The sequence below is a fragment of the Bartonella krasnovii genome (assembly GCF_003606345.3).
In the GTDB taxonomy this organism is placed as follows: Bacteria; Pseudomonadota; Alphaproteobacteria; order Rhizobiales; family Rhizobiaceae; genus Bartonella; species Bartonella krasnovii.
In genome coordinates, this window is record NZ_CP031844.2 from 403,699 (window position 1) to 461,369 (window position 57,671).

Annotated in this window: 43 protein-coding genes (2 of these 43 only partly in view); 21 read left to right on the forward strand and 22 right to left on the reverse strand. The window is 37.7% G+C overall.

Annotated elements, in window-relative coordinates; translation table 11 throughout:
* From D1092_RS01640 to D1092_RS01670, 7 genes are all read left to right on the forward strand, one after another.
* On the forward strand, window positions 1-1,836 hold the 3' portion of the coding sequence (locus tag D1092_RS01640; protein ID WP_120122749.1) for a heme lyase CcmF/NrfE family subunit. The gene continues 141 nt to the left of window position 1, outside the view; the window shows 1,836 of its 1,977 coding nt (coding positions 142-1,977); the start codon falls outside the window, past its left edge; its stop codon occupies window positions 1,834-1,836.
* A gap of 1 nt (window position 1,837) precedes the next feature.
* Window positions 1,838-2,236, forward strand: a complete 399-nt coding sequence (locus D1092_RS01645) for a cytochrome c-type biogenesis protein (RefSeq protein ID WP_120121892.1) — start codon at window positions 1,838-1,840, stop codon at window positions 2,234-2,236.
* A gap of 244 nt (window positions 2,237-2,480) precedes the next feature.
* Window positions 2,481-3,992, forward strand: coding sequence for a Do family serine endopeptidase (locus tag D1092_RS01650; RefSeq protein ID WP_120121893.1), 1,512 nt, complete (start codon window positions 2,481-2,483; stop codon window positions 3,990-3,992).
* An 81-nt stretch (window positions 3,993-4,073) separates the two neighbouring features.
* The gene (locus tag D1092_RS01655) at window positions 4,074-4,760 is read left to right on the forward strand and encodes a response regulator transcription factor (RefSeq protein ID WP_120121894.1); all 687 of its coding nucleotides are present in this window, start codon (window positions 4,074-4,076) and stop codon (window positions 4,758-4,760) included.
* A complete protein-coding gene (locus tag D1092_RS01660) occupies window positions 4,757-6,139 on the forward strand; it encodes a sensor histidine kinase (RefSeq protein WP_120121895.1) in 1,383 nt (460 codons plus the stop codon). The genes D1092_RS01655 and D1092_RS01660 overlap by 4 nt, the downstream gene beginning before the upstream one ends.
* 68 nt (window positions 6,140-6,207) lie before the next feature.
* Window positions 6,208-9,153, forward strand: coding sequence for a bifunctional [glutamine synthetase] adenylyltransferase/[glutamine synthetase]-adenylyl-L-tyrosine phosphorylase (locus tag D1092_RS01665; protein WP_120121896.1), 2,946 nt, complete (start codon window positions 6,208-6,210; stop codon window positions 9,151-9,153).
* A 773-nt stretch (window positions 9,154-9,926) separates the two neighbouring features.
* The gene (locus D1092_RS01670) at window positions 9,927-10,757 is read left to right on the forward strand and encodes an outer membrane protein (RefSeq protein WP_120121897.1); all 831 of its coding nucleotides are present in this window, start codon (window positions 9,927-9,929) and stop codon (window positions 10,755-10,757) included.
* 1,366 nt (window positions 10,758-12,123) lie between these two features.
* Here D1092_RS01670 and D1092_RS01675 read toward each other — a convergent pair.
* The 5 genes from D1092_RS01675 to D1092_RS01695 all read right to left on the reverse strand — a co-directional run bounded on the left by D1092_RS01675 (window position 12,124) and on the right by D1092_RS01695 (window position 20,520).
* On the reverse strand, window positions 12,124-13,014 hold the full coding sequence (locus D1092_RS01675; protein WP_120121898.1) for a metallophosphoesterase family protein: 891 nt from the start codon (window positions 13,012-13,014) through the stop codon (window positions 12,124-12,126).
* A 674-nt stretch (window positions 13,015-13,688) separates the two neighbouring features.
* On the reverse strand, window positions 13,689-15,785 hold the full coding sequence (locus D1092_RS01680) for a glutamine amidotransferase (RefSeq protein WP_120121899.1): 2,097 nt from the start codon (window positions 15,783-15,785) through the stop codon (window positions 13,689-13,691).
* Window positions 15,782-18,580: a DUF4159 domain-containing protein gene (locus D1092_RS01685; RefSeq protein WP_120121900.1), complete on the reverse strand. Its 2,799-nt coding sequence runs from the start codon at window positions 18,578-18,580 to the stop codon at window positions 15,782-15,784. Before D1092_RS01685 ends, D1092_RS01680 begins: the two co-directional genes overlap by 4 nt.
* On the reverse strand, window positions 18,577-19,488 hold the full coding sequence (locus D1092_RS01690) for a DUF58 domain-containing protein (protein ID WP_120121901.1): 912 nt from the start codon (window positions 19,486-19,488) through the stop codon (window positions 18,577-18,579). The genes D1092_RS01685 and D1092_RS01690 overlap by 4 nt, the downstream gene beginning before the upstream one ends.
* Window positions 19,489-20,520, reverse strand: coding sequence for an AAA family ATPase (locus tag D1092_RS01695; protein WP_120121902.1), 1,032 nt, complete (start codon window positions 20,518-20,520; stop codon window positions 19,489-19,491).
* Window positions 20,521-20,776: 256 nt separating this feature from the next.
* Here D1092_RS01695 and D1092_RS01700 point away from each other — a divergent pair, with 256 nt between their 5' ends.
* Window positions 20,777-22,030 (forward strand): CCA tRNA nucleotidyltransferase, encoded by a 1,254-nt coding sequence (locus tag D1092_RS01700; RefSeq protein WP_120121903.1) that lies wholly within the window; start codon window positions 20,777-20,779, stop codon window positions 22,028-22,030.
* 324 nt (window positions 22,031-22,354) lie between these two features.
* Here D1092_RS01700 and D1092_RS01705 read toward each other — a convergent pair whose 3' ends face one another.
* Window positions 22,355-22,831, reverse strand: a complete 477-nt coding sequence (locus D1092_RS01705) for a tRNA (cytidine(34)-2'-O)-methyltransferase (RefSeq protein WP_120121904.1) — start codon at window positions 22,829-22,831, stop codon at window positions 22,355-22,357.
* Between the two features lie 537 nt (window positions 22,832-23,368).
* Here D1092_RS01705 and petA point away from each other — a divergent pair.
* The 4 genes from petA (at window position 23,369) to D1092_RS01725 (ending at window position 26,606) form a co-directional block, all read left to right on the forward strand.
* Entirely contained in the window at window positions 23,369-23,917 is a 549-nt protein-coding gene (gene petA, locus D1092_RS01710; RefSeq protein WP_120121906.1) for a ubiquinol-cytochrome c reductase iron-sulfur subunit, read from the forward strand.
* Window positions 23,918-23,921: 4 nt separating this feature from the next.
* Window positions 23,922-25,178 carry a cytochrome b gene (locus D1092_RS01715; protein ID WP_120121907.1) on the forward strand — a complete coding sequence of 419 codons (1,257 nt, stop codon included), beginning with the start codon at window positions 23,922-23,924 and terminating at the stop codon, window positions 25,176-25,178.
* Window positions 25,172-26,029: a cytochrome c1 gene (locus D1092_RS01720; RefSeq protein ID WP_120121908.1), complete on the forward strand. Its 858-nt coding sequence runs from the start codon at window positions 25,172-25,174 to the stop codon at window positions 26,027-26,029. Before D1092_RS01715 ends, D1092_RS01720 begins: the two co-directional genes overlap by 7 nt.
* A gap of 136 nt (window positions 26,030-26,165) precedes the next feature.
* A complete protein-coding gene (locus D1092_RS01725) occupies window positions 26,166-26,606 on the forward strand; it encodes a PRC-barrel domain-containing protein (RefSeq protein ID WP_120121909.1) in 441 nt (146 codons plus the stop codon).
* A 345-nt stretch (window positions 26,607-26,951) separates the two neighbouring features.
* On the opposite strand, the gene ychF is transcribed toward D1092_RS01725, so the two are convergent.
* A complete protein-coding gene (gene ychF / locus D1092_RS01730; RefSeq protein ID WP_120121910.1) occupies window positions 26,952-28,055 on the reverse strand; it encodes a redox-regulated ATPase YchF in 1,104 nt (367 codons plus the stop codon).
* Window positions 28,056-28,306: 251 nt separating this feature from the next.
* On the opposite strand from ychF, the gene D1092_RS01735 reads away from it, so the two are divergent.
* A complete protein-coding gene (locus D1092_RS01735) occupies window positions 28,307-29,050 on the forward strand; it encodes a L,D-transpeptidase (RefSeq protein ID WP_120121911.1) in 744 nt (247 codons plus the stop codon).
* 400 nt (window positions 29,051-29,450) lie between these two features.
* On the opposite strand, the gene pth is transcribed toward D1092_RS01735, so the two are convergent.
* Window positions 29,451-30,032 (reverse strand): aminoacyl-tRNA hydrolase, encoded by a 582-nt coding sequence (pth, locus tag D1092_RS01740; RefSeq protein ID WP_120121912.1) that lies wholly within the window; start codon window positions 30,030-30,032, stop codon window positions 29,451-29,453.
* 76 nt (window positions 30,033-30,108) lie between these two features.
* Window positions 30,109-30,738 carry a 50S ribosomal protein L25/general stress protein Ctc gene (locus D1092_RS01745; protein ID WP_120121913.1) on the reverse strand — a complete coding sequence of 210 codons (630 nt, stop codon included), beginning with the start codon at window positions 30,736-30,738 and terminating at the stop codon, window positions 30,109-30,111.
* Window positions 30,739-31,024: 286 nt separating this feature from the next.
* Here D1092_RS01745 and D1092_RS01750 point away from each other — a divergent pair, with 286 nt between their 5' ends.
* Window positions 31,025-32,524: a helicase HerA domain-containing protein gene (locus D1092_RS01750; protein WP_120121914.1), complete on the forward strand. Its 1,500-nt coding sequence runs from the start codon at window positions 31,025-31,027 to the stop codon at window positions 32,522-32,524.
* On the opposite strand, the gene D1092_RS01755 is transcribed toward D1092_RS01750, so the two are convergent.
* The 4 genes from D1092_RS01755 to lgt form a co-directional block, all read right to left on the reverse strand.
* Window positions 32,521-33,453: a ribose-phosphate pyrophosphokinase gene (locus D1092_RS01755; RefSeq protein ID WP_120121915.1), complete on the reverse strand. Its 933-nt coding sequence runs from the start codon at window positions 33,451-33,453 to the stop codon at window positions 32,521-32,523. The genes D1092_RS01750 and D1092_RS01755 overlap by 4 nt on opposite strands.
* 392 nt (window positions 33,454-33,845) lie before the next feature.
* Window positions 33,846-34,622, reverse strand: a complete 777-nt coding sequence (gene pgeF / locus D1092_RS01760; protein WP_120121916.1) for a peptidoglycan editing factor PgeF — start codon at window positions 34,620-34,622, stop codon at window positions 33,846-33,848.
* A gap of 79 nt (window positions 34,623-34,701) precedes the next feature.
* Window positions 34,702-35,781: a class I SAM-dependent methyltransferase gene (locus D1092_RS01765; RefSeq protein WP_120121917.1), complete on the reverse strand. Its 1,080-nt coding sequence runs from the start codon at window positions 35,779-35,781 to the stop codon at window positions 34,702-34,704.
* On the reverse strand, window positions 35,756-36,634 hold the full coding sequence (gene lgt / locus D1092_RS01770; protein WP_120121918.1) for a prolipoprotein diacylglyceryl transferase: 879 nt from the start codon (window positions 36,632-36,634) through the stop codon (window positions 35,756-35,758). The genes D1092_RS01765 and lgt overlap by 26 nt, the downstream gene beginning before the upstream one ends.
* A gap of 212 nt (window positions 36,635-36,846) precedes the next feature.
* Here lgt and D1092_RS01775 point away from each other — a divergent pair, with 212 nt between their 5' ends.
* Window positions 36,847-37,125 carry an accessory factor UbiK family protein gene (locus D1092_RS01775; RefSeq protein ID WP_120121919.1) on the forward strand — a complete coding sequence of 93 codons (279 nt, stop codon included), beginning with the start codon at window positions 36,847-36,849 and terminating at the stop codon, window positions 37,123-37,125.
* A gap of 371 nt (window positions 37,126-37,496) precedes the next feature.
* Window positions 37,497-37,997, forward strand: coding sequence for a type III secretion system chaperone family protein (locus D1092_RS01780; RefSeq protein WP_120121920.1), 501 nt, complete (start codon window positions 37,497-37,499; stop codon window positions 37,995-37,997).
* 46 nt (window positions 37,998-38,043) lie between these two features.
* On the opposite strand, the gene D1092_RS01785 is transcribed toward D1092_RS01780, so the two are convergent.
* Together D1092_RS01785 and D1092_RS01790 are read right to left on the reverse strand one after the other, a co-directional pair.
* A complete protein-coding gene (locus D1092_RS01785) occupies window positions 38,044-39,384 on the reverse strand; it encodes an ATP-binding protein (protein ID WP_120121921.1) in 1,341 nt (446 codons plus the stop codon).
* Window position 39,385: 1 nt separating this feature from the next.
* The gene (locus D1092_RS01790) at window positions 39,386-40,096 is read right to left on the reverse strand and encodes a response regulator (RefSeq protein ID WP_148255598.1); all 711 of its coding nucleotides are present in this window, start codon (window positions 40,094-40,096) and stop codon (window positions 39,386-39,388) included.
* 143 nt (window positions 40,097-40,239) lie between these two features.
* Here D1092_RS01790 and D1092_RS01795 point away from each other — a divergent pair, with 143 nt between their 5' ends.
* Window positions 40,240-40,890 (forward strand): MBL fold metallo-hydrolase, encoded by a 651-nt coding sequence (locus tag D1092_RS01795; protein ID WP_148255599.1) that lies wholly within the window; start codon window positions 40,240-40,242, stop codon window positions 40,888-40,890.
* A 65-nt stretch (window positions 40,891-40,955) separates the two neighbouring features.
* Here D1092_RS01795 and D1092_RS01800 read toward each other — a convergent pair whose 3' ends face one another.
* The 3 genes from D1092_RS01800 to D1092_RS01810 form a co-directional block, all read right to left on the reverse strand.
* Entirely contained in the window at window positions 40,956-41,684 is a 729-nt protein-coding gene (locus D1092_RS01800; RefSeq protein WP_120121923.1) for a BA14K family protein, read from the reverse strand.
* Window positions 41,685-42,416: 732 nt separating this feature from the next.
* Window positions 42,417-44,738: an excinuclease ABC subunit UvrB gene (gene uvrB, locus D1092_RS01805; protein ID WP_120121924.1), complete on the reverse strand. Its 2,322-nt coding sequence runs from the start codon at window positions 44,736-44,738 to the stop codon at window positions 42,417-42,419.
* Window positions 44,739-44,999: 261 nt separating this feature from the next.
* Window positions 45,000-45,323, reverse strand: coding sequence for an SH3 domain-containing protein (locus tag D1092_RS01810; RefSeq protein ID WP_120121925.1), 324 nt, complete (start codon window positions 45,321-45,323; stop codon window positions 45,000-45,002).
* A 335-nt stretch (window positions 45,324-45,658) separates the two neighbouring features.
* On the opposite strand from D1092_RS01810, the gene greA reads away from it, so the two are divergent.
* Window positions 45,659-46,132, forward strand: coding sequence for a transcription elongation factor GreA (gene greA / locus D1092_RS01815; RefSeq protein WP_007347010.1), 474 nt, complete (start codon window positions 45,659-45,661; stop codon window positions 46,130-46,132).
* 14 nt (window positions 46,133-46,146) lie between these two features.
* Window positions 46,147-47,205 carry a glycosyltransferase family 4 protein gene (locus D1092_RS01820; protein WP_120121926.1) on the forward strand — a complete coding sequence of 353 codons (1,059 nt, stop codon included), beginning with the start codon at window positions 46,147-46,149 and terminating at the stop codon, window positions 47,203-47,205.
* Between the two features lie 1,183 nt (window positions 47,206-48,388).
* Here D1092_RS01820 and D1092_RS01825 read toward each other — a convergent pair.
* A complete protein-coding gene (locus D1092_RS01825) occupies window positions 48,389-49,783 on the reverse strand; it encodes a TrkH family potassium uptake protein (RefSeq protein WP_120121927.1) in 1,395 nt (464 codons plus the stop codon).
* Window positions 49,784-50,108: 325 nt separating this feature from the next.
* Here D1092_RS01825 and trxB point away from each other — a divergent pair, with 325 nt between their 5' ends.
* Together trxB and D1092_RS01835 are read left to right on the forward strand one after the other, a co-directional pair.
* Entirely contained in the window at window positions 50,109-51,065 is a 957-nt protein-coding gene (trxB, locus tag D1092_RS01830) for a thioredoxin-disulfide reductase (protein WP_120121928.1), read from the forward strand.
* Window positions 51,066-51,105: 40 nt separating this feature from the next.
* A complete protein-coding gene (locus D1092_RS01835) occupies window positions 51,106-52,011 on the forward strand; it encodes a LysR family transcriptional regulator (protein ID WP_120121929.1) in 906 nt (301 codons plus the stop codon).
* Between the two features lie 1,693 nt (window positions 52,012-53,704).
* On the opposite strand, the gene D1092_RS01840 is transcribed toward D1092_RS01835, so the two are convergent.
* The 3 genes from D1092_RS01840 to carB form a co-directional block, all read right to left on the reverse strand.
* Window positions 53,705-54,907: a pyridoxal phosphate-dependent aminotransferase gene (locus tag D1092_RS01840; RefSeq protein ID WP_120121931.1), complete on the reverse strand. Its 1,203-nt coding sequence runs from the start codon at window positions 54,905-54,907 to the stop codon at window positions 53,705-53,707.
* Window positions 54,908-55,223: 316 nt separating this feature from the next.
* A complete protein-coding gene (locus D1092_RS01845; RefSeq protein WP_120121932.1) occupies window positions 55,224-55,433 on the reverse strand; it encodes a cold-shock protein in 210 nt (69 codons plus the stop codon).
* 259 nt (window positions 55,434-55,692) lie between these two features.
* Window positions 55,693-57,671 carry the 3' portion of a carbamoyl-phosphate synthase large subunit gene (carB, locus tag D1092_RS01850; protein WP_120121933.1) on the reverse strand. The gene runs 1,507 nt beyond the window's last position, so the window shows 1,979 of its 3,486 coding nt (coding positions 1,508-3,486); the start codon falls outside the window, past its right edge; its stop codon occupies window positions 55,693-55,695.

Here is a 57,671-nt window from a genome sequence, read left to right on the forward strand (position 1 = left end):
ACATTATTACTCTTCTCTTTTCTAGTGGTGATTTATGCTCATGTTGTCTCTGATTTTTCTGTTTTGAATGTTGTTGAGAATTCTCATTCAGAAAAACCGATGCTCTATAAAATCACAGGTGTTTGGGGCAACCACGAAGGCTCTATGTTATTATGGGTCTTAAGTCTTACTTTTTTTAGTGCATTGATGGCCTTCTTTAGTCAATATTTACCAACAGATTTTAAGACACTTATTTTAATTTGCCAAAGTTGGATTACAAGCGCTTTTCTTTTATTTATTCTTTTTGTATCCAACCCATTTTTACGTATGAATCCACCAGCATTACAGGGAAATGACCTCAATCCTCTTTTACAAGATATCGCATTAGCGATTCATCCTCCCCTTCTTTATTTAGGTTATGTTGGTTTTTCACTTTGTTTTTCTTTTGCCATTGCGGCATTGATTATGGGGCATATTGATAGGATTTGGGCGCGTTGGGTTCGTCCTTGGCTTCTACTTTCTTGGTGTTTTTTGACATTGGGGATTATGGTTGGCTCCTATTGGGCTTATTATGAGCTAGGATGGGGAGGATATTGGTTTTGGGATCCAGTTGAAAATGTTTCGTTTATGCCTTGGCTTTCAGGAACGGCTCTTTTACATTCTACTCTTGTTCTCGAAAAACGAGGAATATTGACAAGTTGGACTTTGTTTTTAGCGCTGCTGACTTTTTCTCTTTCTCTTATGGGAACGTTTCTTGTTCGCTCTGGTCTTTTAATATCTGTTCATAGTTTTGCTGTTGATCCAGCGCGAGGGCGAGCAATTCTTGCACTTTTATTTTTCTTTACAGGGGCAGCTTTTCTTCTTTTTGCCTTACGCAGCCCTCTTTTAAAAACAGAAAATTTTTTTCAACCAATTTCGCGTGAAGGGTTTATTGTTTTAAATAACTTGTTACTGACAACAATAACCGCAACAGTACTGATTGGTACGCTCTATCCTTATTTTATTGAGATGCTAACAGAGCAAAAAATTTCTGTAGGAGCTGCTTTTTTCAACCTTACCTGTGGGCCGCTCATGCTTTTGCTATTGTTTCTTATTCCGTTTGGTTCAATGATGGCATGGAAACGCGGTGATTTTCCCGCAGTTTTTGAACGGTTGTGGTTTGTTCTTATTTCGGTTGGTATCATCTGTATAATATTTTACGCGACATCTGTGCGTGATATTCTCGCAGTTTTAGGCATTGGACTATCGGCGTTTGTTTTTTTAGGCAGTTTAGCGGATCTGTGGGGGAAAAGTGGATATGGCAAGAAAGCTTTTTCAGTACGCGTTAAGAGATTTCTTGGATTACCATGGTCGGTTTTTGGTGCAGCAATAGCACACATGGGACTAAGTGTTACATTATTTGGTATTATTTGTGTGGCAAATTTTGGTCAAGAACGTATTTTAACCATGAACATAGGAGAGTGGGTGACGATAGCAGATAAAACGCTTCATTTTGATACTGTAGATAGTCGTTTTGGTTCGAATTATTCGGCAATGGAGTTTTATTTTAAAATATATAAAAATAAAAAAATCGTGGGTCATATAACAGCTTCAAAGCGATTTTATTCAAGCCAAAATACATCAACAACGGAAGTTGGTCTTCAAAATTATGGCTTATCGCAGCTCTATATTGTGCCGGGACATTTCGATAATCGGGGTCTTGTTGTGCACATATGGTGGAAGCCTTATATAATATGTATTTGGTTAGGGGCATTCATGATGGCTATGGGAGGATGTTTTTCTCTTCTGGGATATTGGTTTCGCACTGGAGCCTACAAGAGGGTACTTCTTTCTTTAAATTTTGGGAGAAGACATTGAGATGAAAAAAAATCTTTGGCTTTTATGTTTTTTAATCGTAATGTTTCCTTGCCGATTAGCGATAGCTGTAGAGCCGGATGAGATTTTAAAGGATACAGTTCTTGAAAGGCGCGCGCGCGATATTTCATCGCATTTACGTTGTCCTGTTTGTCAAAATCAATCAATTGATGATTCAGATACTTTTCTAGCACGTGATTTAAGGGTTTTAATTCGGAAAAAACTAAAAATGGGCTATAGCAATCAACAAGTGATTGACTTTCTTGTTGAGCGATATGGTGAATTCATTCTCTTAAAACCGCCATTGAATAAAACAACTTGGTTTTTATGGTTTTCGCCTTTGATGATTATCATCATTGGTGCAAGTGTCATATTTTTCCAGTTAAAACGGTATAAGCGTTAGAAAATAATGATTGTAAATGCAGCGGGGGAAAGCAGTCAAAAACACTATTGTAGTCAAAAAGATACTACATAGAGAGGAGAATTTAGCTCATCTGCAATGAGCAATCAACCTTATTGTAAATGATATTGGTGAATACTAAAATCTTACAAAACTTTAACAATTTAGACAGAAAACGGTAAGGTCTGGTATTTTATAGATAATCAGATTGGGATAGAAAGTATGATTGAATAGGAGCATAGAGTAAATGTTAAAAAAAACTTTCTTTAAAACATTTGTCGCAGTAAGTTTTTCTGCAGTATTGGAGAGTGCACTGTTTTTTAGTGGATGTACATCAAGCTTATGGACGACAAAGGCTCATGCAAGTTCTGTATTTACTTCATTAGTGCAACAACAGGGGTTTGCAGATATCGTTGCTCAAGTAAAACCAGCGGTTGTTGCAGTGCAAGTAAAGAGTAATAAAAAGAAAGAAGATTGGTTCTTTAGCAACTTTTTTAGTGGTCCAGGGATTGATCAATTACCAGATCAGCATCCTTTAAAAAGGCTTTTTAAAGAGTTTTATGATTTTGATAAACCTAAAAATAAATTTCCCCATCATTCACAAAGACTCCGTCCTATCGCTTTTGGATCAGGTTTTTTTATTTCGTCTGATGGTTATATTGTGACCAATGATCATGTGATTTCTGAAGGTACAAGTTATACTGTTGTTCTTGATGATGGTACAGAATTGAATGCAAAGCTCATCGGGAAGGATCCAAAAACTGACCTTGCAGTCCTAAAAGTAAATGACAAAAGAAAATTTTCCTATGTTGATTTTGGTGATGATTCAAAGCTTCGCGTTGGTGAGTGGGTTGTTGCTATTGGTAACCCATTTGGCCTTGGAGGAACTGTGACAGCAGGTATTGTTTCGGCCCGTGGACGAGATATTGGCACCAGTAGTTATGATGATTTTATTCAAATTGATGCGGCTGTTAATAGAGGAAATTCTGGAGGTCCAACTTTTGATTTGAATGGCAAGGTTGTTGGCGTTAATACGGCGATTTTTTCTCCTTCAGGAGGCAATGTTGGGATCGCTTTTGCTATTCCGGCAGGGACAGCGAAACAGGTCGTGCAACAACTTATCGAAAAAGGTTCAGTACAACGTGGTTGGCTTGGAGTTATGATTCAGCCAGTAACGAAGGAAATTTCTGATTCGATAGGTTTGAAAGAAGCGAAAGGTGCTTTGGTTACTGATCCATTAAAAGGACCAGCAGCAAAGGCTGGTATCAAGGCAGGCGATGTCATTATTTCAGTGAATAATGAAAAAATTAATGATTCTCGTGACTTGGCAAAGCGTATTGCAAATATGAGTCCGGAAGAAACCGTAGCTTTAGAGATTTTTAGGTCTGGTAAGGAGGAAAAGATCAAAGTTAAACTTGCTGCAATGCCTGAAGATGAAGGTAAGAAAGAAGGTTCAAAATATTTAAATGAACGTGGTGATTCAGATGAGACATTGGAAGATTATGGGTTAATTGTTGCTCCTTCTGAGGATGGTTTAGGATTGGTTGTAACGGATGTGGATTCGGATTCAGATGCTGCTGATAAGGGAATCCGTCCAGGTGATATTATTGTGACAGTGAATAATAAATCTGTTAAAAAGACCTCTGATATTACCGATACAATCAAGAATGCCCAAAAGTTAGGGCGAAAAGCTATTCTCCTACAAGTGCGAACAAATGATCAAAACCGTTTTGTTGCTCTTCCAATTTTCAAAAAATAGCACTTTATTATGAGTGGGACAGAGATTTTGTAGATTTCTGTCCTACAATGCAATTTTATAAAAATAACGGAGATGTGTTTTATGAAAATACTCGTTATCGAAGATGATCGTGAAACAGGACATTATCTCGAAAAAGCTTTTTTGGAGGTAGGACATTCCGTTGATGTTGCCTATGATGGTGATACGGGATATGCTTTAGCTGAAACAGAAAATTATGATGTTATGGTTGTTGATCGGATGCTTTTGCATCGTGATGGACTTTCTATTATTTCACAATTGCGTGCTAAAGGCAATGAAACACCAGTTCTCATCCTTTCGGCTTTAGGGCAAGTCAATGATCGTGTGACGGGATTGCGCGCAGGGGCGGATGATTATTTGACAAAGCCCTATGCTTTTTCTGAACTTCTTGCGCGTGTTGAAGTATTACAACGGCGTAAGAATCCTAAAGAAGCAGAAACTGTTTATTGCGTAAGCAATCTTGAGCTTGATCGGTTAGCGCATACGGTAAAACGGGGTGATAGAAACATTCTATTGCAACCACGAGAGTTTCGTTTACTTGAATATTTAATGCGCTATGCGGGCCAGGTTGTTACACGCACGATGCTTTTGGAAAATGTTTGGGATTATCATTTTGATCCGCAAACAAATGTCATTGATGTTCATATATCTCGCTTGAGAGCAAAAATTGAAAAAGACTTTGATGTTCCACTTCTTCATACGGTGCGTGGCGCTGGATATGTGCTGAAAGCACCAGATAACAAAGTATGAATCGTTTAATGAATATAATGCGCACGACTGCGCTAAGGCTTTCAGCACTTTACATTTTATTGTTTGGATTGGTGGCAACAGGCCTTTCTATTTATATGACAGCATTTTCTGCTTCGCTGTTAAAACAGCAGACTGAACAGGCTTTACATGAAGAATTAAAATATATTGAAAATGCTTATAATTATGGAGGGCTCTCTTTATTAATGCGCACGATAGATTATCGCTCAAGACAACCAGGGGCATTTCTTTATCTTGTTACGGATCCTATGGGTCGTATTTTAGCAGGTAATGTAGCACGTATTGAATTAGGTCTTTTGAAACAGGATGGTTTTATTTCTACCTCCTTTTTGTATTCCCGTTTTGGAGAACATGGCAAAACAAGTGAACATCGCGCTTTGGCGGTTGTTTTTGATTTGCCTAATGCTATGAAGATCCTTATAGGACGTGATTTGGATGAGCCCGAACGTTTTGCAGCAGTTATTCGTAAGGCCGTAATCATTGCACTTGCTGCAATGGTGGGAGGCGCATTACTTATATGGTTTTTTGTTGGCAGAAGAGCTTTACAAAGGATTGATCAGGTCACGGCAGCATCACGGCGCTTGATGGATGGTGATTTCAGTGGGCGTTTACCGGTTTCTGGGGTAGGAGATGAGTTTGATCGATTATCAACGAATCTTAATGTTATGTTAGACCGCATCGAAGAGTTAAATATTGGTTTACGCCAAGTATCGGATAATATTGCTCATGATTTGAAAACACCGTTAACACGTCTTAGAAATCGTGCTGAAGAGGCACTTTCGGGAAATAAGACAAAGCTTGAATATCGTCAGGTCCTTGAGAGTGTTATTGCTGAATCAGATCAACTTATTCGTACGTTTAATGCGATTTTAATGATTTCACGCATTGAAGCGAGCAGTGCAATTGAGCATCTTGAGATGATGAATATGAAACTGATCCTTGAAGATGCTGTTGAGCTTTACGAACCTTTTGCTGAAGAGTCAGGTGTTTTACTTCAGTTAGGAGATATTTTTGATAAAGAGCTTAAATTGAATCGTGAGCTTGTTGCGCAAACAATTTTTAATCTTATCGATAATGCGATTAAATATGCATCTAAAGATGGAGGAAAAGCGAAGGTTTGCTTATCAATGGAATATCGTGATGAACATTTATTAGTTGTTGTAAGCGATAATGGTCCAGGAATAGCAGAGGACAAACGTGAAAAAGTAACAGAACGATTTGTTCGCCTTGAAGAAAGCCGTACACAACCTGGTTTTGGGATTGGCTTAAGTATAGCAAAAGCAGTTATGAAGCTGCACGGAGGTGAATTATTACTTGAAAATGCAAATCCAGGACTTAGAGCTGTTTTGTTATTTCCTTAAAGATACTTTTTCTTTTTTCATACGGAACAACTATTTTAAAAGTGTAATGCAATAGAAAGGAAGGCAAAATGCTTTTCAAGGGAGATCAGACAAAACAAGCTTTTTTAAAAACACAGCTTCTCCCTTTGTGCCCTCTCAATGAAAGTGGTTCCCAATGGTTAAAAGACATGGAAGAACAAGCAAGGAAAGAAGGTTTAGAACTGCTTGTTTCTCTCATTTCAGAGAATGGAATGCAGATTGATTTTATCCGTTCAGTTATGACTTTATCTCCCTTTTTGCGTGAGGTTTTAATTGCCAACCCATCATATCTTAGTCCTTTATTGCATGTTGATATAGAAACAAGGATAAGCGAAATTATCGATGATATTACGGTTATTGATAAGGATAAATCTATCAATGAAGCTTCATTAATGGCTGCTTTAAGGCGCAAAAAACGAGAGGTGCATGTTCTTATTGCTTTAGCTGATTTGAGTGGTGTTTTTACTTACGAAGTTTCATGTACTTGGTTGACACGTTTGGGTGAAGCAGCATTAGGTGTAGCATTGCGCTTTCTCTTAAGAGAAGCGCATGATCATGGTAAGATTACTTTGCTAAGCCGCGAGAATCCAGAAAAAGACTGTGGTTTAATCATTTTAGGGATGGGAAAATTAGGAGCAGGAGAACTTAATTATTCTTCTGATATTGATCTTATTGTTTTCATTGATGAAACGTCCCCTCATATTGGTAATCTTTCTGAAAGTGTCGACGTATTTTCTAAAATGGTACGCCGATTAATCCGTATCATTCAAGAGCGCACTGTGGAAGGATATGTTTTTCGTCTTGATTTTCGTCTTCGTCCGGACCCAGGGTCAACACCTTTGGCCTTACCAGTAAGGACTGCTTTGCGTTATTACGAAGGGCGTGGACAAAATTGGGAACGAGCCGCTATGATCAAAGCACGTCCAGTTGCTGGCGATAAGAGAGCAGGTTTTAACTTTCTTAAAGAGCTTTTTCCCTATGTGTGGCGCAAATATTTAGACTATGCTGCGATTGCTGATATTCATTCGATCAAACGTCAAATTCATGCGCATAAAAGTTACGGTCAAATTGCCGCTTATGGCCATAATATAAAGTTAGGTCGTGGTGGTATTCGCGAAATTGAGTTTTTTGTTCAGACACAACAACTTATTGCTGGTGGACGTTTTCCTCAATTACGTGGGCGTCAGACAGTTGCAATGTTAGCAGAACTCCACACGCTTGGTTGGATCAGTGAGAAAACGCGAGATAGTCTTATAAAAAGTTATGCTTTTCTAAGAAATGTAGAACATCGTATTCAGATGCTTGCGGATGAACAAACGCATCTTCTTCCAAATGATATTTCTCAATTCACAAGTGTTGCTTATTTAATGGGCTATCACGACAGGAGCAGTTTTATCCGTGATTTATTAAAAATACTTCAGGTTGTGGAAAAACACTATGCAGCACTGTTTGAGAATGAACAAGAACTCGGTTTAGAAACTGGCAATTTAGTTTTTACAGGAGAAGGAGATGATCCGGAGACATTAATAACATTAAGCCGTTTAGGTTTTGAAAGAGCGAGTGATATTTGTCGCATTATGCGCACCCTCCATTGTGGTCGTTATAAAGCAACGCAATCCGCTGAAGCACGCGAGAGATTAACAGAATTAACACCGGCTCTTTTGAAAGCTTTTGGTGCAACAAAACGAGCTGATGAGGCAATGTTGCGTTTTGATAGTTTTTTACAGGGCTTACCCTCAGGAATTCAGCTTTTTAGTCTTTTGCAGTCTAATCCCTCCCTTTTAGATATGCTTGTCCTGATCATGGGAGCTGCGCCACGTCTTGGGGAAATTATTACACGCAGATCTCATGTTTTTGATGGAATGTTAGACCCAAATATTCTTTCAGAATTACCAACAAAAGCCTATTTAGAAAAACGGCTTGAATATTTTCTTGAAGATGTCTCCTCTTATGAGGAAATTCTGGACCATTTAAGAATTTTTGCCGATGAGCAACGTTTTTTAATTGGGATTCGAATTTTGAATGGTACAATTACAGGAGAAAGAGCCGGTTTTGCTTTTACTGCACTTGCTGATCTTATGATTACAAAAACATTTGCTACCGTTCAAGAAGAGTTTTCTCGTCTTCATGGCTGTATTAAAGGGGGACGTGTTGGCATATTGGGAATGGGAAAGCTTGGAAGTCGTGAATTAACTGCAGGTTCCGATATTGATATCATGTTGCTTTATGAACACGATGAAGGTGCAGAAATATCTGATGGAGAAAAGCCTCTTTACATTTCTCAATATTATACGCGTTTAGCACAACGTTTCGTTTCTGCTTTATCCACACTGACAAGCCAAGGTATTCTTTATGCCGTTGATTTAAGATTACGGCCCTTAGGTAATAAAGGACCTGTTGCTGTTTCTTTTCCATTTTTTAAAAAATATTATCGTCAAGAAGCATGGATATGGGAATATCTTGCTTTAACAAGGGCGCGGGGCATTACAGGAGATCCTGATTTTTTACAAAAGCTAGAAAATGAAGTGTGTACAATTATTGCTATTTCTCGTGATAAGAATGAAGTTGCAAAAGAAGTATATGAAATGCGCTCTTTAATTGCAAAAGAAAAGCCGCCAAAAAATCAATGGGATTTTAAAACGATGTCTGGTGGTATTATGGATTTGGAGTTTATTGCACAATTTGCTCTTATTACGCATGTCATTGAGTTTCAAATTGGAGCGACGACAGCAGATATTTTAGATCACTTACCAAACAGTTTTCTTAATCAGTCATGTATTGCTGATTTACATTATGCCTATCGTCTCTATACAAATTTGAGTCAAATTATACGGCTTTGCTTAAATGATCCCCTTGATCCCAATGATATGCCATCTGGATTAAGTGATCTTTTGTTAAATAGTGTTGGGGAACCAGATTTGCTTCGTGTTGAAAAATTAATTGCAGAAACTGGGCAATTGGTCTGTTCAATTTTTACAAAAATTATAAAATATTAAATATCTTTTATAATGGTTTTATAAAAATATTTAATGTAATTTTAAGATAAAGCCTAAACAGATATTATAGAATAATAAAAAGTGTTCATTCCATTTTTATATATTAATTGTGATATTTCATTATACGTTTTGAGAGCTTTATAGAGTGAATATTTTTCTCTATTCATTTTTCAAGTGTAATGAAAGAATTTTTCTGTTAAATGAGCTTATTCTAGGCATTATTCTTCATATAATAATCAATGGAATGACGATTTTTAGTAAATAATACTCTTTATAAGCCTTAGTTTATGGGTATGAAAGAAGCATATGGCTGCATTTATAAAAGCAGCAGTTTATCAGATACATTTATGAATTGAGAGGTCTTCAACACAAGAAGATGTGCAAGAGTGTTTTGTCACACAGATTTAGATAAAATCTTATAAAGGTTATGACTATATATGACTTCTTATAACACGAATATCACGAAAATATTTAAGTAAATAAGACAAAAAACTTTATTTATTATCTCTCTTATTCTTTAAAAAATTAATGTTATAATTCTGGATAATAATGGAAAATATGAATCTATAAAAGACAATAGAGATTAAATAACTAAAGAAAAACATAAAGATTATTTAATAATTTTTACAATATTATTTATTAAAAAATAACTTAATATTTAAATATAAAATTTAATTTTTATAACTGTGGTATTTTTGCTATAGATTTTTTGCAAAAAATGTGAAACGATTTACTATTATTTACTTATCACATTAGCTTTTAGGGGAGCAATTATGATTACAAAGTATTTAATTTCAATATCTATCTTTTCTTTAATGTCAATTTCTGTATTACAGGCAGCGGATGTTACGATACCAGAACAACCGGTACCTATTATTACAGCTCCGCAGTTTTCTTGGACGGGTTTTTATCTTGGAGGTCAAATTGGTAATTTTTCAAGTAAAATTAAAGCAAGTTATTTAAAAGATGAGGATGCAGGACAATGGTCTTCAGTTAGAAAGGAAGATTTACCTAAACTTTCCGGTTTTATCGGTGGCATTTATGCAGGTTACAATATTGGTATCAACAATGGTTTTATTATAGGTATAGATACAGATCTCATGTGGGTTAATAAAAAAGATACAAAGGATCACAATTTGCTACAAGAAGGTCACATCGAAGAAGCATCATCAAAATCAAAAATTGTAACAGTAGGTACTAGTGGTGATGATGAAGATCATTCGGCATCCTTTGATGAAGTGGTGTATCACACTTTAAAACAAAAATGGGCTGGCGCTACACGGGTAAGATTTGGTTTTTCTTTTGATCGTTTGATGCCTTATGTGGCCGGTGGTGTTGCTTATACACAGCTTAACAACATCATCTCTAACAAATCTAATACGGAAAAGAAAGCGGGTGATCTTGCTAAGTGGGTGTATGATGAAAAAAAGACCATGATTGGTTATACTCTTGGGGGAGGGGTTGATTTTGCAATGACTGATAATATTCTTTTGCGTGCAGAATATCGTTATTCAGATTTTGGTAAGAAAAAATTTGTGAAAGATAACGTTGAAATGGGCTACAAGACAAACGACTTCCGTGTAGGTGTCGCTTATAAATTTTAATTTTTTGCAAAATTAAACAATTTAAAAGCCTCATTTTAAAATGAGGCTTTTATTTTTCGAATAGGTACTGGTAAATACTCCTTTACTGAGGAGAGATACTATTTTATTTAGACAATAGTTTGATTTATAAATATAATTTTTACTATTTCATATGGAATAAGAGTTCAGAGTATCGTAGAGTTTTCTCATTTAAACCCTATTCTATTTTACGGTGAATCAATCAAAATCATTTGTTTGTATGTTATAGGTTGGAAAAGGCTGTGCGTATAAAAGCATTAAGGAAAGAATAAAAATACTTTTATGAACTGTCTCAAGCGCTAAAGATTGTCCCAACATTGGAGGCAAAGTGTATAATGGTAGCGAGTTCCTTCTTTATAAACGCAAAAATATGAGGCTTAATGGGACTTTACCATTAAACCATTCATAGGAGCTGTTGCGAAAGGGCTTGAGTAGCAAAGATGCTTCTTTAAAATAAGCGCGGATAGGCAATCCAATGACATTCTATCGTATTTTAAAGACCTCTCATACAATTGAGTTTTCCATTTTAGGTTATCATAAAATATTTTATTTAATAAAAAAAATTGCATAAAATAACACCCAAAAGATAACTCTATTATCGGAGAGGTTATGCTTTATTATAGATAATAATAAAGAGCATTATAAAGTAATTTATAGGAAAAAATAGATAGAAAATTAGGCATTTATCGAGACATAAAAAACATAATTTTCTATGTCTATTATTGAAATAAGAGCTATTATTTTTATAAACTTTTCAAATATTCTATAATAACTACCGCGTATAATAATAGGGGAATATTTCAAATCTATTGACCATAAATCAATCAATATCATTTTTTATCAATTACAAGGGGGATGGATTATTGAAATTATACGTTTTAGTTATTATTGAGCTTTTTATCGTCATTAATATTTAGGTATAAAAGCTAAATGTGCTCTCTATATTCTAAAAAATATCATGATTATAGGGCCATCAAGATTTTTCCTATGAGATGCTTTAGAGAGAGTGTGAAGTGGTGTATAAAGCAAGACTTGTAGCACTTTGTGAGATAAATTACAGGGGCAATCGATTGCTGAAATCCGAACGAAAAGAATCTAGATTATTTATAGATCAGATAGGGGAGAAGTCTTCATCCTTAAGAATGGGAAGGAAGTAAACCAATGATTTATAAAGTTAGTCACGTAAGTGGGGTTAGGTAATGAGCCCTCTGAAAAAAATTGATTTGTCAACAAAGAAGATGAAACTTTGTCTTGTTAAGAGGAGGAGGACAGTAAAATTATGATTTATGAAAGGGGTATGAAGTAAAAATATTTTTGTTTTTTGTTGTTTCGACAACTTTGGAAATGTTTAAAGATTAATTGTTTCAGTACAGGAGATCTCGTTTTGGGGATTGATAATGCTATAACGTTGTAACTGGCAGTGCCATTGATTTTGTAAGTGTTCAATGGAAAATAAGTTAAAGCCTGCGGGTGGTTTTTTATCACCAAAAGCTTGAGATGCGGAAGGAACACCAACAATAGGAATCTTTTTAATTGGTCCTTCAATCCACTTCAATGTGGGTAAATGAGTATGCCCGTGAAGAATAAGTTCGCAACCGTGGTGTTTGATAATCTCTAGAAAACGTTTTGTATCTCGTAGTTTTTTATGCCAAGACGTTGCCTTAGGAAAAGGGGGATGGTGGATCATGACAACACGAAAAAGGTTGCGCTGTGCTGCTTCTTTTAAAAAGTACGGCAACGTTTGCGCTTGCATTTTACCAAAATAACCAGAAGCTTGAAAAGGAGGGGTTGCAATGGCTGAAGAAGCAGCTATGATAGCGACATCTTCGCGAATACGCATATAAGGAAAAGGAGAGGCACTTTTTTGCGGAACGTCTCCGGTGATCCAAGGTTTAAAGAGCGTACATGCTTTTTGGAGGGCACCGCGGACATAGGCATCATGATTTCCAAAGGTCAAAGAAATATCTTGAGGTTGTCCTAAGGTCAGGAGCCAACGATGCGCTTGTTCAAATTCCTTATCAAGAGCAAGATTCACAAGATCACCAGAGATCACAAGATGATCAGGTTTTGTTTTATTCAAAGCATCTATTAAAGTTTCGAGGACATTTGTTGCCATTTGACTCTTACGTTTTTTTTGCCAATTTAAGTAACCGGTAAGACGCTTTCCAGAAAGTTCAAAAAGGGAAGGTTTGGGGAGAGGAGAAAGATGTATATCCGATATATGGGCAAGATAAAACATAAAAGCTCGTAGAGTATTAAAAACGATTTAAAGAACAAACATAAGATAAGTTGGTGCTTAAAGGCAAGAAAGATTGTAAAAGGACAAATAGCTTGTTGAAAATATAAGAAAATTCTTTAGAGAATTAATGCTGTATTGTATTCCCTATAACAAAGGACAGCATAATATAACAGACCATTCTTAGCAACCGATATGTCTTTATATGATGGGATAAATTTTAAAATGATAGTCATAAAGTTTTAAGTTAAACAGCTTTTATACGACCACACATAATCATAAACAATCTAATCTCTCAGAATAAAATGCACAAGAATTATTATATTTATCAGAAATTTTTACGGTCTTTCATTGCCATGTAATGCTTTTAATGGGAGGTGTTTCTCACGCAAAACAAAATGCCTTAAGAGAAATATTCCAAATAGAATATCATAATGTTGTCCATTCACATATTTTTTAAAAAGAGATATTTCCCTGTACCTTTGATCTCATTTCACGAAAGTTCTCAATGTTATGAAAAGGACTATAAGTAAGAAAAGCTTATTATATGTAAAGTTATTATTCAAAATAAAAAATTATCATTATAAATAAATATCTTATATCATTGTAAAATGATAATTAAATACACAAAAAGATAAGCTTAATTTTAAAATTACTCTACAAAATCTCAGGATTTTTTAACGACCTTCACGATACCACATGCTGCTCAACAGTAAAAGACAAACAAGCAGGGCAAAAAAACCAGAAAATACCGAAAAATAAAATGTATTAATTAAACGCGTTTCTGTCGCTTCTTTCAAAATAATTGAATGTGCTGGGGAAGATGATAGATTTGTTTTTGATTGAATGAGCTTGAGTGGAGGAAGATGAATGTTTTCTTTTCCTTCAGGGTGTAAACGTCCGATGTACCCCCCCGTGTGTTTAATAATGGGGGCTAATTTTTCTTTTGTTGAAATTAAATCAAACAATTCAAGATTATCGAGCATTCCTACAGAAGACAGTATTGTTAAATCGTCATTTTTGATGGTAAAAATTCCCGTCTCATCAGTGGCTACAGTTGCAGTGAAGAGACCTTCTCGCTCTTTAGTAAGGACGATCTTTTGTTTTTTTCCAGAAGGAAAAGTTATCTCAGCGGGTTCTGGATGGTCTTTTAGAGTTTGGCGGCGAATTGTTAAATTCTGATGGCTGCTGGTCGCGCTTAATTTTTCTTCTTCAAGTTCCGGTTCTTTCATGAGCCAATGAGCAATTCGGCGATAAAGAGCCGCATAAGGACCACCACCTTCAAAACCTCGTGCCCAAAGCCAACTTTCATCGGAAAGCAACATACCGACACGCCCTTTATCAACATGGGAAAGAAGTAGAAGTGGCTGTTCATCAGCTCCTTTCATGAGAGCTGTGCCTTTGTATGCATCTTGAATAGCAATTTGTCGCAGCCATCGCCCCCATTGGGAAGTTGGAAGATTAAGCGTTGCAAGATCTCTTGTGACGGGATGGCGTTCACCTTCTTTGGTTAATGCAGGGCGAAAAGGTTTTTCAATAATAGTTCCATTGGGCAATGCCGGTAGGATGCTTATTAAAGGTGTTTTCGCAAGTGAGTTTTTTTGGGTAAATTCAGGTCCTGTTACCATCAGCAAAGCACCACCCTTTTGTACATATTGGGCGATATAATCATAATAGATTAAAGGTAGAACAGCAGAGTGCTGGTAACCATCAAGGATGATGAGATCAAAGTTATTAATCTCTTCAACAAAGAGTTTTCTTGTAGGAAAAACCACCAAGGATAATTGGCTTAAAGGCGTATTATCCGCTTTAGTGGGGGGGCGCAAAATCGTAAAGTGAACAAGATCAATATTAGAGTCACCCTTCAAAAGGTCACGCCATGTTCGTTCTCCATTATAAGGGGCACCTGAAATAAGAAGAACGCGTAAATTTTCTCTGATTCCTTCAATGGTTGTTATGGCGCGGTTGTTTTCAACGCTTAGTTCGCCTTTGTAAGCTTCAGTGGTCGCTTGGATAATATTTTTTTCAGCATGAGGAAGGGTAACTTCAGTTTGAAAAATAATACCAGGAGTCACAGAATAGTGACCAATTTCTTGTCCATTGACGCTGAGTGTAATATTGGCTTTCTGTGGTATTGTTTTTGGATGGACTCCTTGATCTTCTACCAAAATGGAGAGCTTTTGTGGTTTATTGATAAGGGCAAAGCGTGGAGGCGAAATAAATTTGATTTGACGATCAAATTCATCTGAGCGCCCTGTGATCAGAGCATTAAAAGGTGCTTCATGATGAAGATCTGATAGGTCTGGAATGTCATGCACTTGTCCATCAGTAATAAAAATTGTTCCTGCATAACGAGAGGGCGGTACATCAGAAAGTGCTTGTGTTAAAGCATTAAACAAATTCGTTGAAGGGGCATATTGATGATCAGCAAGTTTTCCAGCTTCAATAAAACGTGGTTCAAATTGTGGATAATGCGCCAATGTTTCGATTAATTGCGCGCGCGCTTCATCACTGTCGTTTATGCGTGTTCCAAAAGTTTGGCTTTTGCTACGGTCAATGACAATGCCTACTGTACTTTTCAGCGGTTCGCGCTGTTCTTTGATAATCATTGGATTAAGCAAAGCAAGAATGAGAGTGCTCAACGCCATCAGACGAAATAAAGACCCTTGATGTTGTGTAATAAGACCAACAACGACAAAAAGAATGGATATTCCGCTTAACAGCAGAATCCAAAAGAGAGGTAAAAAAGGCTGAAAAGTGAAAAGTGGTATCATTGCCTTCTTTCTCTTTTAAAGCGTTCCAAGAGCGCTGGAACATGAATTTGGTCTGCTTTATAGTTTCCAGTAAGCACATAAAGGACAATATTTAAGCCTGCGCGAAATGCCCAGAGACGTTGCATCGGATCATTAGGAACAAGAGGATATTTCCATGTCCCTTTTTCATCGAGTGCCCAAGCAGCAGCAAAGTTATTTGCGGTGATGAGCAGGGAACTTACATTATCACCGCGGGTAAGAGAATTTTTATTTTTTTTGTTCGTTGATGAGGATTCAACCCATAAAGGTGAACCACGGTAGAGACCAGGAAAATCCGGCATAATATAAAAGGAACGTGCAACAACATGATCTGTTGAGGCTGGCTCAATGGAGGGAATATTTAACCCTTTTAAGATGGTTCGTAATTTCTGCGTTTCTGGAGTGGCATCTCCCTCAAGATTAAGATTGCTCTTTATCTGATCGCGCGTGTCAAATAAAATGGTTCCCCCATGTTTCATAAAGTTATTGATTTTTTCAAGGCTTTTGGAGGTTAGTATAGGACTCTTAGCATCAATTGGCCAGTAAATAAGAGGATAAAAGGAGAGTTCATCTTTATCGAGATCAAGTGCTTTAACAGAGCCGGGGGTAAGCATTGTGCGCTCTGCGATAAATTGGCTTAAGGCTTCTAGACCACTTTTACTCGTTGTATCAATTTCATGATTGTTGGTTATAACGTAGGCAAGATGTGTTACACCAGCAGCTTGCACACTATCATGATGATTTTCTGTCGTTTGTGCATGAAGCGTTGGATCGTATGAAAACAGGCCAATCAGAATAATGAGAGAAAAGAAAAACCGATTACGCCATTTATTAAAAGAAAAAATCCCTCCCATCCATAAAATAAGAAAATTATCAAAAGCAAATAATAAGAGGGCTAATCCTAAAAGGGAACCGATAAGATCTTTTTCTTTTGTATCATAAGATAAAGGGTTCTTATTAAGAGAAGTTGATAATGATGATTGTTTCATCAAACGCGATGTATCAGTTAAGAGATTAAGCGCATAAAAATCATTTTTGACACCGTAAAGTCCTGGGGGTGTATGATAGGAAGGACGGGGTGGGTTTTGGGCATTAAAGACTAGCGGAACAACATCAGAGGGCGGGGCTTGTAATTGTCCATTAGCGTCTATGGTTCGCCAAGGATTTTGTACACTTGTTCTTTTTTCTCTGTGTGTTGGGTTTGTGTTTTCAAAAGATCCTAACGTAATTAGTTTTTGTAACATTTGTGCAAAAAAACCAGAAAGAGGAAGATTAGACCATGTAGGGTCAGGGGCAATATGAATGAGAATAAGGGTTCCTTTCCCACGCTTTGCTGCGGTAATAAGAGGAGTCCCATCCGAAAGGCTGAGCCACGTTTTTTCGAAAAGATCTGGGGTTGGTTCTGCAAGAATTTGGCGCGAGACAGTAACATCTTCTGGAAAAGGAAGGTCAAAGAAAAAACTATTTTTTGCAAAAGGGGCAAGTTTTTGTGGTTTTGTCCAAGACATAATACTCCCAAGAGAACGTTGCCCCTGACGCAGCGATACCGGAAGAAGACTATCGTAATGTTCTGCACTACTGAGTTTTTCTCCTGCAAAGCGGATGAGTGTCCCTCCTTTATTTACAAAATCAGAAAGCTTTTTTTCTGCTTTTTCTGGGATATTAATCATGTCGCCCATAATGAAAACAGATGGATTTTGTTTAAGCAGAAGATCAATATCTGTTGAAAGTTCTCTTCCACCGGAAGTTATAAGCTGTGTATGACCTTGTAATGCTTTGATAATATAATAAAATGGAGCAAGTAAAGGCTGGGCCATCTCATTGGTATCGGGGGAGAGAAGAGCAACACGGCTTATCCTACTATGGCTGTCTACTAAGAAAGTTGCAGCAGCATGGTTTTGGTTATTAATTTTTATCCAAGCGATATCGTTGCGTAATTCAAGAGGGATATCAAAAGGAACAAGTGCTGTTGTTTGGCCTTCAGAGAAATTTTTCGTAAATTGACCAAGAAGTTGATTATTTGAATCGTAAAGGCTGAGTGTAGTGGGCGTTGTACCGTGTATGGTTGAGCGAATAATACGCGCAACCATGTTTCCATTTTTATTTTTTATGGATGTTATGCCGGTTAAATCGGAAATATCAGCCAAATACCACAAGAAGTTTCTAGGTTTTAATTTTTCAAGTAAAGCAAAAGTTTTTTCATCTTCATTTGTTTGTAATCCATCGCTTAAATAAGCAATATCAAGAGGTTTTCCTTTGTTTATTTTACTGAGTTCTTTTAAGATATGCACACGGTTTACAGGCCAAGGACGCGGTTGCAAATGCATTAAATGCTGTTTTATAATCTTCGCTGGTTGGGGTTCCACATTGGAGATATCATTTTCAGCCGTTGCAACAAGGTAAATATTTTTTTGCTGTCTTTCTGCCTGTGCAAGGAGCATTTCAGCGATAGAGATACGTTTTTTCCATTCTTTTACAGATGCCCAACCATTATCAATAATGAGCGCAAGGGGTTGAGATCCAGAAAAGCTTATTGGCTTTTGATTCCAAGTGGGACGGGCTAGAGCGATGATAACCAGTGCGGCTATGGTTAAACGCAACAACAGTAACCACCAAGGGGTATGTTTTGCCGTTTCCTGCTGATGAGTTGGTTTGGGTAAGAAGCGTAAAGGAGGAAAGAGCTCTTTACGTGGAGATGGAGGGGTTATCCGCAACAGCCACCAAATGACCGGTAAAAACAAGAGCCCTAATAACAGAAAGGGAGCAGAAAAACTCAAAGTGCCCTCCTTTTTTGCAATGAAGAGTCATTCATTGTATTTGCAAGATGCAAAATGATTTCTGTTAAAGGTTGATCTGTTGTACTAACGTGATAAGACCACCCCTGTCGTGCACAAAAATTTACTAATTCTTGTCGACGTGCTTGATATAGCTTACAATAGCTTTTACGAAGATTTTCTGCTTTTCCAAAAATGTGTTTTTCTTTCGTTTCAGGATCAAAAAATTCTGTATGACCTGTGTAGGGAAAGCTTTCTTCCGCAGGGTCAGCAATTTCAATTAAATGAGCTGTTACCTGTTTTGTCGATAAAGGAGCTAAATGCTGGATGATTTTTTCAGGATGATCGAGAAAATCACTCATTATAATGGCGTGTGAAAAGCGTGTAATCGTTGAAAAATCGGGTAATGAATTTTCATCTGAATGATCTTCTAAAGCAAATGCTATCTGTTCTACGACATTGGATGTCATTGTGGGGGGCACTAAGTTGGGAATCGCAATATGTTCGCCACACCGTGCCAGAAGTGATGCCAAGGCAAGGGTTAAAATGATGGCATGATTGCCTTTAGAGATTTTAGAAAAGCGCGAACAGTAATGCATTGATAGGCTCTGATCAGGCCAAAGCCAAACGGTTTGTGTCATTTGCCATTCATGCTCACGGAGATACATATTTTCATCACGCGCTGAGCGACGCCAATCAATACGGGCAATGGATTCTCCTTCCATATAGGGACGAAACTGCCAAAAATTTTCTCCATTCCCACGTTTGCGTTGCCCATGCCATCCGGTTATCAGTGTATTGGCAATATGACGCGCTTGTAAAAGGAAATATGGCATTTTGCCATTATTCTTATACAGCTCTTTTGCCAGCGACAATGGAGACTTTTGTAAAACTTTTTTGCCAATAGCCATTTAAAGGGCATCTTTCACAAGGTTATTGATAATATCTTTTACGGTTATCTCTTCAGCACGAGCAGAAAAATTAAGGGCCATGCGGTGTTGTAATACGGGATAGGCCAATGCTTCAACATCATCAAGCGAGGGGGCTAAACGCCCATAATAAAGAGCACGAGCACGAACACAAAGTGAAAGAGCTTGTGATGCGCGCGGTCCTGGTCCCCAAGAAATATAAGTATTGGCAAGGCTATTGTTTTTATCAGGGCGTGCTGAGCGGACAATTTTTAAAATAGCTTCGATCACATTTTCTGAAAGAGGCATTTTGCGAACGACATTTTGAATTTTTTGTAATTTTTTAGCGGATAAAATTGCTTTTGCATTTGATTTTTTTTCTTTTGTTGTTTCCAAAATGATCCGCCGCTCTGTTGTAAGGTCAGGATAGTCAATATCAATTTGCATCAAAAAGCGATCGAGTTGAGCTTCAGGAAGTGGGTAGGTCCCTTCTTGTTCGAGAGGATTTTGCGTTGCAAGAACATGAAAAGGTTGTGGTAAATCATAACGGGTTCCTGCAACGGTTACATGATATTCCTGCATAGCCTGTAAAAGAGCTGACTGTGTGCGTGGAGAGGCTCGATTGATTTCATCAGCCATGAGAAGCTGCGTGAAAATGGGACCTTGAACATAGCGAAAAGAACGTTTCCCCTCTTTATCAGAATCCATGATTTCAGAACCGATAATGTCTGATGGCATAAGGTCTGGGGTAAATTGGATACGTTTTTCATCAAGTCCTAAAACGGCTCCCAATGTTTCTACAAGACGTGTTTTTGCAAGCCCTGGAGCACCGACAAGAAGAGCATGACCACCGGCAAAAATAGCCGTTAAAGCATATTCAATGATATGACTTTGCCCAAAAATAACTTTGTCAATTTCTTGTTGTATAATATCTAATTCTTTGTGTGCCGTATCAATATCCTCAATAATGGCTTGGGCCTCCTGTTTGGTATTAACCTTTTTCACAGAATTAGACGCTGGATCACGGTGACTCATATTTTTTCCTTAAGGCGTTTGTCGCAAAAATAGTAATTTTCTCTGTATGATAATGGACATCTTATTGTTTGTAACAGAAAATGAGAAGAAAAGAAGCATCATAAGCTATTTTTTTCATATTTGCATATGGATAGAAGAAAGTTTCTTTGAAAGAAAGAGGCATGTTTGATGTTTTAAAAACTTTGTTTTATGAAGAGAGTTTTTGAAAGTAATGAAGACAACTTTTTTGAAAGGTTAAAATTTGAAAGGTTAAAGGGTGAATATAAGGCAGAACTTCAAACAAGTTGCGTGGTTACAACAAAGTGATATCCAAACACTTCTTCGTATTTTATCTTTAGAGGGGGAAGAGGCACGTATCGTAGGGGGAGCGGTGCGCAATCAACTACTAAGGCAGCCTATTAGTGATATTGATATTGCGACAACCTGCTTACCGCAACAGATTATCACACGTGTAGAAGAAGCAGGATTTAAAGCTATTCCCACAGGGGTTGCGTTTGGTACAATAACAGTGGTTGCGCATTCATGTTCTTATGAGGTCACAACACTTCGCAGTGATATTGAAACAGATGGTCGTCATGCAAAAGTGGTATTTGGTCGTGACTGGAAAAAAGATGCTGAACGGCGGGATTTTACCATTAATGCCCTTTATTGTGATGCGGCTGGCAACCTTTATGATGATGTAGGAGGTTTGAGCGATATTATGAGCCGAACAGTTCGTTTTATCGGTGTTGCAGAAAATCGTATTAGTGAAGATTATTTGCGTATTTTACGTTTTTTTCGCTTTTATGCGTGGTATGGAGCTGGGCGACCTGATGTGGAAGGCTTGAGGGCATGTGTTCGTTTAAAACACGGTTTAGAAAAACTTTCTTCTGAGCGTATTTGGGCAGAAATGAAAAAGCTTCTTTTAGCTTCTGACCCAACACGTGCTCTTTTGTGGATGCGCCAAAGCAGAATTTTGTCACTCATTTTTCCTGAAACAGAAAAATGGGGCATTGATGCAATCCACGCATTGGTGAAAACAGAACAGGCTCTTGGTTGGAAAATTGATCCCTTGTTACGGCTAGAAAGTCTTCTTCCTCCTAACCCTGTGCATCTTCATGAAATGGCAAAGCGCTTGCGTTTATCCCATAAGGAAACAACACGGTTAAAGGAATGGGCAGAGTTAGAAATAATAAGCCAAAACTGTTCTGCCCATTTTGTGCAAAAATTAATTTATTTTCATGGGCGACAACCGGTTTTAGATCAATTATCCTTGTCTGTTGCTGCATCACATGTCGATACTCTAGAAAAAAGCGCGGCTTTGCAAAAAAAAGAAAATTATCTCAAACTTTATCAGCTTGTTCAAGAATGGCAGATTCCAACTTTTCCCATTAATGGTAATGATTTAATAAAAAAAGGTTTTTCGAAAGGTATCCTTTTAGGACAAAAGCTTAAAGAACTAGAAATGATATGGATTGAAAGTGGATTTTTAATGGATCGTCATGCCTTATTAGAACAAATTGATTTATAATAATAATTTACCATTGCTCATATGAAAAAAGAGCGCCAAATATCGTAAGATCGTCTTATTTCAAACCTATTCATATTATATCAGTCAAAATTATTTCCTTATTTGTCACAAGTGAGGGAAGCTGTGTGAGAAAAAACGATTATAAGGGGGGAAAATACCTCTTAATAAACCATATCAAAATAAGGGAGATTTTTTGAAAAGATTAAAGAGAATAATGATAACGGTTTGTATTTTGTATGAGCATAAAGAGGAGGATGTTCAATGCATTTTTATATGAGAGGTATTTAATCATTCTATTAATGCTTTGATAGAATTGTTGTATTTTTATAGATCACAGTTTCCTTCATGATAACCAATTTGGCGCAATGCTTCTCCTGCTGTTATGGCTACGCTCATGGCAATATTGAGCGAGCGAGCGTGTGGTTTCATGGGAATTTTCAATGTGTAATCGGCAGCTTCATGAACATAATCGGGGACGCCAGCGGATTCACGACCAAAAAGTAAAACATCATTTTTTTGATAGTCTATCTGCGTATAGCATGTTTTTGCTTTTGTACTTAAAAGCAAAAGACGGCGGTTAAAGTGTTTCATAGAGCTTAAAAAATGTTGCCAATCAATGTGTTTCTCTAAGGAAGCATATTCGAGATAATCCAATCCTGCGCGTTTGAGATTACGATCCGACAGGTTAAAGCCTGCGGGTTCAATAATGTGCACATGTAAACCAAAACAAGCACTAAGACGTAAAATCGTTCCGGTATTACCAGCAATATCAGGTTGGAAAAGAGCTATATGAAGTGTCATGTTCTCTGTAATATGACTTTTTTCAACTTTGTAAAGAAGAGCCGTAATTTATTCGAAAAATATGCTCAAGAAATATATGATTTTTATATTTAGTTTTTATGCACTTTAAGTTTCTGGAAAAAGTTACGGTCAAAGATTTGTTTGAGGTAAAAAGGAGTCTTATGATTCATGAAATGAATGGGTCCATTATGGTGAAAAGGAGGATATTTATGAGGTTGAATCCTTCATTGGGATGGAGATTTGACCATAACAAGAAAGTTTTTTTCTTTAAGGGTCTCGGGTTTTATCAGGGTTGGAAAGGTTTTGATTGATTGAATAGGAACAGAGATTTGAAATAAACCTAGGGTATTTAGGCTTTTTATTCACTTTGTAGAATGATAAATGATCATTAAACTAGGTTTTATATCAGCCATACAAAGAGTAGAAGTTTTTTCAGAGGTATTTGTTAAGGCAATGGTGATTAATCCAAGCATTGTGCAATAGGAGAGGGTGTGATAAAAAGATATTTTAGCAGAGTGTCTCTTTGAAGTTAAGGCAATGGGTGAGCAGACGAGGCGGGATTTTCTCTTTTTGGTAACAGCTGTTGCAGGAGCAGTTGGAATGGGGATTGTTGCGTGGCCTTTTGTTCGTCAATTGCGTCCAGATGAGGCTGTTTTGGCATCTTCTTCTGTTGAGGTAGACCTTTCTGGTATTGAAGAGGGCATGTCGGTGACGGTGAAGTGGCGTGGACAACCTGTTGTTATTCGTAACCGCACTGCGAAAGAAATTGCTGAAGCGCGCGCTACCAAATTGAGTCTTCTAAGAGATCGCCAAGCCCGCAATCCTAATCTTGAAGGCGAAGAAGAAGCAACAGATTTTGCGCGTTCAGCAGGTAAAGGGCGTGAGAATTGGCTTATTCTCATTAATCTTTGTACACATCTTGGTTGTGTAACACTTGGCCAATCGGGACGATTTGGTGGATGGTTGTGTCCATGTCATGGGTCTGTTTATGATACAGCTGGCAGAGTGCGTTCAGGACCTGCTAATTATAACCTCGCCATTCCACCTTATCGATTTCTTTCTGATACTTTACTGAAAATAGGATAAAGAAATGGCAAGATTTCCTCCCTATTCTCCTAAAACTTCTCTTGCTCGTTGGTTTGATAAGCGTTTACCACTTCCTCGTTTTTTTTATAATGTATTTGTTATTTTTCCTGTACCACGTAATCTGAACTATTTTTATACATTTGGTGGTATTTTGACCGTTATGCTTTTATCACAGCTTTTGACAGGTCTTGTTTTGTCACTGCATTATGTTCCGGATGTTCATTTGGCTTTTGAAACGGGTGAACGTTTTAGACGTGAAGGACAGTTTGGTTGGCTCTTTCGTCCGTGGCATTGTGTGGGATCATCCTTCTTTTTTATCGCTGTTTATATTCATTTAGCCCGTGGACTTTATTATGGTTCTTATAAAAATATGCGTGAGATGGTTTGGGTTACGGGCATGTTTATTTATATCATCATGATGGCAATAGCGTTTTTTGGTTATGTCTTGGTTTGGGGGATGATGTCTGTTTCTGCTGCTTCAGTGGTTGCTGGACTTTTGAAAGCCATTCCTTTTGTGGGCACATGGTTGCATGAGACGCTTCTTGGTGGTTATAGTGTTGGACAACCAACATTGAACCGTTTTTATGTGCTTCATTATTTGTTGTCATTTGTTTTACTTTTTTTCGTGGGAATTCATATTTTTGCAATCCATCAAGTTGGGCAGGGTAATCCAACGGGTCTTACAATACAATCAGATGAGGAAACTGTTCCTTTTACACCCTATGCGCTTATCAAAGATATTTTTGCCATTACTGTTTTTCTCGTCTTTTTTGCTTGGTTTTTGTTTTATATGCCTGATTATATGGGACAGGCTGAAAATTATACTGTTGCTGATCCTTTAAAGGCACCCCTTCGCGTAGTTCCAGAGTGGTACTTTTTGCCTTTTTATGCCATACTGCGTGCCATCACTTTTAATATTGGTGCTCTTTCATCAACTTTTTTAGGAGTTATTCTCTTAGCAGGTTCGATTTTCGTTTTGTTTCTTGTTCCATGGTTAGATCGCTCTAAAATATGTTCTGCAAGGTATCGACCTGTTTATAAAATTTTCTTTTGGACATTTATTGCTGATGTTGTGTTTCTTGGCTATCTAGGTTCAAGGGAAATCAATGATAGTATTCTTTTATGGACGCAATTGGCTACCGCTTATTATTTTATATTCTTTCTGATTGTTTTGCCGGTCCTCCCTCTTTTTGAAAAGGGGCGTTCTCTTCCTTCTTCAATTACTGAAGATATGAAACAGAAACAAAATAAACTATGGTAAATACTTTTATTGGATTGCTTGTTATAGCAGTAATAGGATTTCCTTTTCAGAGTGTAGCTGGTAATATCTCTGATAAAGAGGAGAGGTTTGTTTCTTTTCCTTTACATGTCCCTAAAAAACAGGAATGGAGTTTTTCAGGGCCATTTGGCATTTATGATAAAGCACAGTTGCGACGTGGATTAAAGGTTTATAAACAGGTTTGTTCTAGCTGCCACGGGTTAAGATATGTGGCTTTTCGCGATTTAAAAGCTCTTGGCTATGATCAAGAACAGATTAAAGCTTTTGCAGGGCAATATGAAGTGCGCGATGGTCCTAATCGAGAAGGGCAGTTTTTTAAACGTGCTGGTGTCGCAACGGATTATTTTCCTTCTCCCTTTGCTTATGAAGAAGCAGAAGGAAATATTCTTCATGGCACTTCTCCTCCAGATTTATCATTAATGGCGCGTGCACGTGCCGTATCTTTACCATTTCCTGCTGTTATTTCTGAGGTGCTTACCCATTATAATACTGCTGGTCCAGATTATATTACAGCCCTTTTAACGGGATATCAGGAAGCTCCAGAAAATACAGAAATTGCTGATGGTTTTTGGTATAATCCTTATTTTATTGCTGGTAATTCTATAGCTATGGCGCCTCCATTGAGTAATGGTGTTGTTTCTTATGAAGACGGAACTCCGGAAACTGTTGAATATTATGCGCGTGATGTTGCGGCTTTTTTGATGTGGGCTGCTGATCCTCATATGGAAATTCGTAAAAAAACCGGTTTTCGTGTTATCTTATTTTTGATCATTTTTGGGGGGCTTGTTTATATTTTAAAAAACCGTATTTGGCGTAGTTTAGAAGAAAAATGAAAGGAGAAGGTAAAAGAATAGAAGAAAAAATTATGGGAGCTGGTCTTGAAAGAGTATAAAGAGTGTAGGGAACAAATCTGATTATGATGCATTGATGTTTATAAAGTAAAAGCAAAGTAAAAACGGAGATGTTAAAATGAAAAAAACTGTATGGACTACTCTTATATCTGCTTTAATGGTTTCTAGTACTTACGCTCAGTCTTTTGAAGTTCCTTCTAAACCTGAAATGGTTTCTGCAACGGGTGTTGTACAGGTGGGATCAGATATGTCTGTGCGTTATGTTACACCTTTAGCAACGGATTTTGTCGCTTCCAGTCTTATTGGTGCAGATGTCTATAATATAGAAAATGAAAATATTGGTGAAGTAAAAGATATTATTTTGCGTGAAAATAACATTGCAGGGTTTGTTATTGCTGTTGGTGGTTTCCTTGGTATAGGGGAGAGTTATGTGGTCGTATCTCCAAAAACAATCCAGATGACAAATGATTATGGTAAGTGGAAACTTATTACAAATGCCACAAAGGATTCTTTAAAAGACGCTCCAACATTTAAATATGAAGGGCATTGGGCACGCTGATTTCGTGTTTCCATTGTCTACGATTAGAACAGTTGCTGTCATAACACGTGATGGCACTGTTTTTTATACAGAGCATTTGAGAAATGTAAAACTTTTAGGCAATAAGCTCTTTTTGTTTTTTTAAACTCAAAGGAAAATTGAGATTAGATCTTAATGATTTTGATAAGGTAAAGAAACGAACAATTTCAATTTTTTTGAAAGAAAAATACTCTATACGTTTTGTACAGCTTAAAAATACTTCAAACAGAATATTTAATCCTTAAAGCTTTATAGAAGAGATATTTGTAAATCCTATACCTATTCTTTATTTGCTTAAAAGGCACAAAATATTAAGAGAGAGACTATTTAAGTATTATGTTTAAACAACATAACATCACCGTCTTGCACAATATATTCTTTACCTTCATCACGGGCTTTGCCCGCTTCTTTTGCACCGTTTTCTCCTCCTAAAGCAATATAATCCTCGTAGCTGATGGTTTGAGCGCGGATAAAGCCACGCTCAAAATCTGAGTGAATAACACCCGCAGCTTGGGGTGCTTTCGTGCCACGTGTGATTGTCCATGCTCGTGTTTCTTTAGGTCCACAGGTGAAATAAGTAATGAGGTCAAGCAAAGAATAGCCAGCACGAATGAGGCGGTTTAGACTTGGTTCAAAAAGCCCTAGGGCATTAAGGTACTCTGAAGCCTCGGCATCATTAAGTTGGGTAATTTCAGCTTCAATGGAAGCAGAAATGATAATGCTTTGAGCATTTTGCTCTGCTGCCATTTTTTCGACCATTCGTGTAAAGTTATTTCCATGAGCAGCGTCATTTTCACTTACATTGCATACATAGAGGACGGGTTTAGAAGTGAGAAGATTTAAGTTCTCAAGGATGCGGCGTTCTTCAGAAGAGATATCTTTAAGCAACAATCGAACAGGATTTCCCTGTTGCAAGATATTTAATGCTTTTTCCATAACGGGTAGAATTGTGAGAGCTTCTTTATCTTTTCCAGTGGCTCGTTTGCGAATTTGTACGATTCGTCTCTCAAGACTTTCTAAATCCGCCAGCATGAGTTCAGTTTCAACGGTTATGGCATCAGAAAGGGGATCAATATGTCCTTCTACATGGGTTATATCATCATCTTGAAAACAGCGTAAAACGTGAATAATGGCATCAACCTCACGGATATTGGCTAAAAATTTGTTTCCTAAACCTTCGCCTTTTGAAGCGCCACGCACAAGCCCTGCAATGTCAACGAAATTAATGCGTGTAGGAATAATCTCTTTTGAACCAGCGATGGAAGCAATTTTTTCCATTCGTGAATCTGGAACAGCAACTTCACCGGTGTTGGGTTCAATGGTACAAAAAGGATAATTGGCCGCCTGTGCAGTGGCTGTTTTTGTGAGCGCATTAAAAAGAGTTGATTTTCCAACATTAGGTAATCCGACAATACCGCATTTAAAGCCCATGAGAATCTTTCTTTTCTATTGATTTTATTGGTCAAGATAAAAATTCTTTATAGCATATTTTCAGAAGAGTTATAGCCTTTGTATTGTGATAAGTGAGAAAAAAGTCTACAGCAATGAATAACCTGTTTTTTATCTTTTAAAGTTTTTCTTAAACTTAATAATTAAGAAAACTTCGAGTTAATGTTAATAGTGTGCTAAGTTTTTCATGGTACGCAGATCTGCGTAAATAATTAATGGGAGAAAATAGAAGAGTGTTATCTCGTTGTGCCTTTTTAACTGCAGCACTTTTAGCTTTAGCTGGATGTGCTACAACACATCAATCAGATATGTCATCGGCTTCTTTTCAACAAGCTCGATACATTCCACCAGAAATACAGGCTTTGTACGGTCCTGTAACGAATGAAACTTATCCGTTACCTGCTGTTGATCTTACAACAATTGATCCAAAGTTTTGGCGACAAGAAGTGATTTATTATACATCTTATCCACCTGGAACGTTGGTTATCGATACGCAAGAATGTTTTCTTTACCTTATTGGTGAAAATGGAAAAGCTTTACGCTATGGGATTGGGGTCGGTAAGGAAGGCCTAGCATTTGAAGGTGAGGGAGTTGTACAGCGCAAGCGTCGCTGGCCCAATTGGGCTCCGACAGCAGCAATGATGGCACGAGAACCAGAACGTTATGGGCATTTGGGGAAAGGAATGCCTCCAGGACCCGATAATCCATTAGGCGCGCGAGCACTTTATCTTTTCAAAAATGGGAAAGACACACTTTTCCGTATTCATGGCTCACATGAATCTTGGTCAATAGGGCGTGCCATTTCAAGCGGATGTATCCGTTTGCTCAATCAAGATATTATTGATCTTTATGATCGCGTTCCCGTTGGTTCGCGCGTTGTGGTGTTACAAAACAATAGAAGTGCGCCTACAGTTTACAGTCAACAATCAAATGGCTACGATCCGCTAGAGTCAACCATTCAGCCAAATGATTTTTAATTTTAGGGAGAAGATTGAAAAGAGCCATTTGAGTATTTTGGTTTGCTGTCCAATCTTCTCTTTCTTCCAAAGAGTATAGACCTTTCTTTTTCAAAAAGTCTGCACAAATATCATTATTTTATTTGCCAGATTTTCATATTGCCCAAACAGGTTTTGCTTTTGAGAAGTTTTATAAGAGGCATTTTTTTCTTTTTTCAAGAGTTTTTATCCGTATACCTTTCCAATTTGTGAGGTGTAAGCCAATGTTTTTGATTATTTCATTATCAATAGACTTGAATTGAATTTTATGATATTGGGTGTTTTTATTTAGCGTACAAAAAATTAATTTTATAAATCAATATATTATATAAAATTTCTATAGAGAAATATTGATTTTTTTACCGATGAGAGAAATAAAAGATTAGAATAAGTTTTTATTTTTTATCGTTTGTGAAACTTCATTCATAAAAAGAGATTTGTCACCCTTTATGAGGAGAGCAATATTTTTTGCAATGGTCTCTAAGAGAGGGAGCAACCATTCTTGATCAGATTTGGTAAAGTTTCCTAAAACGTGATGATGAACAAGTTCCTTGCTTCCAGGATGACCAATACCTATACGTATGCGACAATAGTCGCTACCACAATGGGCATCAATAGACTTAATACCATTATGCCCATTATTTCCTCCTCCGATTTTTACACGGACTTTTCCCGGTGACAGGTCTAACTCATCATAAATAATGATCAAACTCTTTAAATCGAGTTTATAAAATCGCAAAGCTTCACCGATAGCTTGCCCCGAAAGATTCATAAAAGTTTGCGGTTTAATAAGAAAAATTTTCTCATTATTTATAAAACCGCTAGAGATTTCTGCTTGAAACTTCTTCGACCATGGAGAGAAAGAAAAGGACTGATAAATAGTATCAACAGCCATAAAACCGATATTATGGCGGTTATTTTGATATTGCAAACCAGGATTGCCAAGACCAGCAATAAGCCACATATGTACCTTCAGTCAAAGTGTGAGGGGAGTATACGTTTCATAAATTAAGGCGGGAAAAATTCCCGCCTGTTGAGTTTTATGAAGTTTGCGCCTCGTCTTCATCTTTTTCTTGTTCGGAAGTTTCATCACTGACATCTACGCTCGCAGGCGCTGCAATGGTTGCAATAGTAAAGTCGCGATCTTGGATAATGGGTGTCACATCTTTTGGCAGTTGCACAGCTGAAATGTGGATAGAATCACCAATAGAATAGCTGGAGAGATCAATTTCAATAGCCTCAGGAATAGCATTTGCTGGAGCGGTACATTCAATTTCATGGCGAACAATATTGAGAACACCACCCTTTTTAAGTCCAGGTGCTGTATCTTCATTGAGGAAGTGGACAGGAATATTCACTTCTACAACAGATTTTGCTGAAATGCGTAAGAAATCGACATGGAGAGGAAAGTCACGCACAGGGTCCAATTGGTAATCTTTTGGCAAGACCATAATTTTTTTCTTGTCGAGGACAATCGTTGCAATGGTGGTCCGAAAGCCACCGGCTTGGATTTTGTAGAAAATCTCTTTATAGGGAACTGTTATTGCCAAAGGAGGTTGTTTTTCACCATAAATGACAGCAGGGATAAGACCGTTGCGGCGAAGTTCACGGGAGGACCCCTTACCAACCCGCTCGCGTTTTTCGGCCTTAAGAGTGTAGCTTTTACTCATAATTTAAGTCCTTTTTACATGATTGGAGATCCTTCAAAAACAATAACAGTTTTTGCATGGATATGAAGATATGCGCTAGAAAACAGCGATTGCTCCATTCTACGCTGCCTCCAAGGGTGTCTACGTAGAAGCTTGTTCTATAATTCAAACTATTCATAGATGCAAGAGTTGTGGGAAAAATCGATGATTTCTACCGTTAAAAAGGAGGAAATGTTACAAATTACTATGCGGATGGAGAATCAACCAATAGGCGCTAATATGTTTAAAATTAAACACTGGAGATGTTATGAAGGTTGAGATTGCCTTGGGTGAGATGTCAGAGAGTCGTGCTTTGCATAAATCGATGCCAGCGCTTCTTGATTTGGAAGAATTATTGGCGACACGTCTTCTTGTACAAGGTAATTCCGGTTCAGGGAAATCACATCTTTTACGCCGTCTTTTAGAACAAAGTGCTAAGTGGGTGCAGCACTGCGTGATTGATCCAGAAGGCGATTTTATCACTTTGGCCGATAAATTTGGTCATGTTATTGTAGAGGCTCAACGTAGCGAATTAGAATTGACGCGTATTGCTCATCGCATTCGGCAACATCGGGTTTCGGTGGTATTTAACCTGGAGGGCTTGGATACTGAACAACAGATGCGTGCTGTGGGGGCTTTTCTTGGGGCACTGTTTGATGTGGAACGTGATTATTGGTATCCTATGCTTGTGGTGGTTGATGAGGCACAATTGTTTGCTCCAACTGCGGCAGGAGAAGTTTCCGATGAAGCGCGTAAAATTTCTCTGAGTGCTATGACAAATCTTATGTGTCGAGGACGTAAACGGGGACTTGCTGGTGTTATTGCAACACAACGTTTGGCTAAGCTTGCCAAAAATGTTGCTGCTGAAGCTTCAAATTTTTTAATAGGTCGGACTTTTTTAGATATTGATATGATGCGTGCGGCTGATCTTTTGGGGATGGAGCGTCGTCAAGCGGAAATGTTTAGAGATCTTGAGCGGGGACATTTTATCGCTTTAGGTCCTGCTTTATCACGACGTCCCTTACCAATTATCATTGGTTCGGTTGAAACTTTAGCACGCTCTTCTAGCCCTAAATTAATGCCACTTCCAACAGAGCACATAGATGCAAAAGAACTCGTTTTTACGGCTTCACCAGAGGAAATTTTAACGCCATTTAAACAAATACGAGAGCCTGTGAGAGAAAAATCAATGCACGAGATGTTAGAGGAGGTGGTGCATAAAAAACAAGAGGACTTAGAAGAAAACCTAAGTTTATTTCCTGAACTTTCTGATGTTGAGCGAGAGTGTCAAGCAGAACATGTTATTCGAGAAATTCTTGAGGATCCTGAGGCTTTTTATCGTTCAACAGCAGTGCTTTATCAAGATTTTTCAGTTCGTTGCCGTATCCATGGTATGTCTAAAGTTCCTTTTAATCTTTCACAATTTCGGCGTAAATTGGCGATTGCTCAAGCTTTTGTCGATGAACAAACAGCTGTAAGTGAACATTGGAAACATATTTTGCAGATATCAGAAAGTTTGGAAGATGATGTTCAAGGAGTCTTCTTGAATGTGGCACAGGCCGCATTGGGCGGAAAGCCATGCCCATCCGATGCATTTTTAGCCCGTCTTTATGGAACACACTCTTTAAGCCGTGCACGTCGGCTTTTAACCTATTTTGAAGAGCGCGGACTCATTGTTATTCATACACATTTTAGTGGTCAACGCATCGTTGCATTTCCTGATCTTGGTGTCGAAACGGCACCAGGAGATCCTAAAGCACCACTTTAACCGAATAAACTTGAGACAGATTGTTCTGCTGCTGTTCTAGCGATTGCTTCGCCAATCAGGTCGGAAATCGGCAGAACGCGAATATTATGGGCTTTTTCAATGGCCCCTGTTGGCATAATCGAATCTGTAATAACCAATTCTTTCATCTCTGAGTTAGTAATACGCTCAATAGCATTTCCAGAAAGAACACCATGCGTGATGTAAGCCGTAACACTATTGGCACCGTGTTTTAGGAGAGCACTTGCTGCATTGCATAGAGTTCCACCAGAATCAACAATATCATCAAGCAAAAGACAATCTTTTCCAGAGACATCTCCGATGATATTCATAACTTCTGATTCACCAGGACGTTCGCGACGTTTATCAACAATAGCCAGCAAACTATTTAAGCGCTTGGCAAGTGAGCGGGCGCGTACCACCCCTCCAACATCAGGTGAAACAACAATAACATTTTCAAGCGAGTAATGCATTTTGACATCGCGAGAAATAACCGGAACAGCATAGAGATTATCTGTGGGAATATCAAAAAAACCTTGAATTTGTCCGGCATGAAGATCCAATGTTAAAACACGGTGGGCTCCTGCTTCGGTAATCAAGTTGGCAACAAGTTTTGCGGAAATGGGGGTGCGTGGTCCAGGTTTACGGTCTTGGCGTGCGTAACCAAAATAGGGGATGACGGCTGTAATACGACGCGCAGAAGAGCGGCGAAGCGCATCAATCATAATGAGCAGTTCCATCAAATGATCGTTGGCTGGATAGGATGTGGATTGTAAAACAAACACATCTTGTCCACGGACATTTTCATGTAATTCTACAAAAATTTCTTGATCAGCAAAGCGTTTCACGGTTGCTTTGCCTAAGGGAATGCTTAAATAATTTGTAACATCTTCAGCAAGGCGTGGATTAGAATTGCCGCAGAAAAGCTTCATAGTGGAACCTCTGAGTCGTCATGGTAGAGTATGATAAGTTTTTTTAACTTCTTATTATCAGATTGCAAGGATAACAATTACAAAAACGTTACAATTTTATCTTTTCTTATTAAAGAGCTTCTGTGTTTTATTTTTTCTTTTACTCTATAAAACAATGCGGATATGGTTTTCTGTATAAAAAGAATAAAGCAAAGTTCATGTTTAAAAATTGTTTTGAATTTAGCCATCCAGGCAAATTTTTGAGAATAAGAATAGTTAGCCCCTTCATACTTTGTTTGTTAAGAAAATATTTTTGATAAAAAGCACAATGTTTGAGAGTGTTTCTTGTTTCACTGTAAGCAAAAATTTTATTTTGCAGTTTTGCTATTCTCTTTAGATGAAAAAGCCCTATTTCATCTCGTCAACATAATCGCAGAAAATTGTCGTCCATCATCCGGTTCATTTCGGAGTGTTGCACGCCGATAGGAGAAAAAACGCTGTTCATCTTGGTAGGTGCAAAGTTCTAAACAAGAAGCACTAACCCCTGCTTCTTTGAGTTGATTGAGAATGAATGCCCACAGGTTAAAGTGAAAGTGATTAACTTTATCTGTTTTTAAAAAATATTTTTGAAATTTACTCTCGCACTCAATAAATTGTTGGTAAAATTCGTCTGTGACTTCGTAGTGGCAAGGGCCAATACAAGGACCAAGAACTGCTGTTATTGATTGTCTTTTGGCTCCTTGTTTTTCCATAACAGTAATTGTTTTTTCTATAATTCCCTTTAAGCTTCCTTGCCAGCCTGCATGGACTGCAGCGATGACACCGGCTTGTGGATCAGCCAATAAAACGGGACCACAATCTGCTGTAAGAATGCCGATGACGAGTCCTGGCACGGTGGTAATGAGAGCATCTGCTTTGGGAACTTCACCCATAAAAGGTTGATTCACTACGATAACTTCAGAGGAGTGTATTTGATTGACAGTGATTAAATTTTGTACCTCAACACTAAAATAATCAGCGATCAAAAGGTAATTTTGCGCAGATTGATCATTTAAATTTTGTCCAACATGAAGACTTGGAAAGAGACTTTTTGAAATACCGCATTGACGTGTGAAAAAACCATGTTTTATCCCGTGTATGTGTAAGGCAGAAAGCTCTTTCGCAAGGATAGGGGGTGAGGTAGGCTTCATTAAATTTCCTCATAAAAATGGTTATTTTCAAAGAGAGAATGGTGTGTGAAATGCGCGTATTTGTCAATATTTTTGATCATCAAAATCTGGGAGGTACAGGTATGTTTTTATCACTCATATGTAAAACTTTAAATAATTTGCCCATTTGATCTGGGCCAGCTAATCGCTCGACATCTTGGCGAATTTTATCTTGCAATGGAGCATTTTTATTCGCCCCAAGCTGTTGTGCGCGTTCTAGAAGTCCCATTTTTAAAAGAAAGTCTCCTTGTTCTAAGATTTCAATAAAACAGCCTTGTTCAAGGGCTATATCCTTTAAAAAGGAAAAATCTACATGAGATGTTAAATCATGTTGACCTGGAGCATCAAAAATATCACGGAATTTATGTTTTGAGAGTGCTTGTAGTGTATCGCCAAAAGCAAGCTCACGAGCACCATAATCAATAAGCAAAGCAGAACCTGTTACTTGCATTAAATGGTTGCTAAGTTGTTGCACGAATTGATGTCGTGAGGGCGCATGTTCAAAAATTGTTCCATCAGGCATTCCAGAGCAATAGGATTGTAGACAAGAAGAGGGTAGTCTACGCGGGGCAGCAATAAAGATAAAATCTCCATCTTGATTGACTGTAATGCGGCGTTCTCTCCATTCTCCATCGATTTTAATGTATTGATTGACGGGGAGCGTATCCAAAAACTCATTGGCAATGAAAAAAAGTGCGTTTGAAGGGATTTGATTAAAATTTTCAATGATATGAATTTGTTTTTGATAAGGAGCAAGAGATTTTTTTTGTTCTTTGGCGAGCTTTTCACTTATTTCAATAAGGAAAACTCCGGCAGAATTAAATGCAGTTGAGGATAATTTTTGCATGGTTCGCAAAATATCACTCATTAAAGTTCCGCGTCCTGGACCTATTTCTGCAACAATAAAAGGGTGAGGACAACCATGAGCTTTCCAGCTTGCGAGAAGCCAAATGCCTATCATTTCTCCAAATAATTGGCTTATTTCAGGGGCTGTTATAAAATCACCAGCGCTTCCAAAGGGTGTTTGTGTCCGATAATAGCCAAATTGAGGGTCTGTGAGTGTTAGCGTCATATATTGACTGACAGAAATTGGGCCATGAAGCGCAATAATTTTCTTAATTTTTTCTTTCAGGGTTGCCATTTTTGCTAGATTTGTCTTTAAAAGCTTGAAGGAGGAGATACCCCCCTAAAAGGAACATAGGAAGGGATAAAGCCATACCATAGGTAAAACCAGTAGAATGAAAAAGGGTGGAAAACCATTCTGGATCTTCTTGGGGAGCACGATAAATTTCTGAGATGCTACGTGCTATTGCATAACCTATAATAAATATTCCTGATACAGCGCCAGAGCGTTTTAATGCTTTGAAAGCAAAAATAACAATGAAGAGAATGATGAAAAGAAGGAATCCCTCCATAAATGCTTCGTAAAGTTGGCTTGGATGGCGGGGTAAATAGTCAGGATCTAAGGGAAAACAAACGGCCCAAGGTTGTGTTGTAACGTTTCCCCATAATTCTTGGTTAATGAAATTGCATATCCTTACAATACCGATACCGATAGGTGCTCCGGCAGCAATTATATCAAACATTTCTCGTATATTGATGTTATTTTTACGGGCGAACAAAATCATTGCAATTGTAATGCCAATGAGACCACCATGAAAGGACATCCCTCCATCCCACACTGCGATGATAGCACTTGGATGGCTAAAATAATAAATGGGATCCCATACAAGAACTTGTCCTAAGCGCCCACCAACAACGACACTGATAGCAGACCAAACAACAAAGTCTCCTATCTTCTCTTTATTCATAGGAGGGTGGTTTTTATGCCATAGAGACGGTTTTTTTAATAATTTTTGCGCATACCACCAAGCAAAAAGAATACCCACAACATAACCAAGCCCATACCAATGGAGAGAAAGGGGACCTAAACGGACAATTACCGGATTGATAAAATCTGGAAAGGCAATGGCTGGACAGACAAGATTGTTCATGAATTAAGCACTTTACATTATATAAGATGGATATGAAGTGACTCTGATGGTCAGAAATGACAGATGAATGCACAATGGTCAAGTCAGGAAGGGGAATAGATTTTTGCTCATCGTGGTAAAAAATAGGATAAAAGGAACAAATTACAGTATCTAAATGTTATGAGAATACGCTATAATGCGTGTGTTAATATTAAAATTTAAGGAAAAATGTTATGCGTAATGGATCAAACCGTATTCTTGATGAATTAGCAAAATTAGCAACAGATGCTGCTGACGTTGCGCAAGGTATACGACGTGAAGCTGGAACAGCTTTTCGTGTGCAGGCTGAAAAGATAGCCAACAAGCTTGATCTTGTTTCACGTGAAGAATTTGAGACCTTTAAGGAGATGGTGCTGAAAATCCATGCTGATAATGCTGATTTGAAAAAGCGTCTTGATGATTTAGAAAAAGATGATTTGGAAAAAAATAAGACACGAAAAAAAGAAAAATAGTTTCTCTAAAAAAACTTTTAAAAAATATCCCCAATTTTTCAATGGGATGTTTGAAACTAAAAAATGCTTAATCTTGAGTCTGTTAGAGCGGAGCATTTATTTATTTTAAAATTTTTTTTGGGTAAAATGCATTTTTTTGAATCATGGGGGCTGGCGCTATGAATTTGTATCAATACACTGAAAAAACTTGATGATTCGTTTTATGATTATCAGGTTGCCCTAAAGAGCATGATTGTGTTCTGGGGGGGTGTGGTTTTGATGTTTTTAATGTGTATTTGTTTGGTGTAAAAGTTCTGATTGTGACAAAATATTGTTACAACTTAAGCGGTTTATATTTTGTTGACAATGTTTTAAGATGATTGAGGATTGTGATGAGGCTTGCATTTTGCGCCACAAAAAGAAAAGAGCATCCTGTTGACTTTATCGAACAGATTGCCTGTGAATATGATTGGTCGTTTGAGCGGGATGCCCAAGATGAAATTAGCGTTTGTGTGGAAGGAAAACGGGCAAATTATCGTCTTGCTTTTTCATGGATGGAAGAGCAGGAAGCGTTGCATTTGGCTTGTTCATTTGAGCTTTCTATTGAAAATGCTCGAACAGCTGAAATACAACGCTTATTGCTTGCGATTAATGAAAAGTTGTTGTTGGGACATTTTGATTACTGGCAGAGGAATAATTCGATTATTTATCGGCAAGGTCTCCTTTTGGCTGGTGGAGCGCATCCATCCCATATACAGGTTGAAACATTGTTGATACACGCTTTGAAAGCCTGTGAAAGCCATTATGTTGCTTTTCAGATGGTAGCTTTATCGGGAGAAAGCGCTTATAAGGCACTGCAATACACTTTGTTTGAAACTGTAGGGAATGCTTAAAATATCAAGTCTGTTATTGTTTATAGACGGTTTGCTGAAAGATTGCTCATAGGGGGATATCAATAATAGCACGTAAGCCCCCTAGAGGGCTGTCATCTAATTGAATATTGCCTCCGTGGCTGCGCGCTATGTCTTGGGCAATAGAAAGGCCCAGTCCCGTTCCGCTTGCATCTTGGTTTCTTGCTTTATCAATTCTGAAGAATGGCTTAAAAACTTTTATACGCATATCTTTATGAATTCCAGGTCCATTATCATCGATGATCAATATAAAGGATTCTTTTTGAGAGTTGGCTGTCAGTTTAATGGTGTTGGCGTAATAAAATGCATTTGAGACGAGATTGCTGACCAAGCGTGTGAAAGCACGAGGGCGTACTTGTATTTGTGTAGGCCCTTCAATGGTATAAGAAAATTGACGTTTGTGAAGATGTGCATCGGTGGAAAATTTTTGCATGAGAGTGCTCAAATCAAAGGTTGTAACACTTTCATTTTTTTCACCACGGGCGAAAGCAAGATAATCTTCTAACATGTTTTGCATGTCGCTTACATCTTGCTCAAGGGGTTTCATATCAAAGTCAGTATTTGCTAGGGCGAGCTGAAGTTTAAAACGTGTGAGAATTGTTCTTAAATCATGGCTTACGCCTGAAAGCATCATGGTACGTTGTTCAATTTGGCGTTCAATGCGTTCACGCATGCGTAAAAAAGCAATGCCAGCACGACGAACTTCATCAGCTCCTTGTGGTTGAAATCCTTCAGGTAAAGGACGACCACGTCCAAAACTTTCTGCTGCCTCAGCCAATTGTTGAATTGGCTTGATTTGGTTGCGCAGAAAATAAATCGCTATCAGCAGTAAAAAAAGAGCTGTTCCGACCATCCAGCTTAAAAAAATCGCAGTATTGGAAGCATAGGCTTGGCTACGTGGTGCAAACACGCGTAAGATAGCATGACCAAGGTGGATACGGATTTCAACAAGATCAGAATCGCCTACTGTATCAATCCAGAAGGGGCGATTAATTTGACGGGTGATTTCTTCACTGAGAAAATAATCTAGAATTGCAAAAAATGGTTTTGGTCCTGGTGGAGGAAGAGGGGTAGGAGGGAGAAGAGCCATGTTTAATCCCATACGTTGTTGTGCAATGCGTTTGATGTCCTCGTAGTTATCTTGTTGCGGATATGTTTCAATGATATCAATAATAGCGGAAATATCATGGACAACAGCGGTAGAAAGGCGTTCGGTCACCATTTGCCAGTGGCGCTCCATAAAAACATAAGCAATCACTGTTTGTAGAAGGACCATAGGGGCAATAATAATGATCAAAGAGCGGGCATAAAGCCGTTTTGGCATTTTCTTTGTCAGCCAGCGGATAAATTTTCTTGCAGCTATGATCATGCTATGCTTGTTCAATGGAAAGTTTATAACCTACTCCTCGTACGGTTTGGAGCCATATTGGGAGTGCTGGATTTTCTTCGATCTTACGGCGAAGGCGGTTGATTTGTACATCAATTGCACGTTCGCTAATATTTTTATCATCCATTGCAAATTTATGGCGTGGAATGATATCTCCTGCATTTTCAGCAAAAATAACCATCATTTTTTGTTCGTTATCTGTCAATTTAATAACTTCTCCTCCTTTCTTGAGTTCGCGCCGCGCAATGGAAAAGATATATGGTCCAAAAATAATCTGCTCGATTTTCGGCTGGTTTAGTGGAAAACCACGTCGTAAAATGGCATGAATGCGAAGGAGAAGTTCACGAGGATCAAATGGCTTAGCAAGATAATCATCGGCGCCTGCTTCTAAGCCATGGATGCGGTTATCTGTTTCTGATAAAGCTGTGAGCATGAGGATAGGAACGTCTCTTGTTTGACGAAGTGCGTAAGTGAAATCAATACCATTTTGTCCAGGCATCATGACGTCAACGATAAGAAGATCAAAATCTAAACTTGCAAGTTGCCGTTTTGCTTCATCAGCATTAGCCGAAACTGAAACACGAAACCCATTTTTAATAAGAAATTGCAATAAAAGATTGCGAATGCGGGTGTCATCATCGATCACAAGAAGGTGAGGAGCATCATCACACAGAACTTGAATATGATCAGTCATTCTTCAAAACCTTAACAAAAAAATTGCATTTTTACAAAGTCTAAGTTTACATAAGTTGCATAAAGCTGTCGAGCAAGCTATTTTAATAAAGAAGACAATGCTCCTTCAGAAGCTTAGAAAAATTTTACTTTGAAAAGGATATCATGAGCAATTTTAGTACACATATTATTCCGGTTACACCTTTTCAACAAAATTGCACTTTGCTTTTTGATAATGAAAAAAAAGTGGGGGTTTTAGTGGATCCTGGTGGTGATTGGCCTCAAATTCAAAAAGTCATCCAAAAGATAGGGGTTGTCGTTGAAGCTATTTGGATAACACACGGGCATTTTGATCATGTGGGAGCAGCAATGCAAGCAAAAGAAGCTCTTGGTGTTAAAATTATCGGTTCACATCAGGCTGATAAGCCCGTGATGGATGCGGCGTGTGAGAGTGCAAAAAACTATGGCATTCCTGATGCGCGCAGTTGTGTGCCCGATCAATGGTTAGAAGATGGCGATAGCCTTGATTTTGCTGGACATGTATTTAATGTTTTTCACACACCGGGACATTCACCTGGTCATGTCATTTATTTCAATGAAAAACAGCGTTTTGCTCTATTGGGTGATGTGCTTTTTCGTGGTTCTATTGGACGTACGGACTTTCCCTTTTGTTCTCATAACGCGTTAATGAAATCACTTCGAGAAAAAGTTTTGCCTTTAGGCGATGATGTCCGTTTTATCTGTGGGCATGGACCAGGAAGTAACTTAGGTTATGAGCGCCAGTGGAATCCCTTCCTTCAAGAATTCAATGCATAACCCAAAAAACACTCTCAAGTGTTTCTTGGGTTACTTGAAACTTCTTTAGTAGAATGTAACGAGAATTAATTTAATGGGGCATAACAAATATATTCTCGGCCATCACGTCCCCGAAAAGTCCCAGTTTCTGGATTAAAAGAACGGTATTTTTTCTTACAATATTGAAGCCAATTGTGAGTGTCTGATTGCTGAAGGGGCTGATATGTTGTTGACTGAACTTCATCAATAACTTGATTGTGTGGAACTGGTTGATAAATAACCCGAGGGGCCTCTTGATAAGTTACTTGGGGGTGTTGTGGGGTTTGATAGATGATTTGTGTTTGTGGCTGTTTTGGCTTTTTTAAAAGATTATTAAGAATTACACCTGCAGCAAAAACAAGAATGCCTGCTGCTAAAGCCTCTCCTGAGCTGCCACGCGTTTCATAATGTTTATGGGTATGACGGTGATGGGTTGTCGTGTTGTGTTTACTATAATGATATGTTTCGCGCTCAATATGACGGTGACGATGTTCACTCCCTGTATAGGCTACACGTTGAAGAGGACGACGATGAGGAGAAGAATGAGAAGAGGAGTGGGAATTAATTGTTCTCTTCATAGGATTCATGCGATCATCTATTTCTTTATTTACCCTCCTCATATGATCATCTATTTCTCTCTCTATACTCTTCATTTTCTTCGTGGTAGTCTTTTCTTCATAACTCCATGAGGTATCTGCAAGAGTTGTGCCTAGTGGCATAAAAATACTTACATTTGTTATTGCTGATAATACCGCTAATTCGATTATTTTTTTCATAGCGATGCTCCTTATTATGTAAACTCGCATTTTTTCACATTTTATTACGTGTCAAATTAAACACAATCTGAACGATTTATGATTTATTTTGATAAAACGAATAAAAAGCCCTTTGAGTAAATCTCAGCATAAAATCATGACAAAAGTTTGCTTTAAAGAAATATATGCTGCTTATTTTCGTTTATAATATTGTATTGAGCGTTATTAATTTTGCCTTTGTTCATAAAATGTGATGTAAAATCACTCTTTTTAGCTTTTTTTATTTTAAAAGACTTGAAAAATGAACGAAAGTAGCGTGGAAAAGGTAGCCCCCTTTCTATCATGTGATTATATCAGCATGATAGAAGTCTTATTTATTGGCATCTTTCATAAGAGTATTCTCTTGTGTTTGATAGCTTTGTAAGAATAAGAAGCTGATTATAAAAATTGGTTTTATACTCTTATGTTATGGCATATGGGGTGTTTTGGGGATGTGGAAGAGATCTTTTTTGATTTGGTTGTTACTGCTTTAAGGTTTAGAAATATTTTAGGGAGATGTATAATCTTCTTATAAAAAAGATCATTATGAAAAATGTTTTCTTACACCATTTCTTTGTTATTTTTCTTTCTTAATTAGAGTAGCATTGATGATATTGAAATTATTCATTTCTGGAATGGTGTTGTTTATTAATGATATCTTACTTAAGATTTTAGAGAGAAAAGATTTATTTTTAACAGCTTAACAGCTTTAGGTTATTGATTAGGCTGACGTTTTCTTGTGTTTTGTGTTGTTTTGTGAAAAGCATTTTTTTGAGGCCTTTTTTTTGTTTTGCTTTTTTCTAAAATTCCAGTGTCGATTGTTGGGCCCATGTGATCAAGATCTGGCTTTGAGAAACGATTTGTTTGCATCATGGGATTATGGGTGGATTGTTCACTATGATGTGTGAAAGGATCGTCTGCGATTGCGAGTTCTATTTTTTGTAATTGTTTTATTTCATCACGCAGTCGTGCCGCTTCTTCAAAGTTTAGATCAGCGGCTGCTTGACGCATTGATTTTTCGAGATTTTGAATATGGGTTGTTAAATTATTGCCAACCATATTATTCTGCGTGATAAAATTGGTAAGTTTTGTCGGAGTATGGTGGTTTTCTTCGCCTGAATTGAGAATATCGTCGATATTTTTTTTAATACTGGTGGGGACAATATGATGTTCTTCATTATAGGCTATCTGTTTTTCTCGACGTCTTTCTGTTTCTTTTAAGGCTCTCTCGATAGAGCCAGTAATGGTATCAGCATAAAGAATAACGCGCCCATCTACGTTGCGTGCAGCGCGTCCGATTGTTTGGATGAGCGATGTTTCAGAGCGTAAAAAACCTTCCTTGTCGGCATCTAGAATGGCAACAAAACCACATTCTGGGATATCCAGACCTTCTCGAAGTAGATTGATGCCGATGAGAACATCAAAAGTACCAAGTCTGAGATCGCGAAGAATTTCAATACGCTCTAATGTATCAATGTCAGAATGCATATAGCGTACCCGAATACCTTGTTCATGAAGATATTCTGTCAAATCTTCAGCCATACGTTTTGTCAGTACAGTGACTAAGGTACGGTAGCCTTTTTGAATTGTTTTGCGAATTTCATTTACAACATCATCGACTTGGGTTGAAGCTTTACGTACTTCGGTTGGTGGGTCAACAAGTCCTGTTGGACGAATAATTTGTTCAGCAAAAACACCATGGGATTGTTCTATTTCCCAGCGTCCAGGTGTCGCAGAGACAGCAATGGTTTGTGGGCGCATAGCATCCCATTCTTCAAAGCGCAAAGGGCGATTATCCATACAGGAGGGTAGGCGGAAGCCATATTCTGCTAGAGTGGCCTTTCTGCGAAAGTCGCCTCGATACATACCACCAATTTGAGGAATTGTTACATGGCTTTCATCGATAAAAACAAGAGCGTTGTTTGGAATATATTCAAACAAGGTTGGTGGTGGTTCGCCAGGCTTTCGTCCTGTTAAATAGCGTGAATAATTTTCAATTCCGGCGCAAGAGCCGGTCGTTTCTAACATTTCTAAGTCAAACATTGTGCGCTGTTCTAAACGTTGTGCTTCTAAAAGGCGTCCTGCTGCGTTCAATTCATCAAGACGTTGAACCAACTCTATTTTAATGGCTTTCATTGCTTGATTGAGTGTTGGCCGCGGTATGACATAGTGTGAATTGGCATAAATTTTAATGGATTGAAGAGCTGCTGTTTTTTGTCCTGTAAGAGGATCAAATTCAGTAATTGTTTCTACTTCATCGCCAAACAGCGAAAGTCTCCAAGCACGATCTTCAAGATGGGCAGGAAAAATTTCAATTGTATCACCTCGTACACGAAAAGAACCACGAATAAAGTTTATGTCTTGTCGGTAATACTGTTGAGAAACTAAATCAGCTAGGAGTTTTCGCTGATTGAGTTTGTCCCCTTTTTGTATTTGTAAAGTCATGGCTGTATAGGTTTCTACCGAGCCAATTCCGTAGATACAGGATACAGACGCCACAATAATGACATCATCACGCTCTAAGACAGCGCGTGTTGCAGCATGGCGCATACGGTCTATTTGTTCATTAGTGGAGGATTCTTTTTCAATATAGGTATCAGAGCGTGCAACATAGGCTTCTGGCTGATAATAGTCATAATAAGAAACAAAATATTCAACAGCATTATGAGGAAAAAAGCTCTTAAATTCTCCGTAAAGTTGTGCGGCAAGCGTTTTATTGGGGGCTAAAACGAGAGCTGGGCGTTGTGTTTTTTCAATGACTTTTGCCATTGTATAGGTCTTTCCTGAGCCAGTAACCCCTAAAAGCACCTGTGTCCGTTCATCTTTTTCAATTCCCTCAACCAGAGTTTTAATGGCTTGAGGTTGATCTCCCGCTGCTTTAAAGGATGTTTCGAGTTGAAATGGAATACCACCTTCAGATTTTTCAGGACGAATAGGGCGGTGAGGCGTCCATAACGCCCCATTCTTAAAAAGAGGATTACCTGAAGCAATCAGAGCAGAAAGAGCTTCTACGGTTGCAGTAACACCATTTTTCATTGTTGTTATCCTTTGATAGAAAAGTTCTGATGATTTTAAAGGGAATACTAATTTTTACAATTTCATTACGACAGCAGCAAAACGTTATTGCACAGTTTTGTTGTGATTTACTGGTTCTTTCATGAGTATATTAATAAAGCTTTTTTGTGAGATGACCTCTTCAAAATGTTTCTTTGGAGAAGATATATTTGTGGTCGCTCGTGGGACACTATTGCATTCTTGCCATGATGATCTTCAAGAGGGAATAAGTTATCATGGCTGTTATGGAGAATAATCATGTGTTGTGGCCTGTTTTGGAACTAAAGACATTGTGTAGGTATGATAAAGGTCATTGCCATCTTTAAATGAAAGATAACGAGATGATACCCAGCCTATTTGAGCATTGTGTCGGATATGGCACCAATTTCCTTCACAGTTTTTAACAAAAACCAATTCGCCAGCAGAGATTAAGCCACAAACTGCATACTGAGTGCTGGGGCCTGTTCGAAAATTAAGATTTGTTGTCACAAAGGCATCTGCTGCTTTAGATATTGTTGTAGCTAAAAAGAAAGAGCCAAACACAAAAAAAATGACGAACTTTTTCATTTTTCTGCAAAGAATTTCTTTAGAAATTATCCTTCTCTCTTTAATATCTCATGGGATTACTTTTTCTAGACTATGATAAAATAAAGAAAATTACAATTCTTTCTTCTTTATGAGACTTTAAGGAGGAGAGCGAAGTTTAACGTTTTAAGCACCAAAATGAGATGTTTTAAACACTATTAGTGCATGTTTTGTTCCCTTTATTTATTTTTATATGGAAAACAGGGATACTGTGCTATATAATAGAAAAGATCGTAGTTTTCGGATTCCAAAAGTAATTTTGGAAGCCGTTTTTTGTATTTTTATTAAACCTTCCGTGTAATAGAAAGGGACGGATTATGGAAAAAGTTCCGATGACTACAGCTGGCTTTGAAAGTCTTAAAGAAGAGTTGCGTTGGCGTCAACAACAGGAACGTCCACGAATTATTGAAGCAATTTCTGAAGCGCGTGCCCATGGTGATTTGTCAGAAAACGCTGAATATCATGCCGCTAAAGAAGCACAAAGCCATAATGAGGGGCGTATAAATGAGCTTGAAGATTATATCGCAAGGGCAGAAGTTATAGATGTCTCTCGTCTTTCAGGTGACAAAATCAAATTTGGAGCGACTATTAAACTTTTAGATGAGGATACTGAAGAAAAAAAAGTATATCAAATTGTAGGGGATCAAGAAGCTGATGTAAAGGTTGGTAAAATCTCTATTTCTTCACCGATTGCGCGTGCACTCATTGGCAAACAAGAGGGTGATGTGATTGAAGTGAATGCCCCCGGTGGTGCGCATAATTACGAAATCATTAAGGTTCAGTACATCTAAATATCTCAATAGTTATGCGTATGTCTTTGCAAGAAACAGAGGTTATTGCTCCTCACTTTAAAAGGCGTTTATCCGGAGTGACATCTACGATTATTCAGCTTGTTCCACTGCAGCGCGAACAAGGGGTGCGTATATCTACTTTGGGATTTGGGCTTCCAGAGAATTTGCCAGCTCTTGGCTTTCGGGACCTTTTCGGACTTTGGAAAAGTCCGAAAGGGAAGTCGTTTCGTATTTGGCATGCAAGGCGCAATATTGAGATGCTTTTTGGGATCTTGTTGCGTGATGTCTTGCGTATGAAGCTGAAACTTATCTTTACATCGGCTTCACAGCGTCATCATAAGCCTTTTACCAAGTGGTTAATTCGCCGTATGGATAGAGTTATTGCTACCAGTACACATACGGGCGCTTATCTAGAAGTTTCTCATAAGGTTATTATGCATGGGGTGGATGTGAAGCGTTTTACGCCACCACAAACTCTTGATGATTACTTTTCTTCAACAGGATTTCCAGGAAAATATGCGGTAGGATGTTTTGGGCGTTTGCGCAGCTCAAAGGGAACTGATTTGTTTGTGGAGTCAATGATAGCGTTGCTGCCACGTTACCCTGACTGGACAGCACTTATTGCTGGTCGTACAACAGAGCAACATTATCGCTTTGAAAAAGAATTACGCCAAAAAGTTGCTAGGGCTGGTCTTAATGATCGCATTATTTTCCTTGGTGAGATTCTGGAAATTCCTTTGTGGTATCGTCGTTTATCGCTTTATGTTGCACCTTCTCGTACAGAAGGTTTCGGTTTAACACCATTAGAGGCAATGGCATCACAGGTTGCAGTTGTAACGAGTGATGCAGGCGCTTATAAAGAATTGGTTGTAGAAGGAACAGGAACGGTTGTAAAAGCAGGAGATGGTTTGGCTTTAACGGCAGCCATTGAACCCTATTTTGCTGATGTAGAAAAAACATTGGCAGCAGGGGAAAAAGCTTTAGCGCATGTTCGTACGCATTTTCCTTTGGAAAAAGAAGCAAGCGAGATTAAAAGTGTTTATGAAGAACTGTTTGCAGAAAAAGCACTTTAATATTATATCAAAAATCTTCTTAAGAATGATAAAAAATGGGTTCCATAAGGTTATCTCGCAATTATCAAGAAAATAGCTCAAAGATATAAATGTTATTTTACAAAATTTATTTTGTCTTTAGTTGAATGCTATAAGAGTTTTTCAAAATTTGGATAAAAAAATTAAAAATGTATACGCTTGAGAGCGATATGAGGCTTATGTATGATAAAGTATACGAGAAGGGAGGAAAGCTATTTTTATGCTAATGATATTTTAGAATAAGAAAACAATGCTTCACCTAAAGTCTTATAGATTTATGGACTATCTTAACAGTTTTGTATTGATATTGTTTGTTTTGTAAGACTTAAATAGAGTGAAAAAAATGTTTTCTTCTCTTAAAAAAAAGTAATGATGGTCTCTCCATGGATAAAATAGTCATACATAATTTAAATAAGTTCATAATAAGATAAATCTAAGATTAATATATTGATTCATATAGATAATCTACCTTCGCAATTTGAATAATATTTTAAGATTTTTACATGTCAAATTTGTTGCTATTAAACCAATGAGAGCTGCCCTCTTACACATCACAATTGGAAGATGGCATTGGTGGATAAAAATTATTGAAGACAAGCTATAAAGAGATTTTTATACATTGTCTGAAATGTAAGCTGTTGCAACATTGATAGAAAGAAAATAACATGGTGATATTAATTTATGTCTTTTTTGTGGTGCCGATTTTCACCTTATTATTTAAATGAAAGTAATAATACCCATTTTGTACTTTTTATAAGGGCTGCCGTGAAATGGGGGTGATGAGTACCATGGGGTATTTTTTGTAATACGCTAGTAAATTGATAATAAATGGTATTTTGTTTTTTATAAGGCTATAACTTATTGGAGAAAAACATTTTTATCATCAAATATCCATATTTTTGCATGAGCGATTATTCGTAAAAAGGATGTTCTATGGAGCCGTTTTATTTGATAAAGAAGCTCAAGAATGTAATGTAAAGTGCTATACGTTATGGCTTTGGAAGCTGTTGACACTTAAATTTTTTTCAGAAATATTTTTATATTAATCATTTATATGATATTTTGGATTTTAGGAAATCTTCCGATTGAAGATTATTCTGCATATTGTTCACGCCTTTTTATTTTGTCAATTTTTTTATCATAGTAGAATAAAGTACTCTATACATTAGAATTGTTCACGCCAGAAAGCGGGAATAAAAAGGACGAATATCGTTATGATTTCAAGGCGTCCAGCTAACATTAGAAAACTTAAAATCCATAAAGCATTATCGTTGATTGTAGAAAAATTCCCAACGGGACCAATAATATCTCCAAAGCCTGGGCCAACATTTGAAAGTGCTGTTAAGACTCCTGTAAAGGCTGAGGTAAAATCAAGACCGGTTGTAAGCAAAAGTGCAGTGCCAATAACAAGGCAGAACATATAAAGACAGACAAAAAACAAAACGGCTTGAGCAACATCGTTTGATATATTTGAGTGATCGTAGCGCGCTTTTACAACAACATTAGGAGAAAGAAGTTTTTCTATATTTGTTTGTGTAATACGCCAAAGAATAATGAGGCGATTGATTTTCATGCCACCAGAAGTAGAACCAGCACACCCGCCTGTAAAAGAAACAATTAAGAAAATTCCAAGAGCAAAGGGCCCCCAAAGTTGATAATCTTCAGCGCTGTAACCTGTGGTGCTAATAATGGATGAAAGATGAAAAATAACATCAAGAAAGATCAAGTGGAAAGCGCGATGATCATGAAACCGTAGCCAGGCTGCTAAAGCAAAGCTGAAAAGGATAACGATATGGAGAAAAACAATCACTTGTGGGTCAAGAAAACGTTTTGAGTGTCCAGGAAGGATTAATTTAACATAAAGTACGAAGGGTAAAGCAGAAAGCAACATAAAGATTGTTGAAGTAATTAAGATGGCTGGTGTATCAGAAAAATAGCCAAAAGAAGCATCATGCGTTGAAAAACCAGCAGTTGCGACTGTACTCATTGCATGGTTAATGGCATCAAATAAATTCATGCCCGCAGCAAAATAAGAAAGCATACAAGCCAATGTGAGTCCGACATAAGCGATGATAATTCCGTTAGCAATTTGATTGATACGAGGCAATATTTTTTCAGATTTATCAGATGATTCCATATGAAAAAGCCGCACGCCACCCACACGTAGTGAAGGCAAAAGCAAAAGGGCTAAACCGATAAAACCGATGCCTCCAATCCAGCATATGAGAGAGCGCCATAACAAAATACTTCGCGATAAATGATCAAGACCAGAAAGGACCGTGGAGCCTGTTGTTGTAATTCCCGAGACCGATTCAAAAATGGCTCCCGCTAGAGAAATGGGAAGAGAGGAAAGATAAAGAGGCAAAGCACCTACAATGCTTCCTGTAAGCCAAAGACAAACAGTGAGCATAAAGCCAAGTCGTGCTGAAAAACGACAAGTAGCCCCTTTCGTTGCTAAAAGAATCAGCGTTGCTAACATGGTGGTTATGGCACAAGAATAGAGAAAGATTATCCAATTACGGTTATTGTCATGCAAATCCACCAAAATTGGCAAAAGCATTGCTCCTCCCATGATCAACGCAAAACGTGCACAGACATTGATAATAAACTGAAAAATGACCGTTCCCTATCTTTGTATCTCTTTTTATTATGGTTTTGTGCTCATAAGAATTTACGTCTTTTTCTTTATAGGATAAAGATTAACCTTAACATTAGTATGCCTTGATGAATGATAACTAGACCTTTTCATAAAACTTGAAAAGAGGTACATATAACATAATTGAGCCTATTGAAAAATATTTTTTTAAAGACTTACATTCCGTTGGAATTTATTAGAATTATTAAGTTGTAAAATAATTAAATTGTAAAAAAATAAAGGGAATTTAATGGGAAACTCGCGTATTCGTCTGCTGATTATTGGTTCAGGTCCGGCTGGTTATACAGCGGCGGTTTATGCGGCAAGAGCAATGCTCCAGCCGGTTTTAGTGACAGGTTTGCAGCAGGGGGGGCAATTGACAATCACAACGGATGTAGAAAATTATCCAGGTTTTGCTGCCCCTATACAAGGACCATGGTTGATGGAACAAATGGCAAAACAAGCTGAGAATATGGGGACAAAAATTGTCTATGATACGATTACAAAGGCAGATTTATTGAATTATCCTTTCGTTTTATATGGGGATTCAGGAACACAATATTCTTGTGATTCACTGATTATTGCAACAGGAGCCCAAGCACGCTGGCTTGGTTTAGAAAGTGAACAAACCTTTATGGGTGGTGGTGTTTCTGCTTGCGCTACATGTGATGGCTTTTTTTATCGAGGTAAGGATGTTATTGTTGTAGGGGGAGGAAATACGGCCGTTGAAGAGGCCCTTTATTTATCGCATATAGCAAAAAGTGTAAGCGTGGTTCATCGGCGAGAACAGTTTCGGGCAGAGAAAATTTTGCAAGATAGGTTACTTGCTTGTAATAACGTACGTGTTTTTTGGGATCATGTGGTCGAAGAAATTGTGGGGCTCCCAGCTCAGGGGAGAAAGGGGGCTGTTGTAACAGGGGCACGTTTGAAAAATGTTAAAACAGGTCATGAGATGAAAGTGGAAGCAGAGGGAATATTTATTGCCATTGGGCATGATCCTGCGGTTTCTCTGTTTGAAGGGCAACTGAAACAAAAACGAGGCGGCTATTTATGGACAGAACCGGATTCAACAGCAACAAGTATTGCTGGTGTTTTTGCAGCAGGGGATGTAACAGATGAAACATTCCGCCAAGCTGTAACGGCCGCAGGGAGGGGATGTATGGCAGCATTGGAAGCTGAACGGTTTTTAGATATGCTTAAGCGTTAATAATTCATTGAGAATTAAAAAACATAGGGTAGGATTAGTTTTGGCGCCATCATTGGATTGGGATAAATTAAGAGTTTTTCACGCAGCAGCAGAAGCGGGATCTTTTACGCATGCTGCTCAAAAGCTTCATTTATCTCAATCAGCAGTTTCCCGACAGGTATCGGCTTTAGAACAAGAGGTTGGGGTATCTTTATTCCTGCGTCATGCGCGTGGTTTGATTCTTACAGAACAGGGAAAAACTCTTTATCGTACTGCTCATGATGTTTTGATGAAACTTGAAAGTGTACGTTTGCAATTAAGTGAAAGCTATGCAAAACCAACGGGGCATTTACGTGTGACATCGACCTTTGGAATGGGGGCTGGGTGGATTGCAGAGCGTATGCCAGAATTTCTTAGTCTTTATCCTGATATGCAGGTTCAGCTTTTACTTTCTGATGAAGAGCTTGATTTGACAATGTGTCATGCAGATTGTGCTGTTCGCCTCCATCAACCCCAACAACCAGATCTTATACAAAGAAAACTCTTTACAATTCATATGCATGTTTATGCTTCAGAAAAATATATTGCAAATTATGGAAAACCAGAAAAATTGTCTGAGCTCGATGAACATCGTATTATTTCATTCGGTGAACCTGTTCCTCCTTATTTGTCTGGTTTAAATTGGTTGGAAAAGGCCGGTAGAAGTGATGGATCATTGCGTGTTTCAGTCTTACAAATCAACAATATCATTTCAATAAAGAATGCGCTTATGCGTGATCTTGGGATTGCTGTGCTGCCTGATTATATCGTCAATAATGATGAGCGCTTGGTACGTCTTTTCCCTGATATGGTTGATATTCCTTCTTTTGATACTTTTTTTTGTTATCCTTATAATTTAAAGAACTTGGCAAGGTTGAATGCTTTTCGGGATTATATTTTTTTAAAAGCGCGTCAGTGGTCTTTTTAATATTCATGCCTTAATTTATAAGCAGCAATTAATTGTTTTTCACCTTAAGCCTCTCCATAATATTCGTTTGTTTCAAATTTTTCCACATTGAATCAATAAAATCATTCGTTGCATGATGCTGTAAGTATACAACTTATCGATTTATAATAATATCGCCTTATTCATATTGAATTAGAAGCCTGAGACCTTAAGCTTCTTTCGTTCCAAGCCTATTTATATCGAATCAATCAACCCATTTACATTTACAAGCACATCACAAGCGGGGGAGACATGTGGATAAAAATTGTACAAAAAAACACATACCTCTTTTGAATTGTTTCAAGTACCAAGGGCTGTCGAAATATTTAGGGCTGGTAAAGTGTTGTGTAATAGTGGCGGTTTATTCTTTCACAAGTGCGAAGATAGAGGGATTTAATGGCTTTATCGTTATAATATTCACACGGCGCTATCGCGAGATGGGGGATGAGGCTTTTGAGAGATGTCTCTTTAAAATAAGTGTACCTGTTATCCCACAATGTTTTTTTCTATTAGAGGTTGTGGTTACTTTGCTGAGAGCTGTATGTCAAAGTATATGAAAAAAATAAACTTGGAGCTTGTTTGCATGGGTTTCACTCTAGTTTACGGGGTTAGCTTTCTGAAACAATCGACCCCTCTGGTTTCTCAAACTATTTTAGGTCATACGATAGAAGGCGTTTTTGTGGATAAATTTTTTTACAAAAAGGGATAAAACATCTTTTATAAATGCGTTCAAATGTGAAGGCTATTTAACATTAAAAATTGGACAATCATATGAGGATGACCTCTTCCTATTTAATTAAAGAGATACAGGATTAAAAAAAATAAAGCTATGTGTTTATTGCATAGCAGATACGCTTAAGTCTTTATTGTGCTTCTACTTATAAAATGACATAGAATACTATCTCTTGATTATGTTGCCTCCCATTGCATTTTCTTGAGTGTTCCCTTACGAAGATCTGTCAGATTGATTTTATCTCTGAGGATTTTCTAAATTTGCCGGACATTTGTCCGGCTTTTTTTTTATTCCTAAAAGAGCGTTTAAAAATTGCGATTCATGAGCAGACAGATAAGAGAAAACTTCAAAACTTATGAATATCCAACAAATTTTTTAAGTATATTAAAGCTCAACGAGGAGTTTAAGAGAGGTTTATTCTATTGTACCATAAAAATACTGTCTTTAGGGTCGTGATATAAAGCATGTAAAATTTTATACATGAAGTGTTTTTTTTATGAGAGTATGAGGATGAATATTAAGGGCTTGTTCATAAAACCTATAAAGTTAATCAAGTGGTTAATAGCGAAAACTTAAGAGAAATTGAATTATTTACACAACGGAGAGGATAGATTCTTCTTCATTTTCTGGCGAAAAGAAAGCTGAGAAATAGAAAAGATTTCATTATATAGGGCGCGTTATGTTGAAGAGTATGAGGCCTTTTGTTATGAATTGGATAGAAAAAGCTAACCAGTTTTTTCATCTCTCATGACAATAGATTGATTTATTTATTTGATCGCTGAATTTTTTTGATTTTTATCTGCAGCTTCTATTTTTTTTGTTATGTTTATTCATAAACATTTTTTCTGAATCGATAGACTTTGTCCTTAATATAGCTTTCAATATTTTATTGGATAGACTTATATTTGGCAAAAACTCTCACAAGAGATGATGTTAAAAATTTTAAATTAAACTATTACAAAAACGTTGGATACGTGTACAAGCTTCTTCAAGTAATTTTTCTGATATTGCATAGGAAATACGAAAAGCTGATCCAAGCCCAAAAGCAGACCCTTGGACGACAGCAACAGCTTCTGTTTCTAGAAGCGCTATAGCAAAGTCTTCATCATTCCTAATACATTGGCCGTTTGGCATTTTCTTGCCAATAAGTTCTGCGCAAGAAGGATAAACATAAAAAGCACCTTCAGGTGTTGGACAATGAATACCAGGCGTTTGGTTTAGCATGGAAACAACGAGATCACGGCGTGCTTGAAAAATACTTTTATTTTTAGTTATAAAGTCTTGAGGTCCATTGAGTGCTTCAACAGCAGCCCATTGTGAAATAACACTCGTGCCAGATGTTTGCTGACCTTGAATAATATCCATCGCTTTAATGAGTTCTTGTGGTCCCCCTGCATAACCGATTCTCCAGCCCGTCATCGCATAGGCTTTGGAAACACCATTCATTGTGAGTGTACGCTCATAAAGCGCTGGTTCTACTTGAGCGGGAGTTACAAAGGTAAAACCTTCATATGTGAGATGTTCATAGATATCATCGGAAAGGACAAAGACATGAGGATATTTTACTAAAACATCTGTGAGTTTTTTCAATTCATGATATGTATAAGCAGCCCCTGATGGATTTGAAGGAGAGTTGAAGATGAACCATTTTGTTTTGGGGGTAATGGCCGCTTCGAGCTCTTGTGGTTGAAGTTTATAAGAAAATTCAGCTTTTGTTTCTAAAAAGACAGGCGTACCATCGTTAAGTGCGACCATTTCTGGATAACTCACCCAATAAGGGGAGGGAATGATGACTTCATCTCCTTTATTCAAAGTTGCCATCAATGCATTAAAGAGAATTTGTTTTCCACCGGTCCCAACAATAATTTGTTCTGGTTGATAAAGAAGGTTATTTTCTCTTTTAAACTTTGCAGAAATAGCTTGGCGCAATTCTGGAATTCCAGATATAGGAGGGTATTTTGTTTCTCCCCTTCGAATAGCTTCAATGGCCGCGTTTTTGATGTTGTCTGGGGTATCAAAGTCTGGTTCTCCAGCACTTAAAGCAATAACATCGCGCCCTAATGTTTTTAAGTGACGCGCTTTTTGAGAAGCAGCAATTGTTGCAGAAGGTTTGATACGAGACAGCTTGTCGGCAATAAAAGCCATAATTTAAAATCCTCATATTATATCAATAAATGATCATTTCTTTAAGAGTATTCTATAAGAGATTATATTGTATGCAATAAAAAACTTCTAAAATACTCTGATATGGTTTTTTATATTATTATTTTTTGAGAATTTTGACAGAAATTCTTCTCTTAAGAATTATAAAAGTATTAGAGGGAGGATAATCTTGATAAATTGTGCAAAATAGATAAGCAGAATTTTCTTTTATCGAGATCAATTTTGCTTTACACAAAATAAAAAAAATCTTCGTCGTTATAGACGAAGATTTTTAAACGAAATATTGAGAATTTAAACTTTAAAGAGCTGTAAGGTTACCAGCAGCGAATTTTCCCGAACGACGATCTTGAAGAACATCATAAGAAATTTTTTGCCCTTCATTAAGATTAGTGAGACCAGAACGCTCAACGGCGGAAATGTGTACAAATACATCTGCACTGCCATCACTAGGCTGAATGAATCCGAAACCTTTTGTTGTATTAAACCACTTAACTGTTCCTGTAGACATAGGAAACTCCTTGAGATATATAATTATATTGTATACTGAAGCTATAATTCTCCAATACGGTTGTAGATCGAAATTAGGTGGGAGAAGTTTCGTCAAAAGTGCAGAACGCACAGGAAAGAAAGTCACGTAACCGAAAATTCGATAGAACTCATATAAAAGCCTTTAGCATAAAAAGCAAGCTTTAATTGCTATTTTTTATACAAAGAAAAAATCAAGAAAGAGTATCAAAAAGCGTAAGCTTTTCCACATAGCAATAAATTTAGCTGAAATAACTTTGCAGGGAACGTACTTCAAGGCGCTTTTTTTTGAGTGCTTTGATCGCTTCTACGACAGCTTCGGCTCCCGCTATCGTTGTATAATAGGGGACATTTTGCATGAGTGCTGCGTAGCGTAATGATTTGGAATCTGAGATAGCACTCGGCGTACTGGTTGTATTAAAAATCAATTGAATTTGGCGATTACGAATAGCATCTTCAATATGCGGGTGACCTTCCAGAACTTTGTTGACTTTTTTTGACTCAATATGATGTTCAGTGAGAAATTTTTGTGTTCCACTTGTGGCAACAACAGAAAAGCCAAGCTCTGTTAAACGTTTTACAGGATTTAAGATACGTTTTTTGTCTTCATCTCTTACAGAAACGAATAAAGTTCCCTCCTTAGGGAGTTTTACACCAGCTCCAAGTTGTGCTTTAGCAAAAGCAAGTGCAAATTCATAATCAAGTCCCATAACTTCACCAGTTGAGCGCATTTCTGGACCAAGAAGTGTATCAACACCTGAAAAGCGGGCAAAAGGAAACACGGCTTCCTTGACGGCAATATGTTGTTTTTTCTGTGAAGAAGGTAATCCACCATAAGCTTGGAGAGCATTGTGCAGTGTTTCTCCTGCCATAATACGTGCAGCCATTTTAGCAATAGGGCGACCAATTGTTTTTGCAACAAATGGAACTGTCCGTGAAGCTCGGGGGTTGACTTCTAAGACATAAATAGTGTCATCTTTTATGGCATATTGTACATTCATTAAGCCACGAACATGAAGTGCTTGTGCTAATGCTTTTGTTTGGCGCTCTAATTCAGCGACGATGCTCTGTGAGAGCGTATGGACTGGTAAAGAACACGCTGAATCACCGGAGTGGATTCCTGCTTCTTCAATATGTTCCATAATTCCCACGATCAGTGTTTCTTTGCCATCACACAGACAATCAACGTCTACTTCAATGGCTTCTGTTAGATAAGTGTCAAAGAGAAGCGGATTTTTACCAAGCAGTATATTGATTTGTCCTGTTTTATCGTTGGGATAACGAGCTTTAATATCTTCTGGAATTAATTCAGGCACACTTTCAAGTAAATAATTTTGCAAGCTTCGCTCGTCACGGATAATTTGCATAGCACGCCCTCCCAAAACATAAGAGGGACGTACAACCAATGGGAATCCTAGTTCATGGGCAATGAGGCGTGCTTGTTCGATAGAGTGGGCAATTCCATTTTTAGGTTGTGTTAAGTTAAGTTTAAATAACAGTTTTTGAAAGCGATCTCTATCTTCTGCTAAATCGATGGCGTCAGGTGAAGTCCCTAAGATGGGAATATTGTGTTTTTCGAGAGCGCTTGCTAATTTCAATGGTGTTTGTCCGCCAAATTGCACGATGACTCCAACGAGATCGCCTTTTTCCTGTTCGGCTTCTAAAATAGCGATAACATCTTCTGCTGTTAAAGATTCGAAGTAAAGACGATCAGAGGTATCATAGTCAGTTGAAACGGTTTCAGGATTGCAGTTAATCATAATGGCTTCAAAGCCTGCATCACGAAGGGCAAAAGCGGCGTGGCAGCAACAATAATCAAATTCAATTCCTTGTCCAATGCGGTTTGGACCACCACCTAAGATAGCAATTTTCTTGCGTTCAGAAATTTGTGCTTCTGAATGCTCTATACCGGCAAAGGGAACTTCGTATGTTGAATACATATAGGCTGTAGGAGAAGAAAATTCAGCAGCACAAGTGTCAATCCGTTTAAAGACTTGTTTAACATTTAGTGATTTTCGTAAAGCGGCGATATCATCGGGTTCTTTTCCGGTAAGGGTGGCCAATCGCGCATCTGAAAACCCCATAGCTTTTAACATACGTAAATTATCTTGATCTTGAGGGAGCCCATGGATGCGGATACGCTGCTCCATTTCAATGATGGAGGCTATTTGTTCTAAAAACCACGGATCAATTTTGCTGATTTGGTGGATTTCATTTAAGG

What these genes read in the sequence shown, in the direction of transcription:
- D1092_RS01645 (WP_120121892.1), top strand. Translation starts at nt 1,838, where the DNA reads ATGAAAAAAAATCTTTGGCTTTTATGTTTTTTAATCGTAATGTTTCCT.
- D1092_RS01650 (WP_120121893.1), top strand. Translation starts at nt 2,481, where the DNA reads ATGTTAAAAAAAACTTTCTTTAAAACATTTGTCGCAGTAAGTTTTTCT.
- D1092_RS01655 (WP_120121894.1), top strand. Translation starts at nt 4,074, where the DNA reads ATGAAAATACTCGTTATCGAAGATGATCGTGAAACAGGACATTATCTC.
- D1092_RS01660 (WP_120121895.1), top strand. Translation starts at nt 4,757, where the DNA reads ATGAATCGTTTAATGAATATAATGCGCACGACTGCGCTAAGGCTTTCA.
- D1092_RS01665 (WP_120121896.1), top strand. Translation starts at nt 6,208, where the DNA reads ATGCTTTTCAAGGGAGATCAGACAAAACAAGCTTTTTTAAAAACACAG.
- D1092_RS01670 (WP_120121897.1), top strand. Translation starts at nt 9,927, where the DNA reads ATGATTACAAAGTATTTAATTTCAATATCTATCTTTTCTTTAATGTCA.
- D1092_RS01675 (WP_120121898.1), bottom strand. Translation starts at nt 13,014, where the DNA reads ATGTTTTATCTTGCCCATATATCGGATATACATCTTTCTCCTCTCCCC.
- D1092_RS01680 (WP_120121899.1), bottom strand. Translation starts at nt 15,785, where the DNA reads ATGATACCACTTTTCACTTTTCAGCCTTTTTTACCTCTCTTTTGGATT.
- D1092_RS01690 (WP_120121901.1), bottom strand. Translation starts at nt 19,488, where the DNA reads ATGGCTATTGGCAAAAAAGTTTTACAAAAGTCTCCATTGTCGCTGGCA.
- D1092_RS01695 (WP_120121902.1), bottom strand. Translation starts at nt 20,520, where the DNA reads ATGAGTCACCGTGATCCAGCGTCTAATTCTGTGAAAAAGGTTAATACC.
- D1092_RS01705 (WP_120121904.1), bottom strand. Translation starts at nt 22,831, where the DNA reads ATGACACTTCATATAGCTCTTTTCCAACCTGATATTGCTGGTAATACC.
- petA (WP_120121906.1), top strand. Translation starts at nt 23,369, where the DNA reads ATGGGTGAGCAGACGAGGCGGGATTTTCTCTTTTTGGTAACAGCTGTT.
- D1092_RS01715 (WP_120121907.1), top strand. Translation starts at nt 23,922, where the DNA reads ATGGCAAGATTTCCTCCCTATTCTCCTAAAACTTCTCTTGCTCGTTGG.
- D1092_RS01720 (WP_120121908.1), top strand. Translation starts at nt 25,172, where the DNA reads ATGGTAAATACTTTTATTGGATTGCTTGTTATAGCAGTAATAGGATTT.
- D1092_RS01725 (WP_120121909.1), top strand. Translation starts at nt 26,166, where the DNA reads ATGAAAAAAACTGTATGGACTACTCTTATATCTGCTTTAATGGTTTCT.
- ychF (WP_120121910.1), bottom strand. Translation starts at nt 28,055, where the DNA reads ATGGGCTTTAAATGCGGTATTGTCGGATTACCTAATGTTGGAAAATCA.
- pth (WP_120121912.1), bottom strand. Translation starts at nt 30,032, where the DNA reads ATGTGGCTTATTGCTGGTCTTGGCAATCCTGGTTTGCAATATCAAAAT.
- D1092_RS01745 (WP_120121913.1), bottom strand. Translation starts at nt 30,738, where the DNA reads ATGAGTAAAAGCTACACTCTTAAGGCCGAAAAACGCGAGCGGGTTGGT.
- D1092_RS01750 (WP_120121914.1), top strand. Translation starts at nt 31,025, where the DNA reads ATGAAGGTTGAGATTGCCTTGGGTGAGATGTCAGAGAGTCGTGCTTTG.
- D1092_RS01755 (WP_120121915.1), bottom strand. Translation starts at nt 33,453, where the DNA reads ATGAAGCTTTTCTGCGGCAATTCTAATCCACGCCTTGCTGAAGATGTT.
- pgeF (WP_120121916.1), bottom strand. Translation starts at nt 34,622, where the DNA reads ATGAAGCCTACCTCACCCCCTATCCTTGCGAAAGAGCTTTCTGCCTTA.
- D1092_RS01765 (WP_120121917.1), bottom strand. Translation starts at nt 35,781, where the DNA reads ATGGCAACCCTGAAAGAAAAAATTAAGAAAATTATTGCGCTTCATGGC.
- lgt (WP_120121918.1), bottom strand. Translation starts at nt 36,634, where the DNA reads ATGAACAATCTTGTCTGTCCAGCCATTGCCTTTCCAGATTTTATCAAT.
- D1092_RS01775 (WP_120121919.1), top strand. Translation starts at nt 36,847, where the DNA reads ATGCGTAATGGATCAAACCGTATTCTTGATGAATTAGCAAAATTAGCA.
- D1092_RS01780 (WP_120121920.1), top strand. Translation starts at nt 37,497, where the DNA reads ATGAGGCTTGCATTTTGCGCCACAAAAAGAAAAGAGCATCCTGTTGAC.
- D1092_RS01785 (WP_120121921.1), bottom strand. Translation starts at nt 39,384, where the DNA reads ATGATCATAGCTGCAAGAAAATTTATCCGCTGGCTGACAAAGAAAATG.
- D1092_RS01790 (WP_148255598.1), bottom strand. Translation starts at nt 40,096, where the DNA reads ATGACTGATCATATTCAAGTTCTGTGTGATGATGCTCCTCACCTTCTT.
- D1092_RS01795 (WP_148255599.1), top strand. Translation starts at nt 40,240, where the DNA reads ATGAGCAATTTTAGTACACATATTATTCCGGTTACACCTTTTCAACAA.
- D1092_RS01800 (WP_120121923.1), bottom strand. Translation starts at nt 41,684, where the DNA reads ATGAAAAAAATAATCGAATTAGCGGTATTATCAGCAATAACAAATGTA.
- uvrB (WP_120121924.1), bottom strand. Translation starts at nt 44,738, where the DNA reads ATGAAAAATGGTGTTACTGCAACCGTAGAAGCTCTTTCTGCTCTGATT.
- D1092_RS01810 (WP_120121925.1), bottom strand. Translation starts at nt 45,323, where the DNA reads ATGAAAAAGTTCGTCATTTTTTTTGTGTTTGGCTCTTTCTTTTTAGCT.
- greA (WP_007347010.1), top strand. Translation starts at nt 45,659, where the DNA reads ATGGAAAAAGTTCCGATGACTACAGCTGGCTTTGAAAGTCTTAAAGAA.
- D1092_RS01820 (WP_120121926.1), top strand. Translation starts at nt 46,147, where the DNA reads ATGCGTATGTCTTTGCAAGAAACAGAGGTTATTGCTCCTCACTTTAAA.
- D1092_RS01825 (WP_120121927.1), bottom strand. Translation starts at nt 49,783, where the DNA reads ATGCTTTTGCCAATTTTGGTGGATTTGCATGACAATAACCGTAATTGG.
- trxB (WP_120121928.1), top strand. Translation starts at nt 50,109, where the DNA reads ATGGGAAACTCGCGTATTCGTCTGCTGATTATTGGTTCAGGTCCGGCT.
- D1092_RS01840 (WP_120121931.1), bottom strand. Translation starts at nt 54,907, where the DNA reads ATGGCTTTTATTGCCGACAAGCTGTCTCGTATCAAACCTTCTGCAACA.
- D1092_RS01845 (WP_120121932.1), bottom strand. Translation starts at nt 55,433, where the DNA reads ATGTCTACAGGAACAGTTAAGTGGTTTAATACAACAAAAGGTTTCGGA.